This window comes from Croceivirga sp. JEA036 (assembly GCF_011882165.1).
In the GTDB taxonomy this organism is placed as follows: domain Bacteria; phylum Bacteroidota; class Bacteroidia; order Flavobacteriales; family Flavobacteriaceae; genus Croceivirga.
In genome coordinates this window covers 346029-389743 of the sequence record NZ_JAATON010000004.1, presented here as the reverse complement: position 1 = coordinate 389743, position 43715 = coordinate 346029, and the positions used below count along the sequence as shown (strand labels likewise).

Annotated in this window: 29 protein-coding genes (1 of these 29 only partly in view); 16 read left to right on the top strand and 13 right to left on the bottom strand. The window is 37.6% G+C overall.

All coding sequences use genetic code 11. The features are described from left to right. The 6 genes from HCO57_RS13045 to HCO57_RS13020 form a co-directional block, all read left to right on the top strand. Positions 1–2020 (top strand): gliding motility-associated C-terminal domain-containing protein (locus HCO57_RS13045; protein ID WP_209066161.1); only part of this gene is annotated, 2020 nt, incomplete at its 5' end. A gap of 22 nt (positions 2021–2042) precedes the next feature. Beyond that, complete coding sequence (locus tag HCO57_RS13040) at positions 2043–2981, top strand: type IX secretion system membrane protein PorP/SprF (RefSeq protein WP_136952121.1); 939 nt, start codon at positions 2043–2045, stop codon at positions 2979–2981. Positions 2982–2991: 10 nt separating this feature from the next. Then, positions 2992–4926, top strand: a complete 1935-nt coding sequence (locus HCO57_RS13035) for an OmpA family protein (RefSeq protein ID WP_167989372.1) — start codon at positions 2992–2994, stop codon at positions 4924–4926. Positions 4927–5006: 80 nt separating this feature from the next. Beyond that, positions 5007–6041, top strand: coding sequence for a COX15/CtaA family protein (locus tag HCO57_RS13030; protein WP_167989371.1), 1035 nt, complete (start codon positions 5007–5009; stop codon positions 6039–6041). Positions 6042–6067: 26 nt separating this feature from the next. Beyond that, positions 6068–6562, top strand: a complete 495-nt coding sequence (locus HCO57_RS13025; protein ID WP_167989370.1) for a plasmid pRiA4b ORF-3 family protein — start codon at positions 6068–6070, stop codon at positions 6560–6562. Positions 6563–6619: 57 nt separating this feature from the next. Further along, the gene (locus tag HCO57_RS13020; protein WP_167989369.1) at positions 6620–7678 is read left to right on the top strand and encodes a nucleoid-associated protein; all 1059 of its coding nucleotides are present in this window, start codon (positions 6620–6622) and stop codon (positions 7676–7678) included. A gap of 10 nt (positions 7679–7688) precedes the next feature. Here the strand turns inward: HCO57_RS13020 and HCO57_RS13015 are convergent, their stop codons facing one another. Beyond that, positions 7689–8765, bottom strand: coding sequence for a hypothetical protein (locus HCO57_RS13015; RefSeq protein ID WP_167989368.1), 1077 nt, complete (start codon positions 8763–8765; stop codon positions 7689–7691). A 166-nt stretch (positions 8766–8931) separates the two neighbouring features. On the opposite strand from HCO57_RS13015, the gene HCO57_RS13010 reads away from it, so the two are divergent. From HCO57_RS13010 to HCO57_RS13000, 3 genes are all read left to right on the top strand, one after another. Beyond that, positions 8932–21714, top strand: coding sequence for a T9SS type B sorting domain-containing protein (locus HCO57_RS13010; protein ID WP_167989367.1), 12783 nt, complete (start codon positions 8932–8934; stop codon positions 21712–21714). A gap of 185 nt (positions 21715–21899) precedes the next feature. After that, positions 21900–23960 (top strand): DUF11 domain-containing protein, encoded by a 2061-nt coding sequence (locus HCO57_RS13005; protein ID WP_167989366.1) that lies wholly within the window; start codon positions 21900–21902, stop codon positions 23958–23960. A 142-nt stretch (positions 23961–24102) separates the two neighbouring features. Then, positions 24103–24870 (top strand): M48 family metallopeptidase, encoded by a 768-nt coding sequence (locus HCO57_RS13000; protein ID WP_209066160.1) that lies wholly within the window; start codon positions 24103–24105, stop codon positions 24868–24870. Between the two features lie 66 nt (positions 24871–24936). On the opposite strand, the gene HCO57_RS12995 is transcribed toward HCO57_RS13000, so the two are convergent. Then, positions 24937–25365, bottom strand: coding sequence for a DUF3995 domain-containing protein (locus HCO57_RS12995; protein ID WP_167989365.1), 429 nt, complete (start codon positions 25363–25365; stop codon positions 24937–24939). Positions 25366–25588: 223 nt separating this feature from the next. On the opposite strand from HCO57_RS12995, the gene HCO57_RS12990 reads away from it, so the two are divergent. The 3 genes from HCO57_RS12990 (at position 25589) to uvrB (ending at position 29376) form a co-directional block, all read left to right on the top strand. Beyond that, the gene (locus HCO57_RS12990; protein WP_167989364.1) at positions 25589–26485 is read left to right on the top strand and encodes an ABC transporter ATP-binding protein; all 897 of its coding nucleotides are present in this window, start codon (positions 25589–25591) and stop codon (positions 26483–26485) included. Between the two features lie 2 nt (positions 26486–26487). Beyond that, positions 26488–27321: an ABC transporter permease gene (locus HCO57_RS12985; protein ID WP_167989363.1), complete on the top strand. Its 834-nt coding sequence runs from the start codon at positions 26488–26490 to the stop codon at positions 27319–27321. Between the two features lie 66 nt (positions 27322–27387). Beyond that, positions 27388–29376, top strand: coding sequence for an excinuclease ABC subunit UvrB (gene uvrB, locus HCO57_RS12980; protein ID WP_167989362.1), 1989 nt, complete (start codon positions 27388–27390; stop codon positions 29374–29376). A gap of 95 nt (positions 29377–29471) precedes the next feature. On the opposite strand, the gene HCO57_RS12975 is transcribed toward uvrB, so the two are convergent. From HCO57_RS12975 to HCO57_RS12955, 5 genes are all read right to left on the bottom strand, one after another. Then, the gene (locus HCO57_RS12975) at positions 29472–29897 is read right to left on the bottom strand and encodes an Hsp20/alpha crystallin family protein (RefSeq protein ID WP_167989361.1); all 426 of its coding nucleotides are present in this window, start codon (positions 29895–29897) and stop codon (positions 29472–29474) included. Between the two features lie 115 nt (positions 29898–30012). Then, positions 30013–30414: a TerB family tellurite resistance protein gene (locus tag HCO57_RS12970; protein WP_136951264.1), complete on the bottom strand. Its 402-nt coding sequence runs from the start codon at positions 30412–30414 to the stop codon at positions 30013–30015. A 107-nt stretch (positions 30415–30521) separates the two neighbouring features. Next, positions 30522–30851, bottom strand: coding sequence for a hypothetical protein (locus HCO57_RS12965; RefSeq protein WP_136951265.1), 330 nt, complete (start codon positions 30849–30851; stop codon positions 30522–30524). Between the two features lie 409 nt (positions 30852–31260). Then, on the bottom strand, positions 31261–32454 hold the full coding sequence (gene sucC, locus HCO57_RS12960; protein ID WP_167989360.1) for an ADP-forming succinate--CoA ligase subunit beta: 1194 nt from the start codon (positions 32452–32454) through the stop codon (positions 31261–31263). A 109-nt stretch (positions 32455–32563) separates the two neighbouring features. Next, positions 32564–33205, bottom strand: a complete 642-nt coding sequence (locus HCO57_RS12955) for an LON peptidase substrate-binding domain-containing protein (protein WP_167989359.1) — start codon at positions 33203–33205, stop codon at positions 32564–32566. A 149-nt stretch (positions 33206–33354) separates the two neighbouring features. Here HCO57_RS12955 and lysA point away from each other — a divergent pair, with 149 nt between their 5' ends. Together lysA and HCO57_RS12945 are read left to right on the top strand one after the other, a co-directional pair. Then, entirely contained in the window at positions 33355–34596 is a 1242-nt protein-coding gene (gene lysA / locus HCO57_RS12950) for a diaminopimelate decarboxylase (protein WP_167989358.1), read from the top strand. A gap of 60 nt (positions 34597–34656) precedes the next feature. Beyond that, a complete protein-coding gene (locus tag HCO57_RS12945) occupies positions 34657–35166 on the top strand; it encodes a thioredoxin family protein (RefSeq protein WP_136951269.1) in 510 nt (169 codons plus the stop codon). Between the two features lie 60 nt (positions 35167–35226). On the opposite strand, the gene guaB is transcribed toward HCO57_RS12945, so the two are convergent. Continuing rightward, a complete protein-coding gene (gene guaB / locus HCO57_RS12940; protein WP_167989357.1) occupies positions 35227–36699 on the bottom strand; it encodes an IMP dehydrogenase in 1473 nt (490 codons plus the stop codon). 119 nt (positions 36700–36818) lie between these two features. On the opposite strand from guaB, the gene HCO57_RS12935 reads away from it, so the two are divergent. After that, positions 36819–37193: a DUF6686 family protein gene (locus tag HCO57_RS12935; protein WP_245167592.1), complete on the top strand. Its 375-nt coding sequence runs from the start codon at positions 36819–36821 to the stop codon at positions 37191–37193. Positions 37194–37352: 159 nt separating this feature from the next. After that, positions 37353–37598 (top strand): hypothetical protein, encoded by a 246-nt coding sequence (locus HCO57_RS12930; protein WP_136951272.1) that lies wholly within the window; start codon positions 37353–37355, stop codon positions 37596–37598. A gap of 34 nt (positions 37599–37632) precedes the next feature. Here HCO57_RS12930 and HCO57_RS12925 read toward each other — a convergent pair whose 3' ends face one another. From HCO57_RS12925 to HCO57_RS12905, 5 genes are all read right to left on the bottom strand, one after another. After that, positions 37633–38076: a heme-binding domain-containing protein gene (locus tag HCO57_RS12925; RefSeq protein ID WP_167989356.1), complete on the bottom strand. Its 444-nt coding sequence runs from the start codon at positions 38074–38076 to the stop codon at positions 37633–37635. A gap of 11 nt (positions 38077–38087) precedes the next feature. Further along, positions 38088–40559 carry a TonB-dependent receptor domain-containing protein gene (locus tag HCO57_RS12920; protein ID WP_167989355.1) on the bottom strand — a complete coding sequence of 824 codons (2472 nt, stop codon included), beginning with the start codon at positions 40557–40559 and terminating at the stop codon, positions 38088–38090. Then, on the bottom strand, positions 40540–41904 hold the full coding sequence (locus tag HCO57_RS12915) for an HTTM domain-containing protein (RefSeq protein ID WP_167989354.1): 1365 nt from the start codon (positions 41902–41904) through the stop codon (positions 40540–40542). The genes HCO57_RS12920 and HCO57_RS12915 overlap by 20 nt, the downstream gene beginning before the upstream one ends. Beyond that, on the bottom strand, positions 41905–43041 hold the full coding sequence (locus tag HCO57_RS12910; protein WP_167989353.1) for an imelysin family protein: 1137 nt from the start codon (positions 43039–43041) through the stop codon (positions 41905–41907). It lies immediately after the preceding gene. Between the two features lie 107 nt (positions 43042–43148). Next, a protein-coding gene (locus HCO57_RS12905; RefSeq protein ID WP_167989352.1) for a DUF4856 domain-containing protein crosses the window boundary here: on the bottom strand, positions 43149–43715 show its 3' portion. 657 nt of this gene lie beyond the right edge of the window; only the last 567 of its 1224 coding nucleotides appear in the window; its start codon lies beyond the right edge, outside the window; the stop codon is at positions 43149–43151.

Genomic DNA, 43715 nt, shown 5'->3' with positions numbered 1-43715 from the left:
CGAAGATGGCGATGTAACCATCTCAGGGACTACCACAGATGTGGAAGATGGACAAGTGGTAACCGTTACTTTTGATGATGGGGTGAATCCTCCAGTAACTACTACCGCTACCGTAACTGGTAATGCGTGGACGGCTACTGATGCGGATATTTCTGGATTGGACAATGGAACTATCACCGTAACTGCGGATGTTACGGATGTAGCGGGCAACCCGGCTACCGATAACGACCCAATTACTTTGGATAATGCGGTGCCAACTATTGACATCACTACCCCTATCGAGGGTGACAATATCGTAAGTGCTGCCGAAGATGGCGATGTAACCATCTCAGGGACTACCACAGATGTGGAAGATGGACAAGTGGTAACCGTTACTTTTGATGATGGGGTGAATCCTCCAGTAACTACTACCGCTACCGTAACTGGTAACGCGTGGACGGCTACAGATGCGGATATTTCTGGATTAAACAATGGAACTATCACCGTAACGGCGGATGTTACGGATGTAGCGGGTAACCCAGCTACCGATAACGACCCTATTACACTGGATAATACCGTACCAACTATCGATATTACCACTCCTATTGAAGGAGATAACATTGTAAATGCTGCCGAAGATGGGGACGTTACCATCTCAGGGACTACTACGGATGTGGAAGATGGACAAGTAGTAACGGTTACTTTTGATGATGGGGTGAATCCTCCAGTGACCACTACCGCTACTGTTTCGGGTAACGCGTGGACGGCTACCGATGCCGATATCTCTGGATTGGACAATGGAACTATCAACGTAACGGCGGATGTTACTGATGTAGCGGGTAATCCGGCTACCGATAACGAACCTATCAACCTAAATAATTCTATACCTATTGTGGATAGCTTTAGTACTATCGATACTACCCCTATCCTAACAGGAACTGATGGTCCAAATGAGACCTTAACAGTGGGCTTAGATTCTGATGGTGATGGAATTACAGATGTAACCTATTCTGTAACTACTGATGCTACAGGAAATTGGAGTATAGATACAGAAACCGCAATGCCAATCAATGGTAGTTTCCCTACTCTTTTTGATGAAGATATCATAGCGATTACAGCTACGGATGCTGCTGGTAATGTAGGTACTGGAGAAGTTATTATTTCTGTGGATTCGGATGGCGATGGTCTTAACGACAACGAAGAAACATTATTAGGTACTGACCCTAATAATCCAGATTCGGATGGTGATGGTATAAGTGACGGACAAGAAGTAGCAGATGAAACAAATCCTTTAGAGGATTGCGATTCTAATGGCGGTACTGCTCTAGGAGCGAGTGATTGTGATGACGATGGGCTTACTAATGATGAAGAGGCAAGTTTAGGAACTGAACCTTACAATCCCGATTCTGATAATGACGGTTTATTAGATGGTGAAGAAGAATTATTAGGAACAGACCCTTTAAATCCAGATTCAGATGGTGATGGTATTAACGATGGCCAAGAAATACTAGATAATACAAATCCTTTAGATGATTGTGATTCTGTTGACGGAACTGCTTTAGGCAGCAGCGATTGTGATGAAGACGGTCTAACCAATGACCAAGAAGATGCACTAGGTACAGACCCTGTGTTATCTGACTCTGATGGAGATGGAATTGCAGACGGACAAGAAGTTACTGATGGCACTGACCCATTAGATGCATGTAGCAATGTCGGTGGTACTATACCAGATGGTGTTGCTTGCGATATTTCTATTGCTTCAGAATTAATGAATCCGAGTTTGGGACAAGATGTATTCCAAATTGTAAACATTGAACAATTCCCAAATAATACGGTAGAAGTATTTAACAGATGGGGAGTAAAAGTATTCAGTGCAACTGGTTATAATAATGAAGATAAGGCATTTAGAGGTATTTCTGAGGGCAGGGTAACCATACAACAGAATGAAGAGTTACCTGCTGGTGTATACTTCTACATTATAGATTATGAAAACGACGGTAATGCCAAGAAAAAATCTGGCTACTTATACATCAATAGATAAAATTCCCCATAAAATTAAAGACATGAAAACTATATATTCTCTACTATGTATTGCCTTGTTTAGCTTGCAAGGTATTTTTGCCCAGCAAGATGCGCAGTATACCCAATACATGTATAACACCATTTCTATAAATCCGGCATATGCTGGTAATCGTGGGGTGTTTAGTGTTGCGGCATTGCATAGGTCTCAGTGGGTAGGCTTAGACGGAGCTCCTACCACACAAACCTTAAACTTGCACAGTCCTGTAAGTGAACGTGTAGGCTTAGGTTTATCCGTAATAAATGATGAAATAGGAAATGGAACCAATCAAGACACCTATTTTGATGCTTCATTCTCCTATAGTATTCCTGTCTCTTACCAAGGAAAACTTTCCTTTGGTCTAAAAGCTGGTGGTCATATTTTAAATATCGATTTTAACAAATTGAGAATTTATGACTCTAGCACAGATCCTGGTAACCAAGCTAATATCGATAATAAGTTTTCTCCTAATTTTGGCGCAGGAGTATTTTATCACACAGACCGTTTTTATACGGGACTTTCTGTACCCAACTTTTTGCAAACCGAGCATTTTGATAACGAAGCGGAAAGCACATCTTATGTGGCTAAAGAGCGAATGAATTTATACTTTATTACTGGGTATGTTTTTGATTTGGGCTATTTTACCAAATTTAAACCTGCATTACTTTTAAAAGCTGTAAGTGGGGCTCCCCTACAAGCAGATATTTCTGCCAATTTTCTATTTAATGAGAAATTTTACGCTGGGGCAGCATACAGATGGGATGCCGCGGTGAGTGCATTAGCAGGATTTCAATTAAGTGACCAACTAATGTTAGGCCTTGCCTACGATAGGGAAACAACAGAATTAGGGAATCAAAGTTTTAATGATGGTTCTTTTGAACTATTTTTAAGGTACGAATTTCGGAAGGTAGATAAGAAAGTACTGTCTCCTAGATTTTTTTAAACACAGAACCATGACATTTTTAAGAAACAACCTAATACTGTTATATACTTGTATTAGTTTAGTTTGTGCAGCGCAAACATCCACCTTAAAAAAAATAGATAAGAAATATGACAATTATGCATATAGTGATGCTATAGTAGGTTATGAAACGCTAATAAAAAAAGGATACAGTACCACAGAAGTATTAAAACGACTTGGTAACTCTAATTATTTAGTAGCTAATTATAAAGAAGCTGCAAAGTGGTATGAAAAACTAGTAACTTCTGATGATTTTGATAGTGACCCAGAATTTATCTACAGATATGCAACAACCTTACGTTCTTTGGAAAATTATAAGGAATCTGATGAATGGATGCAAAAATTTCAAGCACTCAATACAGATGACCAAAGAGCTATAAATTTTAATAAAAATCGAGATTATTTAGAAGATATTAAATCAAGAGCTGGTACTTTTAGCGTCAACTCTTTAAGCATAAACACCACAGAATCCGACTTTTCGCCTGCTTTTATTCCAGAAGGTGTTTTATTTGCTTCTGCTAGAGATACCGGCATGTTTTCTAAAAACATTCACTCATGGAATACCAAAACATTTTTAGATTTATTTAAATCTAAAGTTACCGCTAGTGGGGATTTGGCAGAACCCTTGAAAATGAACAAATCTATTAACAAGAAAACTCATGAATCCTCTCCTGCCCTATCACCAGATGGCACAACCTTATATTTTACCAGAAACAACAGTACCAATGGTAATTTTTCTAGAGATAGTGAAGGCGTTAGCAGACTTAAAATTTTTAAAGCGAGTTTAATAAATGGCGAATGGAAAAAAGTACAAGAACTGCCATTTAACGGTAAAGAATATTCTGTAGCACATCCAACGGTGAGCGCTGATGGTAAATGGTTGTATTTTGCTTCTGACATGCCAGGAACTTTAGGTGCGTCAGACATCTTTAAAGTAGCAATTAAAGAGGATGGTAGCTATGGGGAACCCATAAATTTAGGAAACAAGATTAATACGGAAGGTACTGAGAGCTTCCCCTTCATCACAAAAGAAGAGGTATTATTTTTTGCTTCTAATGGTCATCCAGGCTTAGGTGGTCTAGATATGTTTGCTACCAAACTAGACCAAGAAGAACCTTTACCTGTAATTAATTTAGGAACTCCTGTAAATAGCATTGAGGACGATTTTTCGCTGATTTTAAATTCTGAGAGTAAACAAGGATACTTTGCCTCTAACCGCGAGGGAGGACAAGGTAGTGATGACATTTACGGCATAAAACAATTGAAACCCTTACGTTTTGAGTGCTTTAAAGATTTAGAGATTATTGTTCTAGAAAAAGGTAGTAACAATCCGTTAGCTATGGCTAATGTAGATGTATCAGGAGACACACCCACTACTAAAACCGCTACTAACAAAGATGGTAATGCGGTAGTAGCTTTGGACTGTTACACCACTAACGCTATAATTATAGCAAGCAAAGAAGGATATAAGCGCAGTGATATGAAAATCACCGAGATGAAAGAGCAACGACAAATTACCTTATATCTTGAGCCTTTAGTTACATTACCTGCTTTGGGAGAAGATTTAATCGCCTATTTAAAATTAGAACCAATTTTGTTTGATTTGGATAAGTATAATCTAACCCCTACCGCTAAAAATACATTAGACCAAGCCCTTGCATTTTTAAAGGCCTACCCTAAAGTACAAATAGAAGTGAGAGCACACACGGATGCATTAGCAAGCGATGCTTATAATGACAAATTATCTTCTAGAAGAGCTACAACAACAAAAGCATATTTAGTTGCAAATGGTATTGATGCCAGTAGAATTGATGAAAAATCTTTTGGTGAAAATGAACTATTGAACGATTGTAAAGTCTGGAATAACTGTACACCAGAACAAAACCACATTAACCGTAGGGCAGAACTTATTGTTATAAAAAAATAGGGTTTAACAAAACCTAATTACACTGGTATAGAAGGACTTTTTCATAGAAAGAATGCGTAATTTTGCACTCAAATTTTGCTATGGAAAAGTCCTTTTTAAAATTGGCAAAAATTACCCTTGTTTTAGTCTACTTGGTAATTGTTGCCGGAGCTGTTGTACGGATGACAGGTAGTGGCATGGGATGCCCAGATTGGCCTAAATGCTTCGGGTATTACATACCCCCGACGGATGAAACCGTATTGGAATGGCAAGCCAACAGAGATTTTGAAAAAGGTCAGGTTATTATACAAAATAAAGCACTTTGGGTAGCTACCGCTAATTTTACTACTTCTAATACTTACAATCCAAAAAACTGGGAAGCCTATACCAAACATGATTATGCAGAGTTTAACGTTTGGCATACTTGGATAGAATATATTAATCGGCTTTTTGGAGCTCTAGCGGGGTTTGCAACCTTGGCCTTAGCTATATTCTCTTTTTGGTTTTGGAAAAAAAGTAAATTAATTCCTCTTTTAGCTTGGCTGGTTGTTTTTGGCATGGGTTTTCAAGCATGGTTAGGGGCAACAGTGGTGTATTCTGTTTTAGCTCCTGTGAGGATAACACTACATATGTTCATGGCTTTGGTTATTGTAGCCATGCTTCTTTTTTTAATATACAATGCGCAACAAAGTAAAAAACCATTTAAAGGACCAGCTCTAATTAGAAGTGTGGTACTTTTCAGTATTATACTAAGTCTAATACAAATAATACTAGGTACCCAAGTTAGGCAAGCCGTAGACCACCAAATAGACGTTGTAGGATATTTGGCCAAGAATCTATGGTTAGAGAACCCAGATATTACATTTTATGTGCACCGTTCACTATCTATCCTAGTACTACTTACCAATTGCTTTTTATTTTGGAAAATCCGAAAAAACGATTGGAAACTCCCAGAAATAAATTGGGTAATGCTTTTTATTTTAATAGAAGTTTTAACAGGCATGGCTATGTTTTATTTAGACTTTCCCTTTGGAAGCCAACCTTTACATTTAGTTATAGCCTCCATATTATTTGGAATACAATTTTACCTGTTTTTAAAGGTATTCCATAAAACTAAGAACAACATTAATTTGTAACTTTGCCCACTTGAAAATTTCTAGGGATGATATATAAAATCAGGATTATTCTTGATGCGGAGGAAGATATTTTTCGCGATTTAGAGATAGAGGATGGTAGTACAATGGAAGAATTCCACAACGCCATTACACAAGCCTTTGGCTTTTTAGGAGACCAAATGGCATCTTTCTACACCTGCGATGAGGAATGGAACCAAGATGAAGAAATTGCCTTGTTTGATATGAGTGAGACTGGCTCTGATGTGCGTTTAATGAACGAAACAAGCTTAGATGATGTCTTAACAGAAGATACTCCTAAGCTTATTTATGTGTATGATTTTTTAAGCATGTGGACCTTTTTTATAGAACTAGCAGATATTGTAGCAAAGGAGGATGGTAGAACTTATCCTAACGTACTTTTTAGCTTTGGAGAATTACCAGATTCCCCACCAGAAAAGAACTTTGAAGCAGAGAAATCTGTAGATTTTGATGACAGCTTTGGCAGTTATGACGATTTAGATTTTGATGAAAACTGGAACTAATATTTACTGCCTTCATCACTTAAAAAATTTACTTAACCACTAACTATATATATAGCTATGATAAACTTATATTCGGCACAAATAGAGAACATTTCTTTACATCGTGTTGGTAATAAGAGTAGAAATGAACCCATATTTTTATCAGAAAAGGCACACGCTCTTAACGATGAAATCTCTGCTATTTTAAAAGAGTATTTTTTTAAACCTTTCCGGGAAAAAGAGGAAAACTACTTTAGATTCTCTCATGAGATAGATGTAGAATTTAATGAGATTTACAAGGCAGCAGCGGGTATTTTTCAAGAACCTACCAGAACACATCAACTGTCTAAAAATATTACTACGCATTTATTTGACCAATCTAACCATCCCCATATTAAAAATGGAGAGGTGTACATTGCCTACTTTTCTGATATGGTCTTAGACAACCAAAAAGTAGATGCATTAGGTATTTTTAAAAGTGAATTAAAGCATGATTTTCTAGAATTTGAAGAGAATCAGCAAAATTTAGATATCGTAATTAGACAAGGGATTAACGTTAATAAATTAGATAAAGGTTGCCTCATTTTTAATACCGAAAAAGAAGAAGGTTATAAGGTACTATCCGTAGATAGTAATAGGTATGATGCTAAGTATTGGATTGAAAACTTTTTAGGTCTCACCCCTTTAACGGATGAAAATTTCTATACTAAAAACTACCTAAAATTTTGTCAGAATTTTGCTAAAGATGTAGTACTCCCTGCAGAAGATAAGCAGCAAGAGGTCTTGTTCATGAACCGAGCGGTGAACCACTTTGCCAAGAATGATAATTTTGAAGAAACTAGCTTTTTAAATGAGGTAATAGATAATCCAGAACTTATACCGGAGTTTAAACACTATAAAGTAGAAAAAGGACCAAAATATAGCATTGAAGACGTTTCTAACTTTGATATTGCTAATAAAGCAGTAAGCGATGTACGCAAAAAAATTAAAAACGTTATACAGTTAGATACCAACATCCAAATTAAAATGGATTTTATAAATCCAGAATCTGCAGAGAAATTTGTAGAAAAAGGTTGGGATGAAGAAAGACAGATGTACTATTATTTAGTGTATTTTAATAAGGAGCAAAAATCCTAAAGAAAAGCGCTTAAAAGCGCTTTTCCATGATTTGTTTCATACTCATATCCTCGTAATTTCGCTTAACAAAATCTAGCGCTGTTGCGAGGATTTTCCCCATAGTATCCGCTTTTTTAAACTCCATGTCATGGGTAAAATCAAACAGCTCTCCTTTTAAGCGTTCTATATTTTCTGGTAAGCTAATAGAATCTGTTTTAGCAATATTTATAAGGCGTTTTATCCGATTTCCACTACTTAAAATTCGCTTAGCAACTATAGAGCGTTCTTCTATTTTATACTGCTCAACAGAATTTTTCTGTAATTTTTGAGACACTAGATTCACCATGGCATTATTTTCTTTAAAAAACTGAGGCAGGTAGACCTTAAATTTCCCTTCAAAACACTGCTGGTCAAAGTCAATAGCGCGGATACGGTATACCACATGGTCAAAATCATGTACAGGGACAATGACGTAATTATACGCCCTCATATCGCCTAAAAGACGAATCATACATCGCTCATTAAACTTTACAAATTCCTTCGCCAATTGTGCTTGCTGTGACGCTGTGCATTTAGGTAGCATTTCATTTATAAATTCATCCCCAGGAATACCTGCAATATGCTCTTCTATCAAGGTATCTTTATACACCAAAAAGTTTAGATTATAAGGAGATAACATATGCTCTAATTCTAAACCATAAACCCTAGAAGCATCTGTTTTTTTAACGTAAAAATGTGTGTAATTGTCATTCAAAATGTTTCGTACTTTAATTCTAAATGGCTTAGAATTACCAAAAGTACAGTAGTCAATGGCATCTATATTTAGGTATTCTAAAATGCGTTCGCTACCATCAGAATGTAAGATAGAATAGACCTTTTTTAAGCTAGAATCTATTTCCTCTCGCTCAAATTCAGAATAGTAAACACGTACCCAAAGGGTATCATTACCTTCACTATCCTCTACGGCTATAGAACCAGAAAAACGCAATAAATCCTCATAAAAAATAGGGATTTCAATCTTTCTACTATACTTACCTAAATACGCATCTAGCTTGCTATTTATAGGGAAAGCCGGCTTCTTTTTAGACATCAGTTTTTCCTCAATCATTTCTTACATTTTGTCTAAAGGTACAAAAGAGCGCTGTTTTGTTTAAAAATGGAACACCACAAAACAAGTGTCTTTTAACAACATTTATTACAGCTATACAACATAGATCTGCCTAACTCTTAAAAGTTAGGTTTTTTCGTAGTGTTATAACAAACTACCAAACCCCATGACATTTAACACTACTTGGAGAAAACACTTTTTAACCTTAGTTGTTTTACTTTTAGGCTATTTTGGTTCTGCTCAATTAAGCGACCTACACTATCTTCCGCCATTAAAACAAGGGCGCAACAATGAAGGGATTCGTGATCAGGCCATTTATTTATCTACGCCAGAACCAACCACGTTTATGGTAAATGCATATCGCGGTACTAACCCTACACCAATTGCAAGTTTTAATATTTCTAATACTACCCCGGCAGAATGGGTGCTAGCAGATGGTGATAATAATATTACACTTGTTACAAATGATAATACCGGTGTAGTTTTAAATAATAGCGGTTTACGTTTTGAATCGCCCAGCGGCAACCGGTTTTATGTAAATTACCGTGGTAACTCTGCAGCGCAAGCAGCTTCCTTAACCGCCAAAGGTAGGCAAGCACTAGGTACCAGTTTTAAATGGGGAGGGGTTCCCAATTTAGGTGCAGAAAGGTCTAAGTCTAACACCCTTGGTATCATGGCTACGGAAGATAATACTACCGTGACCTTGTTTGGTTATGACCCTGGTTGTGAATTTAGAGTGGGAAATGACAGAGCGGGAATTACAGCAGATTCTTATACAGTAACATTAAATGCCAATGAATCTTTTGTTTTTGAAACCTATATTGGTACATCGCCAACACCAGCTCATGAATCTGGCTGGATAGGAGCCTCCATAGAATCTGATAAAGACATTGTAATTAGTAACGGTTCTATCAACTTTGGTAGACAAGCAGGAGCTGCTAACAGAGATGCTGGTATTGACCAGCCTGTGCCTGTTAACAGATTAGGAAAAGATTATGTGTTTATAAGAGGAAACGGTAATACCAATGGTTCTACGGAGTTTCCGCTAATAATAGCAACATCAGACAATACAAGTATTTTCGTAAACGGAGGAACAACCCCAATTGCCACTATAGATGAAGGAGAATTTTTTGAAGTGCCTAGTACTTACTTTTCTTCCAATACAGTGGGAGCAAACATGTTTGTACAAACCTCTAAAGATGCCTATGCATACCAATGTATGGCAGGTGCATCTCAAGTTTATACCCAGGGTTTAAACTTTGTTGCACCTGTAAATTGTTTACTGCCCGATGTTATGGATAATATTCCAGACATCAGGAATATGGCTGGTACAGATGTAACTGGTGGTATGACCATTATTGCAGCGGTTAATACGCCTGATGCCAATATAGTGGTTACAGACAGCAATGGCCCTGTAACACTACCTGCCTCAAGACCTGTGGCCGGCTCTAGCAATTGGAAAACATTTTACGTACCCAACCTTAACGGTAATGTTAGTGTACAATCTACAGGCCCTATGGCTGTTGGCTTTTTCGGATTCAACGGTGCTCGTGGTGTTGCAGGTTATTTCTCTGGATTTGATACAGTACCAGAAGTAATTCTAGAAATACGAGGTGGTTCTGGATGCTTTGTAGGTTCAGAAATTTTTGAAGCTACGGGTAATTTTGATGCCTACCAATGGTTTAAAGACGGAGTGTTAATACCAGGAGCTAACTCAGTAAATTATGCCCCTGCAGGAGCAGGTGAATTCTTTGTAAGAGGAACCAAAGGCCCCTGTACTTATGATAGTAATGTTATACAAGCTTTATATTGCGATCCTGATATTGTATTAGAAAAAACAGTAGATAACGCAGAAATTGTAGAGGGAGACACGGCCACTTTTACTATAAAAGTCACCAACAATGGGGTTGGTCCCGTGACCAATCTACAAATCACAGATAATATACCTGCCGGACTTACTTTAGTCAATGCACAGACCATTACAGGTAGTTTTAGTGGAAATACTTGGAATATTGGTACTTTAGATGGTGGTGATAGAGCATTTTTACGTTTAGAAGTAAGAGGTGATGAAATTGATATCCTTCCCTTATTAAACCTTACTAATACGGTTACCAACACCCAAGACCAAACCGATACAAACGCTACACCAGATAGCCCATCTGCTCGTATTATAGTACACAATGATTATGATAATGACGGTGTTATAGATTCTGTAGATTTAGATGATGATAATGATGGTATTTACGATACTGTAGAACAGCTTTGTTCCATTTCTAATGCCGTTACATTTACCAATCCTGCCGCCACCATACAGGGCGGTACTCCAGTAACGGAAATATTTACCAACTTTAACGATTTTTGGAGAAGCGCTGCTACCAATCTAAACAGCACTAAACCTAACCTTTCTCATGAATTGTTAGCGTTTACCTCTGGCGGCACAACATTTGCCACTGGGGTCATAGATGATGATGTTTTTGATGCTAACAACAATGGCTTAATGGATGGCTTAGATACTAATAATGATGGTACATCTGATATTAGTATCTCCGAATCTAATTGGTTAGCCCTTACCCCTTCTGATAACATTTATAATGAAATGACTTTGGAGGGAAGCCTAAATGATGGTGATGCAACTAATGCCACGGGATTAACTGTAGTTAGCAATCCTGCTACAGACCCTCTAAATGCCTTATTAACCAATGGCTTAAATGGTCTTGATTTAGGTACTGGTATTGCCAATATTGGTGATGATTGGGTGTATGAAATTGACCCGATTGTAGCTACTACAGTAGGCGATGGTATCCCAGATATCTTATTAACGCAAATAGCACAACCTGGTGGCGCTGGCCATATTATTAGTTTGTATGATGCAAACGGTGCTCCACTTGGCAATGCCGTTCAAATCCAAGCTTCCGGTAGTGGCGCTCTTTCTACTGTTATAGGGTCTTACAATTTAGATGTATATAATGCAAATGGTAGCGTGTTTGCCGCAAACACCTTTAGAGATTATCGTTTAGCTACTATAGAGCTGTCAGAATTTGGAATTCCAGCAGCTAATATTGGTGATGTCGCGTTTTTACGATTAGAATTATCGTCTAGTGCTGACGTGGCTTTCTTGGCATATAATACGGACTCCTTTTCTGGTTTTTGTGCCAACTTAGATACCGATAATGACGGTATACCAGACCATTTAGACTTAGATAGTGATGGTGATGGTTGTAGTGATGCTAACGAATATTATAAAGATGATAATGCAGATGGTGGCGACGGTATGGAATACGGTACTGGCGTACCCGTGGTTGACCCCACAGATGGTACAGTAAATGCTGCTTCTTATACAGAAGTTTTGGCTCCTATTATTGTTTTAGGTAACACTTCCATGCTTCAAGACCAAGTAACAGATATTAATGGACAAGATATTAGTCTGGGCGCTACATTTGATTATGTGTTAACATTCCAAAATACAGGAGATGATGATGCTACAAATTTCACAATTAGAGATGTATTACCTGCTAACGTTTCATTAATTAATGTTGACTATACAGATGCCTTAGGTGCCTCTCACTCATACGACATTAATAGCAATACGTTAAACTTTACTATTCCAGACAATCTGGTAGAAATTGGGGACCCAGAATATACTATAAGAATTACTGTAGAGGTTTCTGGAGAATGTTCAGAATTTGTTGCCGCATGTTCTGGCACCTTAATAAATCAGGCATTTGCTACCTATACTGGTATTGCCAATACAAACACTTTTTCTGATGAAGATGGATCTAACCCTGCTGGCGCTTGTACTACTACTTTAGCCACAGCAACCAATAACATTATAGGCGGATTATCAGATTGTAATATTGCCAGAACCGTGCAATTATGTGGAGACGATGTATTGCTTTCTGCTGGTACTGGTTTTGATACCTATACTTGGTACTTAGATACCAACGGTAATAATACTATAGATGCGAGTGATACCGTTGTAACGGATAGTGACGCTGACAGCGACCCAAGTACACTTTTAGTAACTAACATTGGTTATTATATGGTGCAAAAATCTTCTGGTAGCGGATGCCCAGATATGATTGAAAGAATCAATGTAGAGCGCTTTGGAACCACGCAAACCAATCCTATAATTGACTTCTTTAACCAAGTAAATAGCGATAGTAATCCTGATAACGATATACAAGGGCAAATAGTTACCTGTGGTAACGATGGTAGTGAGCTGCCTCAAATATTCTTGTGCGGTACCAATGATGATGTTACTTTACAATTAGGGATTACAGATGCTGATTCTATTACTTGGGAGCGTTGGGATGAAAATCTTAGTGCCAATTGCCAAGATGCGGGTGATGAATGTGGTAACCGACAAGATGGTTGTGGGTACACAACAGTAGGTAGTACGGACAATTACACAGTAAATAACGAAGGTAAATACCGAGTTGTTATTCGCTATCAAAATGGATGCTTTAGCCGTTTTTACTTTAACGTATTCCAAAACAACCTCAACTTTGGCGTAGACCAAAATGATATTATCTGTAATACAGATGGCAACATTAGAATTACTGGTGTTGGTGCTGGTTACGGATATCAATTATTTAATGTGAATACCAACAGTGTAGCAATTGGTTTTGATGCTGGTCAAGGACCTAACTTTCCTATTGACACCGCAGGCACTTATAAAGTACAAATCACCCAATTAAATCCTACTACAGGGGCACCCGTTGCTAATGGTTGTGTTTTTGAGACCGATGAAATTGGGATTGCAAGAAGAGATTTCACTGTTAATGTAAGCAGTACACCAGCCGATTGTGATACGCAAGGAACTATTAGTATAGAGGCATTAAATGTAATACCTAACTATAGCTACCAATTATTTATAGACGATGGTAGTAATAGTGGTAATGGTTCTTTTGTTCGTTCAGAATTAGCTACAACAGATAACACACATACCTTTAATGGTGTTGCCCCTGGTGACTATTTAGTAGTTACTACTACAGAGAATGGCTGTAGAGAATCTTCTGCCATCACTGTAGATGAAATTCCGGCATTAACGTTAACTGCCAATGTAGAGGCTAACATAACATGTGCTCCTGGAGTTATCAATTTGTCCGTAACAGGTGGCACTACTGGTCATGAATATGTAATATGGAGTAAGGATGGAGTGCCTTACTATACAGACGAAGCAAGCATTCCTGATGCTGATTTTGACTCCAATCCTAACTTCTCTTTTGGTTATACAGGCAATCCTAGCACCTATGTGGCAGGGCAAGATGGGGAATATGTATTTTTAGTTAAGGATGATAATGGTTGTTACCAACGTTCAGCTCCTGTAACCATGCAAGACTTAGGAGCTGTAGAAGCTACACTTAGCCATACCGATATTACATGTGCAGATAGTGAAACCTCTACCCTAACAATTGTTGCTAGTGGCGGAAACGCTCCATATCAATATAGTATTGATGACACCAACTATCAAATAGAGAATTTCTTTAACAATTTAGATGCAGGTATTTACACCATAACAGTAAGGGATGCTACAGGCAGTGCAGATGAAGAGCGTTGTGTATTTACCGTAGATTACGAGATTGAACAACCTTTTCCTTTAAATGCATCGGCTACTATAATAGAAGATGCCTCTTGTGATGCCTCTGGAGAAGCCTTGGTTAAAATATTAAATCCATCTGGTGGCCAGGCTCCTTATCAATATAGTTTTGATGGGGGAACATCGTTCAGCGCTGTATCGGAACAACGCTTAAGCCCGGGCACTTACAATTTGGTATTACAAGACAATCTGAGTTGTACTTTCCCTATGGAAATTACAGTACCAAACCCTACACCTACACCTAATCTAACGCCAAATATTACCTATGAGTGCGATGGTGATGGTGTGGTGACCATAAATACAGATAATACTACAGACTTTAGGTATACTTACGCTATAGATGGTACCCTTAATACACCTGCTGACCAAAATTTCTTTGAAAATGTAGCTGCAGGACAACATACCATACAAGTAAATTACGCGAGTAACCTTGCGCCTAACCAAAGTACTTTGTTCTTAGAAACCTTTGGCGCAGGACCTAATTTACAAGTTGCGGAAGCTGGCCCAGAATATTGTTATGAACCTCAAAATGGTTCAGAAACCAATTGTAATAGAGGTCCTGCTGGTATTTTAGTAAATGGAGAATACACGGTTACCAATTTTGTTACCAATCCTGTACCATTCTTACTAAGCCCGCAAGACCATACAGGACTTACAGAAGGCCGTTTCTTTGCTATTGATGTAAGTACATTCTCAGACACGGGCAGCCCATCTTTAAATAATATTCTTTGGGCAAAAAGAGATGTGGAAGTTTTACCAAATAGAGACATCACTTTAAGCTTCTTTGCTTATAACTTAATGAGCGCTGGTAATGCAGGTAATAATCCAGAGATTTTGGTAGAAATTTTAGACAATTCTGGTACGGTTATCTTTAGCACTGCCACTGGTGAAATTCCTAAAAACACCAATAACGCGGATTGGCATGAGCGTACGCTTACCTTTAATCCAGGTGCAAATACAGAAATAGATGTTGTTTTTAGAAATAACGTAAATAGCAATGATGGTAACGATTTAGTTTTAGATGACATCCAAGCCATACAGACTCCAGAAGTATGTGAAAATACCGCTGAAATTATTGTAAATGTAGAAAGCAATCGTGCTTTTGATGTAGCGATTTTAGGAAGTACTGACCCAAGCTGTAATGGAGCAACAGATGGTAATATTCGTTTTCAAGTAACTAATTTTGATGCTGCTGGTTATGAATATTCTACCGATAGTGGCACTTCTTGGACAGCTACCACAGATGCCGTGGTTACTACGCCAAATGTACTAGGAGACGGCAGCTATACTATTACTGTTAGAAAGGTAAATGACAACACTTGTATAGTAACCTCTGCAACTACTGCTACCCTAACGGAGCCAACTATTATTCTTCCAGATTTACAGCAAACTGCTGACTTCACTTGTCAAAACACGGGAGCCACTTTAGAGGCTTCTGCTACCGGAGGTACTGCTGGGTATACGTATCAGTTAGAAAGAACAGACAGTTCTATTGAAAGAACCTTTTCTAATACTAATGTATTTGTAAATGTACCTGCTGGTGATTATGTAGTCCGCGTTCGTGATGCTAGAAATTGTGAAGTAGCAACAACAATTCCAGTTTCGGTTGTAGCGCCTACACAACCTGCGGTTAGCTTATCTGGCACAACGTGTTATTCTGGATTAAATGACGGATTTATAACAGCAACAGCTGCCAACAATAGTGGTAATGTTACTTTCCGTATAGATGGAGGGCCTTGGCAAACGCCTATCCCTGCTAATGGTTTAACGTATACTTTTGTAGATTTAGGTGAAGGTACGCATCAAGTAGAAGTACAAGATGCCTTTGGCTGTATTTCCACAGCAGAATCGTTCACCATACATCCTGCTTTAAACCTATCGGCTACAATTACCGATGCAAGTACTTGTGGTGATGGAGAAATCAGCGCCACTGCTACAGGAGGTAATGGAACTTTAGTATATGCTTTTGTACCGCAGGGTACTACGGTAACCAATGGTGACTTTTCACCAACAATTACAGATTTTTCCGTGGCATTAGCAGATGTTGGTCAGTATGATGTTTACGTTCGTGATAACTTTGGTAATCCAGGCTATTGCCAAACCATGATTACAGAAGAAGTAGAGGCATTACCTGGTTTAGCTTATAATAGTACAGCAACTGATGCTGCTTGTTTTGGTGGCGAAGGAAGTATCCAAGTTAACATCACTAGTGGTGTAGCTCCATTTACTTATGAATTGGTAGATGTGGATAACGGTGTGGAAAGTCAGACCCAATCTGGAGTGGCGAGCACTACAAGAACATACTACAACTTACCTCCTGGTAATTATGATGTTATTATTACAGATGCTGCAGGTTGTACATCTACTCCTGAAAGAGTAGTTATAGATGAACCTGCTGAGCTTACTGCAGATATCGTTGGTGTAACCCCTTCGGATTGTACTGGACCGTCTACAGATTACGGATTTAATTTTGAAAATTACCCATTAACATTGGCGGGGACTTTAATGTTTAGTGACGATGGTGGTACTACTTGGCAAACAAGCAATCAGTTTAGAGATTATCTGTCAGGAGATGAAGTTTATCCTTCTATTAAAACTGTGGATGGTAGTGGCACCACTATTTGTCAGACAGATTTACCAAGGTATACGATACCTTATCCGTTAGATGATTTGGATATTACGTTATTCCCAATTGTTATAAATTGTAATGAATTACAAGTAAGTGTAAGAGGGCAAGACGGTACAGCTCCTTATGAGTACACATATTCAGAAGACCCAGCCAATTTTGACCCTTCCGCACCTACAAATCCTTGGACAACTCCTTTTGCTGCAGGCGTACAACACACATTCCCAGGTCTAATTCCTGGTAGAACCTATGTTTTTTATGTACGTGATGCTGTGGGTTGTGTAAGAGAAAGTAACGTCAATGTAAATAATGAGGTAGTAGTACCGATGGAAATTACTGCCGAAGTGGCTCCTACATGTAATGGTGCGACAACGGGTGAAATTACGTATACCATTGTTGATACGGATGGAAGTACAGAACCTAGCATGACTTGGACGCTTTATGATATAGCAAATAATGTTATTGATAGTAGTCCTGGGACCATTGCTTACACAAATACTATAACCGTCTCTAATTTAGCAGAAAACGATTATTATATAATTGTAGAACAAGTAGATGCTGGTGGAACAGCACAGTGTACCAGTGCCAGTGAAAATAGTATTCTAGAAGAATTAGATATCATTACAGGAACACCAGCCTCTTTAAGAGACATCAGCTGTGAAAACCCTGGTCTAATTACCATTCCAGATATTACTGGTGGTGGCGGTGAGTATTTTTACACCGTAACAGGCCCTTCACCTTTCGCAACAATTACATCAAATGATGATAATCCTATAGAAATACCTGCTAATTCCCCTTTCGGAACATATAGTGTTAGTGTAGAAGACCAATACGGTTGTAGCTATCCTTTAGGAGATGTTACTATGAATGTAATGCCTCCACCAGTTATTGCCGATGTAGAAATTGCAAATTGTGATGTTAATGCAACTATAACTATAAACGTTGCTTCATCAGATGGCACCGTACTTTACTCTATTGATAATGGCGCTACATTTGAAACTACCAATGTATTTAACAATGTTACTGCTGGTGATTATGATGTAGTCATAAAAGACCAAACAGGTTGTATAGATACTGAAAACATAACAGTACACCCAACCCTACAGGCTTCTGCGACTTTAGCGCAACAATTAGGTTGTGGTCCTGGAAACGAAGCTGAAATAAGGATAGAAGCTACTACTGGTTCTGGTAATTACGAATTTGAAGTTAGAGATAGTAGTAATGCTGTTGTAATCACCAAACAGACACTAGCAACAAACCCTCAAACAGTTACAGTAGGTAGCGCTGACACCTATACAGTCTTAATCTATGATGCTGATACCGATAACCCAGAGTGTGAGAGAAGTATAGAAGTTAATGTACCAGCTGCTATTCAACCAGATTTTTCTGCCAGTGCTACAGCGGTAAGTTGTAGTGGTGCGGAAGATGGCCGTATAGCGCTAAGTCAAGTTAATAATGGCAATAATCCGTTAAACTATACGCTGAGCCCAATGCCAGCAACGGCATCTTGGGATGCTTCTGTACAATCTTTTATAAACTTACCTGGTGGAAACTATCAAGTTATTGCTACCGGACCAAACGGTTGTGCTTCTACACCTTTAGCTGTAAACGTACCAGAAAATCCGGTTATAAGTTTCACCACGCCTACCGTATACCAGTTTGGTTGTGCTGTAGATAATGACACCAATAATGCTATTATTACAGTAGATACAGCTGCAATTACTGGAGGTACTGGAAGCTATAACCGTTTTGTGTTTATTGATGACACTACAAGTACGGTATTACAAGATAGTTCTAGCGCGTCTTATAGTTTTACGGAATTAGCTGGTGGTGATGTAGAAGTTATTGTTTACGATACTAATGGTTGTGCTTCACCTACAACACATATAGTAACGATAAGTCCGTTTGATGCGTTGGATGAAAATCCTACAATAAACGTGGTTACAGCAATAAGTTGTGCAAATACAGGAGAAACAATAACTATAGCAGCAACCGGTTCACAAACTAGTTACGCTACAAACCCTGCCAATTACGAGTTCCGTCAATTGCCTAGTGGCACCTATCAAGCCATCAATAGTTTTGCCAATCTAGGCGTAGGTACTCATACCTTTGGGGTGCGTAATGTTACTACCGGTTGTGAAGTGTTTGTAAACCACACCGTAGCAGAGCCAAATACGTTTAGTGTTGCCGTTACCAAGTTATCAGATGTGGTATGCTTTGGAGATGACGGTAGCATTACCCTAACCTTTACAGATGCTAGTTATACGGGCAATTTTTCTTGGGAAATTTTAAATGCAGATGGTACGCCAACAGCGCGTACAGATGATGCAGGCATATTTACTGGAACAGGCACTACCACAGCTATACCAGTTGCTGCCGGCAATTACATTGCTCGGGTAGCACAAGTTGGTTTACCAACCTGTACACAAGAACGCAGTTTTAGTATTACCACACCTTCTGCAGCATTGACTATGGCAACGGTAGATTTAACTGAGGTTGGTTGTAATGGTAATGAGGGTAGCGCTAACGTAAGACCACAAGGCGGTATGGCTCCATACACTATTACGCTGACAAATACCACCACTGGTGGGGTATCTACAGAAAATAATGTAAATAGTTTCTTGTTTCAAAACTTAGAAGCTGGTCAATATAGCATAGCTGTAACAGATGCACTAGGTTGTGTACAAAACTTTAATAATGAATTTACATTGGTAGTACCAGACCCAATCAATGCTTCTATAGCTAACACCTCTCTTTTATGTGAGGGTGATTCAGACGCTTCTGTAACTGCCAGCGTGGCTGCAAGGAATGTTTCTGCTACTTATCGTTATAGTTTAAATACTTATGATGATGCTTCTGGAACTCGATTACTTAGAAGTTCAGTACAACAAACTGCTGATACCTTCAATGGTTTAGCTGCAGGATTTTACAGTGTAACTGTTATGGATAATATGAGCTGTACTTTTGAAACCGCAATTATAGAAATTGTAGCTCCTATTGTAGTAGAAGGTCAATTAATTACCAACCAGATTCTTAGCTGTTCTGCTGGAGCAGAATTATTACTTACCGCATCTGGTGGTACTGGACCTTACACATGGAGTACAGATGGTATTACATTTAACACCATGAATAACAGTAGTGGCGCTAACACACACTTATTTACCAACATGACCCCAGGCACCTATCAATATTTTGTACAGGATAGCAACAATTGTATTTCTGTAATATCTAACACGGTAAATGTAAATGCTATTCCACCACTCTCTTTTAGTGAGTTTAATACCTCTGCAGCTTTTATTAGTTGTAACGGTGAAAGTACAGCTGCTATAGATGTACAAGCAACAGGTGGTATGGGCAATTATGAATATGCACTGTTTTCAGATAGTACGTTGACCAATGAGATTAGAGCTAACCAAGCTAATGGATTGTTTACGGACTTAGCCGCTGGTTCGTATTACGTACGCGTACAGAGCAATGATTGCGAATTAGTTTCTGAGGTAGTAAACATCTTAGAACCTACTGCACTCTCTATAGCGACTCAGATTACAGAAATTAGTTGTTATGGAGAAGAAGATGGTAGCATAACTGTAAACTTAGCTGGCGGTACAGCTCCATACCAGTACGCTATCTCCCCTAACCTAGACCAATTTGTAAATGATAATGTATTTGACGATTTGGCTCCTGGTGATTATACCGTAATAGCACAAGACGCTGCAGGTTGTTTTGAAGTAATTGAATTTACCTTAGTTGAACCTACTGAGTTAGAGATGACTTTTACCGTACAAGATGAAATTTGCTTTGAGAGTAGTGACGGAGCAATAACTGTAAATGTTACGGGTGGTACGGGTGTCTATTCTACAGCCCTAAATTCTAATGCAAGTGCTGATTTTGTAGAAGGCGTTATGGAATACAACAACTTGTCTAGTGGTACTCATGTAATCTTTATTAGAGACGAAAGAGGTTGCGAAATTAGTCAGATTTTTGAAGTTTCTTCTGGTGCAAACCTAGCCGGGGAAGCAGAAGTACTCTATTCTTGTGATGAAGGTATAACTCAAAACACCATTAACATAGCTTTTGAAGATACTACGGTAGCAAGCGAAGTGTTATATGGTTTAGATACGGACGACCCTAACGAGATGGTCATGGATGGCGTATTTACCAATGTACCTGGAGGTGACCACTACATTACTGTGCTGCATAGTAACGGTTGTCCCAATACTTTTGAGTTTACAGTTGACGTTTTTGAGCCTTTGAGCTTGCAATTAACAGAAGGTACTATAAACCAAATTAGTGCTGCGGCATTTGGTGGTAGTGAGGCCTACACCTTTATCTTTGATGGTAGAGAGTATGCAGATAAATCAGATTTCTACATAACCGCTACAGATACCTATGAGGTCACCGTAGTAGACCAAAATGGCTGTAGCGTTACACAAGAAATATTTATAGAGTTTATAGATGTAGAATTTCCAAGTTTCTTTACCCCTGACGGTGATGGTAGTAATGACCTTTGGAGACCTACTAACATAGAAATATACCCAGAAATCTTTATTAATATCTATGATAGATACGGTCGTTCTATTTATAGATTTAAGGATAATGAAGATGGTTGGAATGGCATTTACCAAAACACCAACCTGCCGTCTGGAGATTATTGGTATGTAGTTAAATTACATGGAGAAGCAGACCAGCGTGAGTTTGTTGGCCACTTTACATTATATAGATAAAAACTAATGAATGAGCATTTTAAAAGGGTGGTAACTATGTTATCGCCCTTTTTTTGTAACAAAAATTCTAGTGTACACCACACGATTGGGCTATTACACTACTATAATTTTAACTAACCAATTAATTATTGCTATTTAGTACTTACCATACGAACAAAAAATACTAACAATTTCAATATATGAACATGAAACTGAAAGTTTTTATGTTTTTAATAGCCTTGAGTTGTGGCGTTTCTGCGTTTTCTCAACTTAGTGATTTGCATTACTTACCACCATTAAAACAAGGATCTAACAACCAAGCCATACAACAACAAGAGGTACATTTATCTACCCCAGAAACTACACCATTCACTGTAAATGTATATGAAGGCACTAATCCTGCTATTCTAGCTTCTTTTACCATTAGCAATACAACACCAGCGGTACACAGTCTTGGTAATGGAGATAACAATGTAACCCTAGTAGATAATGCCCACACCGGAGTTGTAATTAACGATGCCGGCTTACGATATGTGGCTCCCAACGGAGAACGATTTTATGTTAATTATAGAGGAAGGTCTGGTTCTCAAGGAGCCTCTTTAACCTCTAAGGGTAGAGCTGCCATGGGTACCCAATTTAAATGGGGTGGTGTCCCCAATTTAGGAACCCACGTATCCAAATCTAATACGGTAGGTATTATGGCTACAGAAGATAATACTACTGTAGATGTTTTTGGGTATGACCCTAACTGTGTTTTTAGACAAGGAGGTAATGCATCTGCGATTACAGCAGATACGTACCAAATAACACTTAATGCCAACGAATCTTTTGTTTTTGAAGCCTATATGGGAAATACATTTTCTGATGCGCAAAGCCAAGGATGGATAGGTACTAGTATTGTTTCTGATAAGGATATTGTAATTAGCAATGGGTCTTTGAACTACGGTAGACAAGCCAACAACACTAACAGAGATGCAGGTATTGATCAACCCGTACCAGAAAATAGAATTGGTAAAGAATATGTGTTCATTAGAGGTAATGGTAATACCAATGGATGGACAGAGTTTCCCTTAATTATTGCTACCCAAAACAATACTGAAATTTACGTTAACGGTAACACTACCCCTATTGCTACTATAAATAATGGAGAATATTTTGAAATCCCTTCCAGTAATTATTCTTCTAACGCTGTAGGTGCCAATATGTATGTTACTACTAATAAAGATGCATATGCCTACCAGTGTATGGGTGGTTCTACTGCGGCTTACACTCAAGGATTAAACTTTGTAGCACCCGTAAATTGTTTACTACCAGATACCATGGATAATATTCCTGACATAAGAAATGTTGCAGGTATTACCGTTACTGGTGGTGTAACTATAGTCGCGTCTAGCTCCACTCCTGATAGTAATATTACGGTTACCGATGGCAATGGTACAGTTGCACTACCGGCTGCAACCCCTGTAACAGGTTCCACCTTATGGAAAACATTCTATGTTCCTAATTTAAATGGTAATGTAACAGTAAACTCATCTGGTCCAATTGCTGTTGGTTTTATTGGTTTTAATGGGGCTCGTGGGGTAGCTGGTTATTTTTCTGGTTTTGATACGGTCCCTGAGGTAGATTTGCAAGTTTCTGGTGGTGGTTGTTTACCATCTGCCACAGTAGAAGTTGTAGACCCCAATTTTGATAGTTACCAGTGGTTTGAAAATGGTTCTTTAATTGCAGGCGCCAATGGCCCTACTTATACGCCTACGGCTGCTGGAGATTATTTTGTCAGAGTAATAAAGGGAGGTTGCCAATATGATAGCCAACCTTTAACCGCTTATTATTGTGACCCAGATGTAGTCATAAAAAAAGTAGCAGACCAGAATACAGTAAGGCATGGTGATACTGTAACCTTTAGTATTACCGTAGAAAGTTTAGGATTAGACCCTGTAACTAATGTTGTAATTACTGATATTTTGCCAGACGGTATTTCTTTAGTCAATGCGTCTGTAACCAAAGGAAGCTTTACTTATCCTAATTGGAATGTGGGTACTATGACAAGTGGCGATTTAGAAACTTTAACCCTAGTTACTCAAGTTAATTTACCAGATGTAAATACTCAAACGGCTACATATACTAATACAATAAATAATTCCCAAGACCAAACGGATGGCAATATTACCGTAGATGACCCATCAGAAACTGTGACGGTAAACTTCCAAACACCAACGACTGTAATTACAAACAGGCGTATTACTATAAGAGTAAACAGGAACTAACTTGTATAATTACCAACCATAAAATTAATTCTCTAATAATTTTTACTCTAAACCGTTAATTTTGTAATTTCACGGTAATTGGGATGCTAAACATTTAGGGCATACCATACTTTTGCAATCAAACAACTTAAAACACTACATTATGAAGCAAATTTTGCTTGTATTCAGCCTTTTTATTATGGCGATGAACACCCAAGCCCAACTTGGTAAATTGGGTAAAAAGGGAAACATTAACGCCGGTAAAAAATTGGTGAAAGCTGCCACATTATCTGATGAAGATATGGCCAAATTATCTTTAGAAGCTGTGCAATGGATGGATGAAAATAATCCCGTTGCGGAACCAGGTGACCCTTATTACGAAAGATTGAATAAACTTGTTGCTGGCCTTGATAATGCAGATGGGTTAGACTTAAATTTTAAAGTCTATCTGGTAGTAGATATCAATGCTTTTGCTACACCAGATGGTAGTATTCGTGTAATGGCTGGTCTTATGGATTTAATGACTGATGATGAAATTCTTGGAGTAATTGGTCATGAAATAGGCCATGTAAAACTAGGGCATTCTAAAAAAAGATACCAAACTGCCTACAGTGTTTCTGCCGCAAAAGACTTGGCCGAAGCTAATACTAGTGGTGGAAAAATTTTAGCTGATGATGAAATAGGTGGTTTCATGGAAAATGTGGCTAATGCTCAGTTTTCTCAGTCTCACGAGTCAGCATCAGACAGTTATGGATTTAAATTTTTAGTAGCTAATGGTCATGATTATCATGCTATGGCTTCTGCTTTTCAAAAATTAGCAGATTTAACAGATAACGGTGGTAAAGGGTCTTTAACCTCTTCTCACCCAGGGTCTGCCAAAAGAGCAGAAAGAGCAAAAAAATGGGCAGAAGAAGAAGACGCAAAAAACTAAGATACCATTCTTCATATAAATTTAATAAGTCGCACCACTAAGTGCGACTTTTTTTATATCCTTATATCATCCTAAAAAAATAATAGCAAACCCTGCGAATGCAATACCCAAGCATAATGGTGAAAACAGTTTAGAATCTGCTTTTGCAAAGGCTGTTGTTTTTACCCTCTTAAAAAAACCAACATAATTAAAGTCACCTATCGCCCTAATTAAAAATAGTATCGGTACAAACCAAAGGGCTACTTCACCTAATGTTACGGGCAACAAGTGGTTTATAAAAGAGGTTTGTTCAAGGTATACAAAGGCCAAAAAAAGTAAACCTAGCGCAACAAGTAATGTAGCTAACGGCAGAATCTTTAAATTGCTCTTTTCTTCTTCTTTGGTAGGGATTACTTTGTTTAACGCCCATGTACCCCCAACTAACCAATACAAATGCAGCACTCCTAAAAACGCAAATAGAAGTGATAAGGACAGAGCAAGTAAGGACACCATCATACGTGGTTTTTATTATGGTATAGACTCGGTAAACTAATTAAGAAACAAGCAAAATTAACTATTTCACTCACTAAAATATTATTTTTCAATGGTTTAAATACTTTATTTCCCTAACGCATAAGTTACGGGCATACTGTAAACCTAACCAAGATAAAGAAGCTCATTGTAACAAATTCCTGTAGTAGTCGTCAAACCCATACATCAATCTAAAAACCAACTTATTTTGAGTACAATTTTAACCGTAAAAAATTTAACAAAGAAATTTGGACCATTAACTGCTGTAAACGACCTTTCTTTTAGCATAGAAAAAGGTCATGTTTATGGTATACTAGGTCCAAACGGCAGTGGTAAATCTACCACGCTAGGCATTATACTTAATGTGGTCAACGCTACCGACGGAAGTTTTAGCTGGTTTAATGGGAGCACATCTACCCATGAAGCTTTGAAAAAAGTAGGAGCCATCATAGAACGCCCTAACTTTTATCCGTACATGACGGCCGTGAAAAACCTACGCCTAGTTTGTAAAATTAAAAACGTTCCAGAAAGCAAAATAGAAGAGAAACTAGAACTCGTGGGCTTATTGGAACGCAAGGACAGTAAATTTAGAACTTTTTCTTTGGGTATGAAACAACGCTTAGCCATAGCCTCTGCCCTGTTAAACGACCCAGAAATTTTAATTTTAGATGAACCTACCAATGGATTGGACCCGGCTGGTATTCATCAAATTAGAGAAATAATTAAAAAAATTGCTGCACAAGGCACCACTATTTTATTGGCCTCTCATTTACTAGACGAAGTTGAAAAAGTATGTACTCACGTAGTCATTTTAAGAAAAGGGACCAAACTGTATGCAGGTCCGGTAGATAATATGTTGTCTAGTTTTGGCTTTTTTGAGTTAAAAGCAGACCGAATGCCTGCTTTACAAGCCTTTTTAGAGAAACATCCAAGTTTTGGCACAATTAGCATAAATGAGCATCTGCTTACTGCACATCTAAATGAGGAATTAGATGCTGCAACCCTTAACCAATTACTATTTAAAGAAGGTATTGTTTTATCTCAGCTTGTAAAAAGAAAAGAAAGTTTAGAAGAACAATTTCTTGCCCTAACCAAAAACAACTAAATATGCTACGTTTACTAGAAATAGAATTTATAAAGCTTTGGAATAACCGAGCCAGTAAAATATTAATCATTGCCTACTTTATACTATTAACCTCCATTGCATTAATTGCTGCGATTAAGTTTGATATTGGTCCTATAAAATTTCATTTGGCAGAACAAGGAATCTTTAATTTCCCTTACATCTGGCATTTGAACACCTTCATGACGGCTCTATTTAAGGTGTTTTTAGCTATTGTTATTGTGTCTATGATGGCAAATGAATACAGTAACAAAACATTAAAACAAAACCTTATCGACGGTTTATCTAAAAAGGAATTTGTGTTATCTAAGTTTTTAACTGTACTTTCTTTTTCCGTTTTATCTACGGTATTTGTATTTGCAGTTTCCCTAATTTTAGGACTTGTCTATTCTGATTATACAGAGTTATCCATCATTCTTTCGGATTTGGAATTTTTACTGGCATTCTTTGTTAAGCTTATGGGCTTTTTTGCTTTTTGCTTGTTTGCTGGCGTATTGGTAAAACGTTCCGCTTTTGCCCTTGGTTTTCTATTTCTATGGCAAATTTTTGAACTCTTTGTAAGAGGCATGTTACGCTGGAAGGTTTTGAGCAAAGAAGGTACAGATTTGGTTATGGGCTTTTTCCCATTAGAATCATTTTTTAACTTAATAAAAGAGCCTTTTAGCCGCTTAAACGCAGTACAATCTTTTGCTAATCAAGTTGGGGAAACCGTAGTATTAGATTATCATGTACAGTGGTATGAGATTGGTATTGCACTAGCTTGGACCTTCATTTTTATCTATATGAGCTTCGCCTTGTTAAAAAAGCGCGATTTGTAGGATTTGCATCGCTGTTTGATGCTTTAGCGCTCACTCTGGTTGGCAATGCCTTCGTATCTTTGAGGTATGAAGTTTAAAGTAGTTTCTGAGTTTAAGCCCACAGGAGACCAACCAGGGGCTATAAAGCAGTTGGTAGAAGGTATCCATTCTGGTGAAGAACACCAAACCTTGCTCGGGGTCACAGGTTCTGGTAAAACTTTTACAGTGGCAAATGTGGTGGCAGAAGTTCAGCGCCCCACCCTTGTTTTAGCCCACAACAAAACCCTGGCAGCGCAATTGTATTCTGAGTTTAAACAGTTTTTTCCAGAGAATGCGGTAGAGTATTTTGTTTCGTATTACGACTATTACCAACCTGAAGCGTATATACCCACCAGTGGCACCTATATAGAAAAAGATTTAAGCATTAACGAGGACATTGAAAAGTTACGATTAAGTGCTACTTCTTCCCTCCTATCTGGTCGTAGAGATGTGCTTGTAGTGGCTTCTGTTTCTTGTTTGTATGGTATTGGTAATCCCATAGAGTTTCAAAAAAATGTAATTACCATACAAAGAGATCAGGTAATTTCTAGAACTAAGTTTTTACAACAGCTGGTTCAAAGTTTATATGCTAGAACTACTGCCGATTTTAGAAATGGAAATTTTAGAGTAAAGGGTGATGTTGTTGACGTGTTTCCAGGATATGCAGACCATGCGTTCAGAATCCATTTTTTTGGCGATGAAATTGAAGAGATTGAAGCATTAGACCCACACAACAACAAGGTCATAGAAGTGTACAACACACTTAATATTTACCCAGCAAATATGTTTGTAACCTCACCAGATGTCTTACAAAATGCCATTAGGGAAATACAAGACGATTTGGTGAAACAAATAGACTATTTTAAAGAAATTGGAAGGCCCTTGGAAGCCAAGCGTTTGGAAGAACGTACCAATTTTGATTTAGAAATGATTCGGGAATTGGGCTATTGTTCTGGAATAGAAAATTATAGTAGATACTTAGATGGCAGAAAACCTGGAACAAGACCTTTCTGCTTATTAGATTATTTTCCAGAAGATTATTTAATGGTAATAGATGAAAGTCATGTAACCATACCCCAAGTCCATGCTATGTATGGAGGCGACCGCTCTAGAAAAGAAAATTTGGTGGAATACGGTTTTCGATTACCTGCAGCACTAGATAACAGACCTTTGAAGTTTGAAGAGTATGAGGCATTGCAAAATCAGGCAATATATGTGAGTGCCACACCAGCAGATTATGAGTTAGAAAAAAGTCAAGGTATTTATGTTGAGCAAATTATACGCCCTACCGGACTTTTAGACCCTATCATTGAAGTTCGCCCTAGTGAAAATCAGATAGATGATTTAATGGAAGAAATACAGGCTAGGGTTGAATTAGACGAGCGTACGTTGGTAACTACGTTAACCAAACGAATGGCAGAAGAACTCACTAAATATTTAACACGTATTGATGTGCGCTGCCGTTACATTCATAGTGACGTGGATACTTTGGAGCGTGTAGAGATTATGCAAGATTTACGCAAGGGATTGTTTGATGTTTTGGTGGGTGTAAACTTACTACGAGAAGGGTTAGATTTACCAGAAGTTTCTCTTGTGGCCATATTGGATGCCGATAAAGAAGGTTTTTTAAGAAGTAATCGTTCATTAACGCAAACCGTGGGCAGAGCGGCTCGTAATTTAAATGGTAAGGCTATCATGTATGCAGATACAATAACGGATAGCATGCAAAAAACTATTGATGAAACCAATTACCGAAGGGAAAAACAAATGAGCTACAATAAGGAACACGGCATAACTCCCAAAGCTCTAAACAAAAGCTTAGATAATGTTCTAGCTAAAAATTCGGTTTCTACCTATCATTTTGAAAAAGAAGCGATGCGTGCTGCAGAACCAGATTTGGATTATTTAACTCCAGACCAAAAAGAGAAGCTCATAAGAGAAAAACGCAAAGCAATGGAAAAGGCTGCGAAAGAATTGAACTTTATGGAAGCAGCTAAATTAAGAGATGAAATTAAAATCTTACAAGAAAAAGAATAAAAGAAAACCCTGCCAAAAGCAGGGTTTTCCTAACTAACCAACTAAACAAACCAACCATCATGAAACACCTTTAGTTGGTGTTCTCAAACATATTTTTATCCTATTTGGATTAAGCGTTTTGGTTTTGGCAATGCTTCTTCTTTTTTAGGCAATGTCAACTTTAAAATTCCATTTTCATACGCCGCATTAATAGCATCAGAATTCACCGACTCTGGTAACGTAAAAGCGCGTTTAAAGGAGGAAATACTAAATTCCCTACGTGTATAATTATCTTCTGTTTGCTCATCTGCTTTCTTTACTTCAGAAGAAATTGTAAGCACGTCTTTATCTACTTCCACGTTAAAATCTTCCTTGCTAAAGCCAGGAATAGAGAGTTCTAATTCAAACTCCTTTTCCGTTTCTTTAATGTTTACGGCAGGAACATTGTTTTTAAAGTTTTCCATACCTCCAAACCAATCTGGGGTAAAAAACTCATTCATCAAATTAGGCAGCAATACATTATTTCTTTTTACTAAACTCATGGTTTTCAATTTTTAAATATTAAATACACCATGAATAAGACAATGATTATACCATTACACAATCACTGTCTTTTTGACAGTTAATATAACACAATTCATGTCTTTTTGTCTTTTTTTAATTGTAATGCGCCCTAAATAAATCTATTAGGACTTTTGGTGGCACCATTTTATTTGGATAATGATGCATAATTTCTAGCACCTGCCCAATTACTGAGGGAGGCAAGCCCATTTTTAAACCAATATTATAAAGTTTAGAAACTTCTTTAGAATGCTGCTCATCATCTATATTCATAAGTAACAACAGCCTATGAAACTGAATTATCCGGTCTGCCTGTCTTTTTGCCAAAATAACTTTGCGCTCTTTTTTAATTAAACTATCTAGGGTAGCTTTCTTAACCTCTAATAAATGCGCTACGGATAATAAAAAATCGTACTCCTCTACCTTAATTTCTTGGTCTACCTTGGCAAATGCAATAAGTTCACTTAAGATGCTTAATTTCTCCTCTTTACTCCTCATAATACAACAGCTCTATGGTTATAACGTAAAAAATTAGATTTTAGTTATAAAAAAAGCTCTGACAAGGTCAGAGCTTTTTGACTAATTCAATAATTTTTCCTTGGCTTTTAAGCTTCTATACGTACAGGTACAGTATAGTATCTACCTTCTACAACGTTTTGCACGTCTACTTTTTGGTAGTTTAATCTGCCTTTTACAAAGCTTTCTAACGCAGCATCTGCAGTTTCTACAGATAATACTACAATTTCACCCTCCGCATTAATTGTAAATTTTACGTTTGCCGTTAGATCTTTTTCAATTTTAAAAGAATTGCCCTCTAACATGGAATGGATTTCTCCAGAAAGTTGTTTTGCAACCTTGGCAGGTTCTGTAGTGTTTGCGCTTGCGGTTACAACAAATAAAAATGCTGCTGCTAAAAATAAACTAACTCTTTTCATGATACATTCGTTTTTATGTGATTGATAATTTGATGAATATGCTAAAAAGACGACCAAAAAATTAGATTGTTACAATGAAATTCAATTTTAACATAATTTTCTAATCAGCTCTATAGTGCATCAATTTCGAAGTCAAAATTAATAGCCATTCAGCCATCAGAAAAATGGAAAAGCGCTAATTAATACAACTTTAAATTTGGTAACAGTTTGCTAAAATTAGCGGAAGTTAATAACCAGAATATGCGATTTAGAAGGAAAAAATACAATTAGCAATATTTAACTTATTATTGTTTGCACCCAAAGTAAAACACTACAAAAAATGCAAAGGAAAGTAAGAAAACCCTTGAAAAACAAAAACGGGTAATGTTACCTAAACATTACCCGTTTTAACATATACTTTAGACGTTAGTTACGCCAATACTTCTTTTACTTTATCTGCAGCTTCTTGGAACTGTACAGCAGAGTGTACCGCCAAACCAGAATTATCAATAATTTCTTTTGCTAATTCTGCATTAGTCCCTTGTAAACGAACAATAATTGGTACTTGAATGCTGTCTCCCATGTTCTTGTACGCGTCTACCACACCCTGCGCTACACGGTCACAACGCACAATACCTCCGAAAATGTTAATCAGTATCGCTTTAACATTAGAATCCTTAAGGATGATTCTAAATGCCTCTTCTACTCTTTTAGCATCAGCAGTACCGCCAACATCTAAGAAGTTAGCCGGTTCACCACCCGCCATCTTAATTAAATCCATAGTAGCCATTGCCAAACCAGCACCATTAACCATACAGCCTACGTTACCATCTAAGTCTACGTAGTTAAGACCAACAGCTCTAGCCTCTACCTCTACGGGATTTTCTTCCCTAAGGTCTCTCATTTCTGCATACTGCTTTCTTCTGTATAATGCATTATCATCAATGGTAACCTTGGCATCTACCGCCATGATTTTATCGTCAGATGTTTTAAGTACAGGGTTAATCTCAAACATACTAGAATCACTTTCTACATATGCTTTATATAAGGCAGAAACAAATTTTACCATTTCTTTAAAAGCTGTACCAGACAAGCCTAAGTTAAAGGCAATCTTTCTAGCTTGGAAAGGTAAAAGACCTGTTGCAGGATCTATTTCTTCTGTAAAAATAAGGTGCGGTGTCTTTTCTGCTACCTCTTCAATATCCATACCACCTTCTGTAGAATACATAATCATGTTTCTACCAGTGCCTCTATTTAAAAGTACAGACATGTAAAACTCACTGGTTTCGCTATCTCCAGGATAGTAAACATCTTCTGCTACCAAAACTTGGTGTACTTTTTTACCTTCTGCAGAGGTTTGCGGTGTCACCAAATTCATGCCGATGATGCTACCTGCCAACTCTTCTACCTCTTTAAGGTTTTTAGCCAACTTAACACCACCACCTTTACCACGACCACCAGCGTGGACCTGCGCTTTTATTACGTGCCAACCGGTTCCGGTCTCTTCTGTTAATTGTTTTGCGGCATCAACGGCTTCTTTTGCATTGTGTGCTACAATACCACGTTGTACCCTTACGCCAAAACTTGCTAATATCTCTTTGCCTTGATATTCATGAAGGTTCATAGGTGTATCCTGTTAAATTTTAGAAAACAAAAATAGGAAACCAAGACCTGAATTAATAATTAAATTGAAATAATTGACTTGCGTTTAGTACTAAATACCTTAGCACGGTCTATTTAAGTCCATAATCTTTAAAATCTAACGGGTCAAAATTTTTAAAATGCCCATTCATTTCTATCACCATTTTAGTATGGTCAATTTTTTTGAGCACTGCTATGGTGTCTTCCAAATGCGAATTAAGAAAACGTAATCTATCGGTTTCTCTATTCATTTTTAACAAACTAAACTCTTGCTCAAAAGACAAGCCCATTTTGTGAGCAAAAGCATAGCTATTAAATTTATCAAAAGGCACGGGCGGAAAAGCAACCTGCATTAATTTGTATAATAGTCTAATCTTATCGTATACTTTTTTTCTTTCTGCAGCAGTAGCATCATAAATAGTTTCTAAAAACTCTACCACACCCCCTGCATACAAACGGTCTTCCATATTTGGTTCAAAGCTTTTCACTTTAAATACTTGTCTAGCAACACAAAGCACATCCATTTCCCCTCCATCATAAGTGTTTACAACCTCAACTAATTGCACCTCTGTACCATAATGCATTTCTTTATTGTGATATACGGGAACCCCAAACGTAATCGCTTCTTTACGGCAATCTTTTATAAGTTGTTGGTAACGCTCCTCAAACACATGAATAGGCACAGTTTCACCTGGAAAGAAAATTGATTTTAAAGGAAAGAAAGGCAGTCTCATACAGCTTAAATATTATCAAAAATAATACGGAAAGCGTTCACCTCCAAAACAGCTTGTTGCATTTACAACAAATTGTGTTATTTATTTATTTTGCTTGTGATTTTTTGTCGTACAAAAGGTATTATTATAGTTTTGACTAAAATCGACAAATGAAAGCTACAGATTTACTAAACATTGCAAAGGAACACGGCGCTCCAGTGTACGTGTATGATGCGGAGAAAATTACTGCCCAATACAGTAGATTAACAAGTGCATTTAAGGCAGTTCCACAATTACGATTAAATTATGCTGTTAAGGCATTATCCAATATTTCCATTTTACGTCTAATGAATTCTCTTGGTAGCGGTTTAGATACCGTTTCTATACAAGAGGTGAAATTAGGACTTTTGGCTGGTTTTAAACCGGAATCTATTATTTACACCCCCAATGGCGTTTCTTTAGAAGAAATAGAAGAGGCGGCAGCACTAGGGGTTCAAATAAATATTGACAACCTTTCTATTTTAGAACAGTTTGGCAGTAAGCATCCAGATATTCCTGTTTGTATCCGCATAAATCCACATGTTATGGCTGGTGGAAATTCTAATATTTCTGTCGGTCACATCGATTCTAAATTCGGAATAAGCATTCACCAAATACCGCATTTACTACGTATTGTAGAACTAACTCAAATGAATATCAACGGTATCCACATGCATACTGGTAGTGATATTTTAGATATTGATGTTTTCTTATATGCCTCTGAAATCTTATTTGACACCGCTAAAAACTTTAAAAATTTAGAATTTATAGATTTTGGTAGCGGCTTTAAAGTTCCTTACAAAAAGGGGGATATTGAGACTAATATTGAGGAATTAGGAAAAAAACTATCCAAACGATTCAATCAGTTTTGCAAAGAATATGGTCGCGATTTAACCTTGGCTTTTGAACCAGGCAAATTTTTAGTGAGCGAGGCGGGTTATTTTCTTGCTAAAGTAAATGTAGTAAAACAAACCACCTCTACCGTTTTTGCCAGTGTAGACTCAGGGTTTAATCACTTAATAAGACCAATGCTTTACGGTTCTAGCCACGAGATTGTAAACATAAGCAATCCTAAAGGCAAGGAACGCTACTACAGTGTAGTAGGTTACATTTGCGAGACGGATACTTTTGGCAGCAACCGCAGAATTAATGAAATATCTGAGGGCGATATTTTAGCTTTTAGAAACGCGGGGGCATACTGTTTTACCATGAGTAGTAATTACAACTCTAGATACCGCCCTGCAGAAGTGCTTTGGTACCAAGGAAAAGCGCAGCTTATACGTGAACGAGAAACTTTTGATGATATTTTGAGAAATCAAAAGGATGTTAAGGACTTGTTCGTGGCAGCACCTGCAGCCGTAGACGCAAAATAATCTGGCATAATTTTCGTTAGTTTTGATATAGTCTGTAGACTACTTATCAAAATGATGGATATGAAAAATTGGATTTTTGCTATAACACTGCTTTTTACTTTTACAGTAAGTGCACAAGATATTGAATGGGTAAGTTGGGAAGAAGCAGTTGCATTAACCCAAAACAAAGGGAATACCAAAAAAGTTTTTGTAGATGTATATACGGATTGGTGCGGCTGGTGCAAGAAAATGGACAAAGACACTTTTCAGAATCCAGAGGTTGCCGCTTACATGAAAGAAAACTTTATCATGGTTAAATTTGATGCTGAAGGAAAAGACCCAATTGAATACCAGGGAAGAACATTTAAATTTGTCCCCTCTGGAAGAAAAGGATACCATGAGCTAGCTGCTGCCTTATTACAAGGAAGATTAAGTTACCCAACCGTAGTATTTTTGGACCAAGAATTAAAGATGCTTTCTCCTGTTCCGGGTTACCAGAAAGTGGAGCCGTTTATGCAAATAGCTAAATATTTTGGTGAAAACATTTACAAGGAAAAAGATTGGAAAACCTATGCCGGTGTCGGTAAATAAAATACCCAAACAAAAAAGGCGACCAGTTGGTCGCCTTTTTGTTTTATTAAATATTAAATTCTACCTACTATAATTCGGACTCTCCTTGGTAATAGTAACATCATGCGGGTGACTCTCTGCAATGCCGCTAAACGTAATTTTCACGAACTTGCCAGAATCTTGTAAGGTAGCTATATCTTTTGCTCCACAATAGCCCATACCGGCTCTTAAGCCACCTATAAACTGGTGCATACTTTCCATAAGCTCTCCTTTGTAAGGTACACGCCCCACAATACCTTCTGGAACTAGCTTCTTAATATCATCCTCCACATCTTGAAAATAGCGGTCTTTACTACCCTCTTTCATAGCTTCTACAGACCCCATTCCACGGTAGCTCTTAAATTTTCTACCTTCGTAAATAATAGTTTCTCCTGGAGATTCCTTGGTACCCGCCAATAATGAACCTAACATTACCGTGTCTGCACCAGCTGCAATTGCTTTAGGAATATCACCTGTATATCTAATTCCACCATCAGCAATAACCGGAACTCCACTGCCCTTAATAGCTGCTGCAACTTCTAACACTGCAGAAAACTGAGGAAAACCAACCCCAGCTACAACACGTGTAGTACAAATAGAACCTGGGCCAATTCCTACTTTAACTGCATCCGCACCTGCTTCTACCAAATAACGAGCTGCTTCTGCCGTGGCAATATTACCTACAACAACATCTATTTGTGGATAGGCTTTCTTTACCTCTTTTAATACATTGACCACACCTTTAGTATGCCCATGAGCCGTATCTATTATAATAGCATCTACACCAGCTTTTACTAAAGCACCTGCACGGTCCACCGCATCTGGTGTAACCCCTATGGCTGCCGCTACACGCAGCCTACCATATTGATCCTTATTAGCTATAGGTTTTTGGGTAAGTTTAGTGATGTCTCTGAAAGTAATAAGCCCTACCAGTTTATAATTTTCGTTTACAACGGGTAGCTTTTCAATCTTATTTTCTTGCAAAATATCTTCAGCTTGGTCCAAGGTAGTACCAACACCTGCTGTTACCAAGTTTTCAGAAGTCATCACTTCAGAAATTGGTCTATTGTTATTTTTTTCGAAACGTAAATCCCGGTTGGTTACGATACCTATTAACTTGCCTGCATCGTCTACTATAGGTATACCCCCTATACTATGTTCTTTCATGGCTGCTTTAGCATCCTTTACCAATGCGTCTTGTGGTAAGGTTACCGGATCTAAAATCATTCCGCTTTCTGCTCTTTTAACCTTTCTTACCTTGAGTGCTTGCTGCTCAATAGTCATGTTCTTGTGTAGCACACCAATACCTCCTTCTCTAGCCATGGCAATTGCCATCTTAGACTCGGTAACCGTATCCATAGCAGCAGATACCACTGGTACGTTGATAGCTATGTTACGAGAAAATTTAGAGGTGATGTCTACTTCTCTAGGAAGTACTTCTGAGAAGGCGGGTACTAAAAGTACATCATCATAGGTTAAACCTTCGCCAACAATTTTGTTTTGGTGAAATTCCATTGCAATTACGGATTAATTGCGTGCAAATATACCACAATAAATAGGACTACAATAATTTACCTAAAGTTAATCAATTTTATATTAATTTTATTAAGACTTATTATAAATAATAGATATATTTGAGTAGAAATAGATTTACGCTTATGAAATGTCCTTCGCTACAAATACTAAACACAACAGCACATGGTAGATTTACGTACTGCCATAAAAGCAAGCTTTTTCAATTTGTATTTAACAATTTATGTTTTGAATTGTATGAGTGGGAATTACGTACGTTTATTGAATACTTGTATGATATAGATGTATTGTACTGGGAACAACAGTTACAAAGCTCTCCACACGACAGAAAGATTCCTATATCTGTAGGCAAGAATCATTTTATCATTTTAATGAAACGTGTAGAGATTCGTGAGCTTAAAGAACTCCTTTCTCAGGCACCTAAACACAGACTACTTTCATATAAAGAAATAGAGTATTCTTTAGAATACAACTAAACCTTTGTTCTCATTTATGGTTTGGCAGAAGGCGGCATTGGTATTTGGCCGCTTTCTTTTTTTAATCAATCTAAATATATATAACTGTTTTACAGCTATTTATATTGATTCCACTCTTTAATGCTAGTACCTTTAAGTGAAACTTAAAAAAGAAATGTTATGCCTATAAGATTAGCAAATAATTGCGTTAACTGTACCAATTACCAAAATGACCATACCTGTACACAACACCATACTAAAGTTACGGAAAGACACACGTGTGATAGTTTTAATATGCAGCAAGCGCTAAAGATGAATATGACCTGCGGTACATGCTCAAGATTTAATACGCCATCCTGTGCACACCCTGCAAAAGCAGCTCCAGAGATGAGTTGCTCCAGTTGGGCACCACAAGCAATGGCTTAATACTAAAAAAGGGAGGTTTTACCTCCCTTTCTCTTTATTTTAATTTTGTTCTGGCTTCTTTAGCCCAACTTATTAAAGTTTCTACATCTGCCTCAGACATGCTACCATGCAACCATGTATAAGAACTTTCTGGCATATGCCCTTCTTCTACTTCTTCAATTAGCTCGTCCAGTTTGTGGTCCTTTTTCTTTACCTCCCATTGAGACCAATCAGATACGTTAAAATGCTCTTTGCCTTCTTCCACATGATTGGCAATCGTGTAAGATATTGGTGCCACTTCTGCATACCAAGGGTAAATAGTATTATTGCTATGACAATCGTAACAGTTTTGTCTTAGAATGGTTTTTACTGCTGCATTCGGCATCGTTTCTGCCTCAAATGCCGCTACAACATCGCCTTCTGCTGTATTTTTATCTGGTCTGTAAAATTGCAACGCAATAAATACAATTAAAAGTGCTAGAGCTATTTTTCTAAACATGATTGGTTATTTTAAATTTTGATTTGCAAGGTAGCATAAAATGTTCTGGGTTCTGCTGGGATAATCCCTGGCCCTGGATAACCTGTTGCCCTACGGGTAAAATAAGTAGTATCTAAAAGGTTATTAATACCCGCTTCTAACTTATATCTTTTGTAGGTATAGGACAAAGAAAAATCTAATATATCATATGCTGGAATAGCCCCTTCTATCCCTCTTTGATTATCTGTTCTATCTTGTTCCGCATTGGTGGCATCTGTAAACTGTTGCTCTAAATAGGTGTATTGCAAACTTCCTAACAAATTGCCATAACCAAAGCTTAGCCCTGTTTTTAAATTCACATCTGGAATAAATTCTACTTCATTGCCCGCCACCCCTATTCTTTCAGAATCTACATATTCCGAAGCTGTTAATGCCATGTTGGCAAAATAGTTGAGCTTTATTTTATCCGATTTAAAATTAAGCAACGACTTTAAATTTACATCCGCAAAAGTCTCTAAACCATAGATAAAAGCAGTACCAATATTACCTCTTTTACGGACGATACGGCCTGTTGGCACTTCTTGGCCTTGTGAGTTGGTACGTGTCTCTTCTTCTAGTATTTCCCCTAACCGGTCATCATAATACAAGCCAAAAATACTAGCATCGTAAGATAAAACATCTGATATTCTACCACGTGCACCAAAATCTGCGGTAAAACCAGACTCATCACTTATGTTTGGGTCTATCTGAAAGCTTGGATTTACGACTCTAATATCACTAAAAGTGATAGACCTATAGTTCTCTGAAAAATTACCATAGAATTCTAAATTGCTATTGGGTTTATAGGAGAGTCCTAGTCCTAACAAGAAGAAATTACGTTCAAAATTTCTATCATCGGCAATTTCCTCATTTAGTAAGGTATTGCCCGCTAAGTCTTTTACAATATTCTTATACGTTCCATTGCTTTCCGTATTAATATACTCCCATCTAAACCCGGGCGTCACAGAGAACTTTTTGTTTAGGTTAAAAATATGTTCTCCAAAAACTGCAAAATTTAGATTAGGAAAGGTAAAACTTGATTGTCTTTCATAATCTGGAAACTCTGTGGTTGCAAAATTAAAATCGGCATTTGCCGCTGCAGAGCCAGGACCTTGTTGTTGCTCGTTGTAAGTTTGGTAATACTTAACGCCCAATAAAGCTATTGCATCTTTATCTTGTATTTTATATCTGTGTAACACCCGAGCCTCGGCGCCAATATTACTAAAATCATCTACCAACAACTCTCTTGGTTCTTCTGTGTCATCTAGCTGGCTTACCCTATTCGTCCTAAAACCGAGTGCACTACGTGATGCCTGTAAACCTGTTAGACTTAGGCTAAAATCTGTTTGTACAGAAAAGCTATGTTCTAATTTTAAGTTGTATAATTTCCAGTCAATATCAAACCAGTTTCTTTCTCTATTACTAAAAGATGGGTCTTCTATAAATTGTGCATCGGTAAGGCCGCCTGGTTGTTGGGCCAAATAATCCAATAGCGTAACTTCTCCGCTGAGCTTTGTTTTATCTGACAGTTGATATCCAACATGTGTATGAAAATTACGACTACTAAAATCAGAATTGGGCCTAAAACTACTTCCCTGTTTGTAATTAAAAAAAGTATAATAACTTAACTTACCTGTAGTACCGGATAAACTATTGAAGCTGGTAAATAAATCATAAGAACCTACGGTTTGCCTAGAAATCAATTCTATTTTTTTTGTAGGATTCGGTTTCTTAAACACAAAATTTATAAGACCCCCAAACTGCGGACCATATTGCAAAGAAGCAGCACCACGTACCACTTGTATTTGCTCCAAAGCTTCCGCTGGTGGGCTGTAATAACTTTCTGGATAACCAAGGGCGTCCGCACTAATATCATACCCGTTTTGTCTCGTATTAAAATTAGCCGAACGGTTGGGGTCTAAACCTCTACCCCCAATATTTAATTGCAGACCTGCATCGCCATAATCAAAAATATTGAGTCCAACCACCTGGTTGTAAATTTGCCGCGGATTATTGGCTGCTAAATTGCCTACCAAGTTATCCATCAACACTACTTCACTCTTTTTACCTGCATAGATAGCGGTACCTTCTACCGTTTTTAGTTTTTGTAAGGCGAAAACTTTTTCCCGTTGTTGGGATAAAACCACTTCTGACAACTGTTGTGCCTGTAATGGTTTTAAAGTAATGTCTACTGAAAAAGGCTGGTCAAAGGTTAGTTCCTTCTCATACACCTCGTATTCCAATGAAAACACCAGAATGGTATATTTACCTACAGGTATATCTGTAAAAGCAAATGTGCCTTTGTCATCTGTTGTCTGCAATTCTTGTAACTCTTTTAAATACACCTCTGCATCTGCAATAGTTGCCCCTTCTTGGTTTTTTACGGTACCTGTTATAGTCAACTGTGCCCAAGTAGTAGTAGCGATAAAAAGTGCAAATAGTGCATTAAATACCTGTAATCTCATCTTTAAAAGGTAATATCCAGTTTTTAGGTTTGAATGATTCTTTTTCTTGAGTTAAGTCGACTTTTGGGTCTATGTAAGGTTGACTTAGCCTACCATTTAGCGACACATAACTTTCTACATAAATGGCGATGTTTTTATGCCCTTGGGCAGTAAAATGTTGCTTTAAATAATGTGCATATTCTAGAATGAAATCCGGTTGAAAACTCATTTGTTTTTCTTGAAATGTGGTCAAAAAGTCCGAATTATCAACATAAAATTGTTTGCTGGTTTTGGTATCTACCACCTTAAACTGCGCGTAACCCGATTTTTCCATGAGCATTACCCGCCATGAAAAACGATACCCTTCTTCTGTCCAAAACAATTCGCCCGGATACAAAAGGTAACGCCATGGGAATATCAATTGAAATGCCATAAAAATAACCAATACTCCAGTTGCTAATTTTGCCTTTATTCCTTTAGGTTGATATACCCTTTTATTTTGAAAAAGGGCTATGGAAACCTTAAGTCGTTTCGCAATCCATTCTATTATTTTCTGATGAAAGCTAGCATCGAAAAATACCAAAGCAGAAACTATCATGATGTACGGAAACATCCCAATAGGAAATAATACCCGAGTTAACACATGAAAAATGACTACCATTATAAATGCGAATTTGCGCGTTGGCTTGTAAAACAGTAGAAAAGGAATAGCCAAATCATACAAAGCGCCGGTATAACTAAATGCATAATGCACCCATTCTAAGCCCATAAAGTCACCAATAAACGGCACATCAAACTTAGAAGGCAACCAAATTTTTAGGGGCATTGCTTTAACCAACCAATCTGAATTTAGCTTTGCCAAACCCGCATAGAAATAAACAATACCCAATAATAGTTTTAAGACTAAAATGCTCCACGCTGGAATAAATTTTGCTCTCATTTTTTCGCTTTTATAAGCATCCCATGAAAAATAGCGTTCCGCAGGTAAAAAGAACATTACAAAAGCTAATACTGAAATAAAATAATAGTGGTTAAGGTAAGTAGTTTTATCCATCAGCTCTATATAAGAAAAGCTGAGAAAGAATAGCATTATTGCTAAACGATATTTGATACCTACAGCTACCATTACGGCGGTAATAGCACAAACTATAAATAACACATAAGTAAAATTTCCCAAAGGTTTTACCCATTCAAAACCATAATAGGTAAAATGGAAATTGGGTTCTAAGTAGAGTTTCTCTATCCAGCCGTTGGCCCAAAACCTTAGAATACTTAAAAACATCATTACACCAAAAAAAATACGAAAGACCGCCAAAGGGGCGGCCTCTACAGGTTGTATTATTTTTTTTTGGAGTTGAGCAATCATCTAATCCCCGTCTGCATCTACAAAATCTACTGCAATACTCATGGCAGAAACCATATCTACCTTTAACATGGGCACAACCAATTGCAATTGGTCATACGCATCTGCAATACTTGCTGTATTGCTTTCTATCTCTTCTTTAAAAATACCTAAACTGTCAAAGGAATCTCTAGCGTTATCTAACTGCGCGTTAATCAAATTTTCTAATTCCTCCCCATTTTTAACGCTATTCAAAGCCACCAAATAACTTGCCAAGCTTTCTCCCTTAGCCGAGCTTTGAAAATGATTACCATTAAAAAAATCTTGAAAAGCATCTAAACTAGCTAACAATAAAACTTTACTATTTGCTGGACTATAAAAAGCCTCTAACGTATTAGGAGCTGCAGTACCCGTGAATTTACCAATAGGGATACCTACTTTACCTGCCCGCAAGAATTTTTCGTAATAAAAAATAACATCGTTTACCAAGCGGTCTGTACTGGCAGTTGCAGAAGCACCGTCATTAGCTACAAACGTATCTCTATATCCGCTTGTCCATGCGGTTGTTACTGTAGAAACCCTAGATTGAATATCTAACACAACAGCTTCTAAAAAATCTAAATGGGCTTGACCGGCAGTTGCATCTTGATAAACTGCAACAATTTCTGCATCTGTAGTTGCTAAACCGTTTAACAGGTAATCCATAGCAGGAAATCCTTTGGTATCCCTATTGGAAGGTAAATCAAAACCGTATGTACCACTAGAAATAGCATTCTTAATGGCGGGTACATCTGTTGGGTAGATATTAATGTTTAAGCGTAGGTCATTATCCTCTGCAGGACCAATCTCGAACATAGAAATGGTTTGCCAATCCTTGTACGATGTCAACCAAGCGTTACGCAGAATCGTTAAATTTTCTATTGAAACATCTGATTTAAATGCGGCGTTCGCAGCCACGACGGCATCAAAATTGGTATTAAAATTCGCGTAAGCAGGAATGATAATATTATCTGCCCAATTGCTCAGCATGGCACCACGGTCAAAACTAACATTCACTGGACCATCATCTTCTTGGCTACCATCATCTGTTGCATCAGAACTACAGGCCCAAACTAAGAACGAAGTAAGCACTACTCCTAAAATCCAAATCTTCCCTTTCATTTCCTAATTTTTATTTATTCTAATTAAGCGAGGACAAATATAAAAAAGGGGAGTTGAAATATTAACATATTTACTCCCCTTTTTTTAATATTAACGCTTTTGTTCAATTAATTAGCAGCCTCCTCTAAGGTAAAACTGAAGGCATTTGCAATAGTTTCTGACAAGGCATCCAAAGTTTCTGGAGTAACATCCCATAAACCGTTAGTACCATCGCCTAAAAGTTGCGCTAACATTTCATCTACCTGCTCTTTATTAAAGTAAGGCGATTGCTTGCTAGTATCTCTAGTAAATTGCAAACTGTATACAAAACCATAGCCTTCTGACAAATCATGAAATACGGTTCCGTAAGCAGGAGAATCCTTTTCCAATTCTAATTTTGCCTGTTGTAGATAATAAACCGCTCTTACACCTATGATAGTAGATATTTTATCTTGAATAAGTTCTGCTTGTTGATCCCGTACGGTATATTGCTTGGCAACAATGGCAGCTCTACCCAATTTAAAAGCTTGAAAAATATCATCTGCAATACCGGCAAAATCTTCATCACCCTCTACTCTACCCAAGTATTTATTTAAAAAATTATCTGCTCCTAAATCTGCGTTAGGATTAGCCGCGTCTGCATTTTGGCCAAATACATAACCGTAAGCCTCATCCCATTTGTGCTCCATAGTGGT

Coding starts and splice junctions, on each gene's coding strand:
- HCO57_RS13040 (WP_136952121.1), top strand. CDS start 2,043: ATGAAAACTATATATTCTCTACTATGTATTGCCTTGTTTAGCTTGCAA.
- HCO57_RS13035 (WP_167989372.1), top strand. CDS start 2,992: ATGACATTTTTAAGAAACAACCTAATACTGTTATATACTTGTATTAGT.
- HCO57_RS13030 (WP_167989371.1), top strand. CDS start 5,007: ATGGAAAAGTCCTTTTTAAAATTGGCAAAAATTACCCTTGTTTTAGTC.
- HCO57_RS13025 (WP_167989370.1), top strand. CDS start 6,068: ATGATATATAAAATCAGGATTATTCTTGATGCGGAGGAAGATATTTTT.
- HCO57_RS13020 (WP_167989369.1), top strand. CDS start 6,620: ATGATAAACTTATATTCGGCACAAATAGAGAACATTTCTTTACATCGT.
- HCO57_RS13015 (WP_167989368.1), bottom strand. CDS start 8,765: ATGATTGAGGAAAAACTGATGTCTAAAAAGAAGCCGGCTTTCCCTATA.
- HCO57_RS13010 (WP_167989367.1), top strand. CDS start 8,932: ATGACATTTAACACTACTTGGAGAAAACACTTTTTAACCTTAGTTGTT.
- HCO57_RS13005 (WP_167989366.1), top strand. CDS start 21,900: ATGAAACTGAAAGTTTTTATGTTTTTAATAGCCTTGAGTTGTGGCGTT.
- HCO57_RS13000 (WP_209066160.1), top strand. CDS start 24,103: ATGAAGCAAATTTTGCTTGTATTCAGCCTTTTTATTATGGCGATGAAC.
- HCO57_RS12995 (WP_167989365.1), bottom strand. CDS start 25,365: ATGATGGTGTCCTTACTTGCTCTGTCCTTATCACTTCTATTTGCGTTT.
- HCO57_RS12985 (WP_167989363.1), top strand. CDS start 26,488: ATGCTACGTTTACTAGAAATAGAATTTATAAAGCTTTGGAATAACCGA.
- uvrB (WP_167989362.1), top strand. CDS start 27,388: ATGAAGTTTAAAGTAGTTTCTGAGTTTAAGCCCACAGGAGACCAACCA.
- HCO57_RS12975 (WP_167989361.1), bottom strand. CDS start 29,897: ATGAGTTTAGTAAAAAGAAATAATGTATTGCTGCCTAATTTGATGAAT.
- HCO57_RS12970 (WP_136951264.1), bottom strand. CDS start 30,414: ATGAGGAGTAAAGAGGAGAAATTAAGCATCTTAAGTGAACTTATTGCA.
- HCO57_RS12965 (WP_136951265.1), bottom strand. CDS start 30,851: ATGAAAAGAGTTAGTTTATTTTTAGCAGCAGCATTTTTATTTGTTGTA.
- sucC (WP_167989360.1), bottom strand. CDS start 32,454: ATGAACCTTCATGAATATCAAGGCAAAGAGATATTAGCAAGTTTTGGC.
- HCO57_RS12955 (WP_167989359.1), bottom strand. CDS start 33,205: ATGAGACTGCCTTTCTTTCCTTTAAAATCAATTTTCTTTCCAGGTGAA.
- lysA (WP_167989358.1), top strand. CDS start 33,355: ATGAAAGCTACAGATTTACTAAACATTGCAAAGGAACACGGCGCTCCA.
- HCO57_RS12945 (WP_136951269.1), top strand. CDS start 34,657: ATGAAAAATTGGATTTTTGCTATAACACTGCTTTTTACTTTTACAGTA.
- guaB (WP_167989357.1), bottom strand. CDS start 36,699: ATGGAATTTCACCAAAACAAAATTGTTGGCGAAGGTTTAACCTATGAT.
- HCO57_RS12930 (WP_136951272.1), top strand. CDS start 37,353: ATGCCTATAAGATTAGCAAATAATTGCGTTAACTGTACCAATTACCAA.
- HCO57_RS12925 (WP_167989356.1), bottom strand. CDS start 38,076: ATGTTTAGAAAAATAGCTCTAGCACTTTTAATTGTATTTATTGCGTTG.
- HCO57_RS12920 (WP_167989355.1), bottom strand. CDS start 40,559: ATGAGATTACAGGTATTTAATGCACTATTTGCACTTTTTATCGCTACT.
- HCO57_RS12915 (WP_167989354.1), bottom strand. CDS start 41,904: ATGATTGCTCAACTCCAAAAAAAAATAATACAACCTGTAGAGGCCGCC.
- HCO57_RS12910 (WP_167989353.1), bottom strand. CDS start 43,041: ATGAAAGGGAAGATTTGGATTTTAGGAGTAGTGCTTACTTCGTTCTTA.